The organism is Moraxella lacunata (assembly GCF_900453205.1).
GTDB classification, from domain to species: Bacteria; Pseudomonadota; Gammaproteobacteria; order Pseudomonadales; family Moraxellaceae; genus Moraxella; species Moraxella lacunata_B.
In genome coordinates this window covers 113,716-165,003 of the sequence record NZ_UGQU01000001.1, presented here as the reverse complement: position 1 = coordinate 165,003, position 51,288 = coordinate 113,716, and the positions used below count along the sequence as shown (strand labels likewise).

Sequence of the window (51,288 nt, the reverse complement as noted above, 5' to 3'; positions counted from 1 at the left end):
CAGATTATTTAGATAATCTTAGATAAAATATTCGCCGGGGGCATTGGCACGGCTATTGGCAAGGCACAGGGCAAGCAAAAGAGTTTAAAATCCGTTGGCAACCTGCTATTTTCGTGAGAGGTGCATGACATACCCCCTTCTACCCAATTCTAAACACCTGCTCACGCTGTACGCCATCTGAGCGTTTATAGCCCAAATGCACCCAACTATTTGGGCTTTGGGGGTACTCTAATTTATACCACGCTTTTTAAATTCATCCGCCAAATGTTTTACCACCGCCCTTGTATTGCCAAAAGCAGGACAGCTAAAATCAATTGCATAGCCGTGCAGGTGTGCCGAGTTTTTCGCCCCACCAATCCTGCGATTGAGCGTAAGACAGCGATAACCACTGGTGATAAATATGGGGTGCCCTAAGATGTCTCTTGCAGGTTGCCATAGATTAACCGCACTTTCAATCAAATTTGCCAGAACCTGTGCGTTTGGCATATTGTCAATGTTATACCGTGTGGCAGTTTGACTTGCCAATAGCTCATTTAGTGTGATATTGGCGGTGATGGGGATTTTCACTCCTTCTTTTAAGGCTTGTCTTAGGGCGGATTTGGATTTTTCGCCCCAGATGCCGTCTGGCGTTGTGCCGATGGCGGTTTGTATTTCTTTGATTGTCATAATTCACTCCAATAAAAAAGCCCCTAGGGGCGTTTGATTAAGTTATCATAAAGTTTGGACATCTGACTGATAGCATTTCCGCCCAAATGCCCTGCCATGGCAACCATCACAGCAGTATAATTAAGCGACAGCCCCCATTCACGACACAGCAGAAACGTTGTCAGCCCTGCAAAACCACTTAAAAACATTTCACCCAAAAATCTTAAAAATAAAGACTTTATGGGTTGCGGTTCGGTGGCTTGATTTAATTTCATGATAAAATTGGCAAGCCCACCGCCCAATGCTAAAAACAGCACGTAGGGTAAGGTTACTAAAAATTGTAACCATTGATTTTCGTTCATAGTCTCTCCAATAAAAAAGGGGCTGATAGCCCCGAAATGTCTGTCATGTTTTTACTCCAATAAAAAAACCGCCGCAAGGACGGCTGGCAAACTAAGCTACAAATAGCCGACGATTGATTGTAGTGCTGCATTTTTTTCTAGCGTGTTAAAATACCAGTCATACCGCCCAAGATGATACTCGTGGTCTAGCTCGTCTTGTAGTCCTGCCATTAGCATCACATCTTTAAAATCATAGATTTTCCCAGCCCAAAAAGCTTCAAGAAATGGCTGACATTGCATCACATCAAGCAAATCAACTCGTGAACCGCTGGTAAAACCCGATTCATAATGAAACGCAAAAAAGCGATTGATAAATATGATATGCTTGCCGTCATTGATGTTTGACTTTTTGCCGACTTTCATCGGAGTGTATTCACTATCAAAGACAAGCTCGCCGCGCTCGTTGTATACTTCAAGCCCCCAATTAACCTTTGATGGCAAAGGATTGCTGTCATAGATATAGGCGGTGATGTTTAAGCGTTGGCAAATAATATCAATAAAATCATTGCTATACTTTGGCTCTTTGATGTTGAGAGCCTTGCTAAGCAGACTTGGATTGATGGTAATCCAGACTCTAGCTCGCTTTTGCCCATCAGATGACAGATAGCTTAGCTGGGCATATCCTATCCCTTCGTACAATGTCAGCCCAATAATGGGCGTCTGCACCGATGGCAGGGCGAAGTCAAACACCGTCATCAAGGCATTGGCAGAATAGGCACTTTTATGCTGGGGCTGCGGGGCGGTCAAATGCTTTTCGCTTAGCTTGATTTTGTGCGTGCAAACGATATTAAGCAAATCTGGGCTAATCGTAACGCCGTGCTTGCCAAAAAACTCAAACACCGTACACCCCCAGCACAACCACATCTCTATCAACAAGCTCTTGTTTATCATTCCAGCCTGTCTTAAAAAGCTGATGAATGTCGTGTACAGAGCCTTTGGATAAGTCATACAGCGTATTAGACACGATGAATGGGCGATGATTCATTGCTTTTAGCTCATCATCGCTTAAAAGTGGGGTCGGCATTGACCCCTTGTGAATTTTTCTTCTATACACTGCGATGATTTTGGTCGTGTTATCATCAACAGATAGAGTCAATTCTCCATTTTCATCAAAAATTTCTAGCATATTACGGTAATTTACTCCTATTTCCAGACACCCAAACGAACTCTTAGCCGATTATTGTCATCATAGACAAGCAAAACACCGTCTTTAATTTCAAGCCTTGCCCCCGTTTGAGCAGATTTAAAATGACCGATATTGGCAGTCAGTGCCGACAAACTGCCAATGCTTGCCTTGTCTATATGAGCCAGTTTAATACTGGCGTTAGCAATACTCGCACTGTTAAGCCACGCCCCAGCAGGATAACTCACGCCATCCACAACCGCAGGACGAGTGTTAAAAATAAACGGCTTTTTGGCACTAGTAGTCCCCCCAAAATAGATTTGGTCGGCGTTGATACCGAAACGGGAAGTAACACGACCGTCTTGTAGCTCACTCATCAGACCATAGCCGCTGATAAAGCCGTTGTTATCCACCGTTACCGCCTTAATCGCACGCACGCCATTGACCGACTGCTCCACGTTGCGGATGCTTGTGGTTTGACCGTTTACGGTGGTTTGTAGCGTGGACAGTTTTTGGGCGGTGGCAGTGTCTTTTTGTGCTTGTGTCTGCTTAAACTCGTTCAAGCTCGCATTGGTGGCATAAGGCGACAAATCAACATTAGAGTCTTCGGGGGCAGGTGTCCAGTCGGTTGCAATCGTACCACGCTCTAATTTGATTTTATCAATGCGACTTGTCCCCGTCTGATTGCGGTTAAACGGATAGATATTTAGGATAGTATTACCTGCGGTATTGGTGCCTGACGTGATTTTCCATGTTGTTTTAAGTTGATACACGCCATCGGCGATTTTGTCTAGCTTGCCAATTTGCACAGCCCCACCCGAATTGTACGCATAAAAGGCGGTTTTTGTGTCTGCAAGCTGACCCCAAATTGTGATAACCACCTCATCACCATGTGCCAAGCCGTGATTTTGGGCAAGTGTGTATGATTTAGCTGGGTAATTACCATTCTGTACGACCACGCCACTATCTAGGACAAGGTTCCGACCGCCCACGCTTAGATTATCAAACCGTGCATTCAACTGGTTTTGAGCGGTGGCAATCGCCCCATTTAAATCACTTGTGGTACGTTCAAGCGTTGCGATTTTGCCCTCGCTTGTGCCAACTCGCCCCCCAATGCCGTTTACCGTACTTTCAAGCGTGCGGATTGCTTGACTGTTGGCATTGTCGCCAGTCGCTCGTGCGGTTTCTTCTCGGGCAAGGCGTGCGGTTAAGTCCGCATCAGTCTTTTTGTATTGGGCATCAAGCGTGCTAATACGCTGAGATAAGGCATTATCAGCATTTACCGATGCCTGCTTAAACTCATCAAGGCTTGCCGAGCTTGCCTTGCTGTCAATATCAGCTTGCAAATCTTCGGGGGCAGGTGTCCAGTCGGTTGCCACTTGCCCTGTTTCTATCTTGATATTTTTAACATCAAGGTAACTGCTTTCTGTGGTCTTAAAACCACCAATTAACAACCGCACATTGTTCAAATCACGGCTAGGCGTATATTTTAAAATAACTCGCCCTTGTTTAATGTCGCTGCTTAGCAAGCGGATATTGCCGTCATTTGTTAAGAGATAATTATAATCAAGTCTTGACAAATCTGTATCAACATCAAAACTAATCACATAATCTTGCCCTTGTTTTAAATTAAGATTTTGATGAGCTGTAAAAATTCCAACGCTTGTATCATCCACAGCACCAAAATCAAGACGAGTATTTGACAATGCACCACGATTAGCCCAACGATAATAAGTGGGATTTTGGGTATTGCGTAGCAGGTTACGCCCACCCACCGCTAAATTATCAAACTTCACTCCCAATCGTTCAATACTACTCGCTTGCCCGCTTTGGGTCTGCTTAATCGCACTAATCTCAGATGTAGCTTTATCCGCCTGTGTTTTGATTTGAGCGTATTTTTGCGACAAATCGCCTGTGGTTATCCCCAATTCACGGATTGATGACGTTTGAGACCCCACGGTTTGTGTGAGATTAACGATTTCGGCAGTTTTTGCGTTATTGGCATTTTGCAAAGCAGTAATATCACGAATGGCGGAAGTGATACGGTTACGCTCGGTGGTGATGTTGCTAATGGCGGTTTGCAATTCACGGTTTGCCGTGGCAAGCTGACTATTTAGCGTGGGCAATTGTGCATTAACCCCGTCCACCGCAGTTTGCAAATCACCGATTTTTGCAATGGGCGTTCGCAAAGTTTGGTCAAGATGACTGGCACTAATCTGACCTGACAAGATATCCAATACCTTGCTTGCGTCCGCCGATGTTGTCCCGCTTACCCACGCCGTCCAGTCTGATGTATTGCCAAGTTTATCCACAATCCGCCCACGATAAAACTGTGTTAGGTTACCTTGTAGCCCTGTGATTTCGTGCTTGTTCGTTGGATAGGCAAATGTGCCAAGCGTGGCAATATTTGAGCGACCGTCTGGGCTAACCTCTATTTCGGTAAAATTGGTGTCTTCGGACTTCGCCCCAAACAGCCATGACAGCTCCATGCCGAACAGCACGCCTTTTGCGTTTAGTTTGGCAAGTTTGGTGGGCTTGCCCTGCTTGCCTGTGATGTGAGTGAGCGTGCTTGATGTCGCCAGACTCTCGCCATCAAAGCTGTCCACGGCACGCACACGAGCCATATAAGCCCCACTGTACACGCCGTCAATGTCCACGCTTTGCCCTGCCACTTTTGGCAGGGTTTGCCAGTTGCCGTCATCTTTTCGCCACTCCACGATATACGCCACCGCCCCTTGCACCTGCTCCCATGCGATATTAAGCGTGGTAACTGCTTGCCCTTGGTGCGTGCGAGTGTTTGCCGTGAGTGTGACGGATTTTGGGGCATGGATTGGCGTGGCTTTTAGTACGGTATAGGGTTGGGGCTGTACCACCGCTCCTTTATCCACCACGTCATATTTTTGACGCTCATACTGCAAGGCGGTAATGTCAAAGGTCGCATCATCATTTTGGGCGATAGAGAGCACCCGAAACTGCATGAGTGCCAAGTCATCAGAGATAATCGCCCACACGTCATCAGCTTGCCCCACGGCTGTATCTAATGTTAGTGTATCGCCATGCACGGACACGATTTTGGCGGTTTTGACCGTGCCGTCTGTGTTTATTGTTAGCGTATCGCCCACTTTGCCTGCCGTGCGGTCAAGCGTGATTTGTTTGTCATTGGCAGACAATATCCGCCCAGAGACGGCACGCCCTGCAAATAGGTTGTCAGCGATGTTGATAATTTGTCCGACCTGCGGGATAAAGCCCATTAGCCCCGTTTTAAAATTAACGGTGCGAGTCTCTAACTGCTCAGCCTTTAGTGCCCACAGCCCTGCACGCTGAGCTTGTCCACGAGAAGTACAGCCAAAGGCGTTGATGTCAAGCGTGCGTATGCCGTATTTGGCAATCGCCGACTCTTCGCGCACCATCTCATATTCGGTGGCGTAGTCATGCTCGGGGTTATCCCAAGCGACTTTGGCAACCGTATGGCGGTCACGGGAGCGTGTGCCTTGATAGACAAACTCGCCCACGATGTTGGCAGGGCTAAAGGTATAGACAGGGTCTTTGGGCGTATCACTATCTAGCACGATTTGTGAGCCGTCCCAAAACGATAAGCCTCGAAACACGCTGGCGATATTTTGTAACACACGATAGGCGTCATCGGCTTTTTGGATATAGACATTGACGGCAAAACGTGGCTCTTTACCGCCCATGCCATCGTCCACCATCTCATCGCAGTATTGCCCGATTTGATACAGTCGCCATTTGTCCACCATGCCGTTTAGTCGTTCGCCCAAACCGTAGCGTTTGTGCGTGCATAGGTCATAAAACACCCATGCAGGGTTATTACTGTAAGCAAGCTTAAATCTGCCATCCCACAGCCCAAAATAGGTGCGAGCGGTGGGGTCATAGTTACTAGGCACTTGGATAAGCTTGCCCTTTAAACGCACGGCGATTTTGGCGATGTTGCTAAACGTTTTGGCGTTATAAGTTAGGGCAAGCAAGGCAGTATTGGGATAACGCAGTTTGGCATCGATAATCTCGGTCAATGCATCAATGTACATGGTGTCAGCGATAAGGTCGCTATCACGATTTGGCGTGATACGGCGGACACGAATAGTCCATGTTTTGCCCTTTGGCAGGTCAATGCGGTGCGAGCGTTTAAAGCCAGAGCTTGCTTTGCCACGGGCGGACGTATTTAGCACTTGCACAAATGCCCCGCCATCGGTCTGCACATCAATAGCGTACTCAATGCCATAACCTGTAATATCACCATTGTCATGTTGCTGACGCAAGGCGTTAAAATTTAGGCGTACTCGTACAGCGGACAAATCTTTGTTGTTAATCGCACGCACAAAGGGGCGGTCATGACGCAGCTCCACACCCACCGCTGTCTCATTTTCGACAGACGCAAAGCCCTTGATGTAGCTTTGGTCGTTCGTACCCGTGCGAAACTCCCATGACACGTCCGTAAAGTTGGGCTGTCCGTTGTCATTGATGAGTGGCGTGCCATCTAAGCGGATTGACCTGCCACCGTCTGCAAGCCCAAAAATCTCCCCTTCGCAGAGTCCATACAGCCCTTGATAACGCTCCACCGACACTAGGTCGTCTTTGGCGATGTGGGGGCGGTGGGGCTGTGGTTGTTTCTTTTTTGCACCGTGTATCATTGTTCTACCCTTACTTATTCGTCATTATTCGGCATAAATACCCGCACTGGCGATAAATCCGCCCACGTCTCTCTCGCCATACAGTATCGGCACGGGATTACCTTGTGCCACGGTCGTTACCGCACCGCCAAAGCCGTTATTGGGGCGGTTGCCGTCTTCGTTCATCTCGCCTAATTTGGGGGTCGGCATGAGTAGGCTTGTTACACCACCAAGCAATAACCCTGCCCCTGCCCCAATCAAACCAAAATTACCCGTCATCACGCCCACACCGACCATGACCGCCCCTGCGATGACTTGTAGCCAGCCCATTACCTTACCGCCTGCTCCGATAACACGGGGGACGATGTGGATATGACTTGCTGTTGTGATGTCGTCAAGCTCACGCTCGCTAATGTTGGTTTTTTGACTTCGTTTTTTACCCAAAAAGACGGCAAATCTAAGCCCAAGTTGTTCACTCTCCATCATAAATTTTTTAAAGGCAGGGATTTGGCACGCTAAGGCATGGGTTGCTTCTTTGGCACTTTGCACGTCAAGCGTAAAGTATCTGCCAAATTTTTTGGCTAAAATGCCGTGTAGCTCAATGGTTTTCATATTTTTACCCTTTTTAAATAATACTTGTCTTATATCGAATACCGATATATAATATAATCATTGCAACAATCGGACAACCAACCATGATTCAAAGTTTTAAGTGCAAAGATACCCAAAGCCTGTTTGAAACAGGGTCAAGCCGTGTATTTGCCAACTTTTTATCCGTTGCCACTCGCAAACTTACCATGCTTGATAATGCCGTGGCACTTGCCGACCTACGCATTCCACCTGCCAACCGCCTTGAAAAGCTGACAGGCGATAGAGAAGGTCAGTATAGTATTCGCATTAACGACCAATTTCGCATTTGCTTTGTGTGGGGCGATGATGGCGTGTATGATGTTGAGATTGTTGATTATCACTAAATAGGAGCTTAATAATGTTCAAAAATGGCATGAGACCTGTTCACGCAGGTGAGGTATTGCGTGAAGAATATCTAATCCCACTGGGTATGTCCGCCACCGCCTTAGCAAATGCATTGGGTGTAACCCCTGCACGCATTAACGACATCGTGCGGCAGCGACGTGGCGTTACGGCTGATACCGCCTTGCGTTTGGCTCGCTATTTTGGTGGTACGGCACAATTTTGGCTTAACCTACAAACCACCTATGAGCTTCGCCTTGCCGAAACCACGCTTGGCGACAGTTTGGATTTTATCAGCCCCCATGAAGTTGCCCATGCCTAACCACCATCGCTGTGCGTTTACCCCAACTCTCACCGTATATTTCACGCACGGATAACCTGCCGTGTGGGTGATGTAACACTAGGCTATCGCCCACACATGGCGGTGTGGTCTCGCTGTTTAGCGTGCCATCGCCCAAAAAGATTAGGGCGTGGTTAATATGATGAGTTCGCCCCACACGGCATAGGATAATGTCATGCTTTTGTAGGTCATGCACCACGTCAAAGCCTGCTTTTTTAAAATTATTTTGATAAAGTGGTTCATGGCTTTCATCTTCCCACCACTCGTCCGTGCGTGGGAAATCGGGCAATTCAATGCCAAGCTCACGATGATAATAATCACGCACGAGACTATAACAATCCTGCACCCCGTGATGATATTCACGCCCGAGCAGTGGGGCGGTGTAGGCGGTGGGCTTATGCGTTTTGATGTCGCAGTACTGTCCCCCATCTGCATGATAACCAAATCCACAAATGACCCAATCCACGCCATGTAGCCCCATTTGCACACGGTCAATCTCGGACGGTTCACTATTGCCGTCGGGGTGGCTATGCACGATTGCTTGTATCTCGCCTTTGTACGATAGTGCCACATACTGCATGGGGTCTATCTCAAAGGTTTGGGTAGGGTCGTGGGCGATGTTATCGCAGGGGTAGTACTCGCCCCCGATGATAAGCCCACAGCACTCGGCGGGATAGGCGGATTTGGCGTGGGCATGTATGGCGGTGTGTAAGTCTGTCATAGCTCGTCCATGTCCGTGCCAAAGATAATGCTAAGTGCTGATATGATGTACAGCCCTAGCCCCAATCCCAATAGTATTAACATATATCCCCCTAGGTTAGGTTAGACGCAGGATAGCCTGCAAAAGGCAGTTCGGCATTTTTGCCGAATCTAAGCATACAGTCGGACAGCCGTCCACCGCACCTGTCCTGCTCGGGGTCATCGGTAGGCTTACCGTCTATGGTAAACCGTGCCGTGCCTGTATATCCGCACGCCTCGCCCCGATAGCGACCGCACACCGCCTCATGGCAGTAGCTCGTGATTTGCCTTACGGGAATTTTTTGCCCTTCAAAGTCTACGGGGTTGGACAGCTCAAAGGTGGTGGTGGCGTTGGTCTCGGACGTTTTTTGCTCGATGTACCAATGCTGTACTTTGTAATGCTCATCATCGCTACTGTCCAAAAACTCAGCAAGGGTGTGGATAACTTTTAGCTTTGCCCCTGCAAAATCGCCATATCGCAGGCACAGATAACGCAGGGCTTGGGCAACACCGCCGATGTCGTTATGCACGGTCAGCGTGGGCGTGCTTGCCTTGCCGTCTGAGCGGACTTCTAACCCGTCAGCGGTTATGGCGATGGGTGTGTATTCGTTGCCCTGCCATCTGATAACGTCATTGTGTCCGTGGAAACGGTAAATCTCGCCCCCAAATTTACGAGCGTCAAGCTCATACAGGGTAATAAAACCCTGTACGACTGACTGCTCTACACGACTGTTAAAGCTCATAGCGTCTCGCCTGCTTCGACTGCTTCGACCGTTTCGGCAGTTTTTTCCGCCACATCCACCGCCACGCCAAATTTACCGTCTTTGTAGGACACGGCAAAGGCATTGACGGTTTTTGAGTTGTCCCAGCCTTGTAGCTGTTTTAATTGACCCGCTCCCCATGCCAAAATCTCGGTGCGAAACAGACTGGCACGATTGCGTTTTAAGAGTCCGTGGTTCGGCTCGGCGTTAAACACATCAAAGCCCTCATCTTCGGGGTAGTAGATAATCTCTACCGTGTCTGCTTTTTCGCCGTGGGTGTATTGCCATGCGTCCACTTGTGCGATAAAAGATTGTAGGGTTTGAGCCTCCAAGCGTGATAGCATGGTTAGTTGTGTGTCGCTCATGATTTTCTCCATTAAAAAAACCCCTTAGGGGCGGTTAAAAAACTTGTCGTAAGCCAAAGCTGATTTGCCAAACATCGCCACCTTGCTTTTGGCGGGATATTTCCCCGTCTAAGCGGACTTTGATACTTGGTTCATCGGCTACTGGCGTAAAATTAAAAGGTTTAACGCCTTTTGTGTCAATCAAAAAGCGGTAAATCTCATCAATCACCGCTTTTTTGTCTGTTTTGCTACATTGCCATGATTTACGGCTATTGTTTATGCCAAAACTTACCGCCTGCTCATAGCCATCATTAAAAGCGGTTATGGTGGTGTTTAGGGTGGTAGTTTCGCTACTGTCTGTGGATATGTCCCATGTAAAGGTTTTCATTTTTTACTATCTCTAAATTTTAGAAAATTGACCACAGCATTTAAGATGTTGCTAAATTGCCAAATCAACACCAATACAATAGCAAAAATTCCTATTACAACGATATTTTGCATAGATATTTCTCCAATTTTTGCCAATTCTATGTTAAAATTTACCATAAATTATCCTTTTAAGTATGGGTTAAAGGGGTAATAAAAAATCCCAATGCCTGCCAGCGTTGGGATTTTGCTTATCTGCGGTATAGCCTGTCAAGATGTCCGTTTTGTTTGGTCTCTTGTATCATGACTTGCCGAGCGATTTTTGCCATGGCTTCGCCCATGTTTTTGCCCATTTGGGTATCGGCTTGGACGTTGCTACCGTCAGAGTTCACGGTTACATGGACGTTGATGACCTGACCACCGCCCATGTTATCTAGCCTATCATCTAAGGCTTTGGCGGTATGCTTGGGTAGCACTCGCTCGCCTTTTTCCAGATTCCAAGTACCCGACTTTGGCACGCTCATGATGCCGTCATGGGCTTGACCGATGACAGGGTTTCGGATTTGTTGGATTGCCGATACAATCTTCATGCCCTGTGTTGTGGCGGTTGCCACACCTGCAAACTTTTGGGCTAAGGTCGTGCCTTCGGCAAAAGCGTCCGATATGGCTTTATGGATATTTACAATCGCTGTACCAATGGCAAAAGACTGTTGCAGGGCAAACATGGCACGGTATGCCGATGACTGCTCGCCTAACATGGCTTTTGTGGCATTCGCCATTGACCCTAGGATATTATCCGCCCCTGCCATCACTAGGTTTTGCCGTGCTTCGTGAAACGCCCTTTCTTGTTCAAGTCGGGCAAGTTGGCTCTCCTGCTCGGTAATGAGTTTGGCGTTTTCGGCTTCTTTGATGATTGCTAAGTTATCATCAAGCTATTTTTTTAGGTCAAAATATCCCGTTACCGCACTACTGACCGCTGACCCTACATTATTATTTTGCAGGGTTGGCATGGTAAGCGTTTTTGGCATGTTTGCCATGGCGGACATGACATCAGATTGGCGTAACGTCTCAATCATCTGCTCGATGTACTCACCATCAAAACCCTGCTGTGATAAATCCCACCGCTCTCCTGCGTACTTATCGCCTTTGGTGCGATACAGATAAGTATTTTTGGCAAGGCTGTCTTGATAGCCCTTTAACTTTTCACGGGTTCTAAATAGTTGGTTAAGCTCGCTTTCCACTTGGATTTGGTTTTTTAGTGTTGCCAGTAGCTCTTTATTTGCCCCCTGATATTTTTCGGTATTGGCGATTTGCCACTGCAAGATTTCTAGGCGGTTCATGCCGTGCGTTTGCAATTTTTCATCAATGCTTGCAATCTCATCACTGATACTTTTATTGATGTCGTTAGACTTGGCAAGGTCAAGATTGGCACGGGCAAGTTCTAGCACCCTTGCTTTTTGCTTGTCGGTCAGCTCGGCAAGCTCGCCAAACTGGACTTTGTATTCCCACTCCGCCAATGGATTGGCATGGTTTTTAAGCATAAACTCTTGGCGATGTAGTTCAGTAATGGTATTTGTCAAAGCATTAGCCAGCTCTTGTGCTACTTGCTTAGCGTCCTTGACCTTTATCGCCCACACCCAGCACAAAGCCTTCACCTGCCCATGCACCAAGCTCACGCATGACACGAGACGGGGAGTGGATATCCAGTATTTTTCGCATACCGCTAGGGATATAATTGGCAATTTCGCCTACTTTTCGCTTAACAGCGTCAAACTTACTAGCAATACCTTCAATTAACCCTTGTATGGCTTCCATGCCCACTTGTTTGAGCTTTGCTCCAAGCCCCTTAAATTCACCGACAATGTCGGCAACACCACTTTTAACAATATTCCAAGCGTTTTTTATGCCATTGCTGATGGCTTGTTTGACACCGTCCATGTCCCCACGCACCAAGGCTTTGATGACATTAAAGGCGGTGGTAAAGGCATTTTTGATGAGAGCAAATCCTGCGTTAAACACGCTAGTAAATACCGCCAACCCTGCCGATAAAATGGCTTTTGTGCTTGCCACCCACGCTCCAATGTAGCCTTTGATAAAGTCAAACGCACCCGTTGCCACCGTCTTGGCAAGGTTAAATTGAGCCGTCCAAACAGGCACTAAAAAAATCAAACGCCTTTTTTAAAAACGCCACCAAGCCGTCATAAATGGCTTTGATGTTTCTTGCCATTTCTTGTACAGGGGTAGGTAGGCTATTGAATACTTCTATCGCTTTTGTTTTAACTTCATCCCAATTGCGATAAAGATACACGCCTGCCGCCACCAAAGCACCAATGGCAACCACGGCAAGCGTTATGGGGCTTGTGATAACCGCCATAACCGCCCCAAAAGCCGTTGTTACACCTGTCAGAACGCCGATAGCCGTACTAAGCATGGTTACTGTTGCCGTACCGCTAGCAAACAAAGCAAATATTGCCATACCTGCTTTGATAGCCAAAAATGCCGTAGCGGACGCACCTATGCCACTTGCTAAGGCGGTAAATGCTTCGGCATTATCAAGAACAAATTGCGTGCCGTTTTGGATGGTTTCAAAGACAAAAACCATGCTTTCTTTAATGCCGTCAATGATAATTTTGACGTTTTCAGACTGCATAAAGGCTTCCCCAAACTCTAAGACTTTGGGTATCACACCTGCAAATCCGCTAATCATGCTTGCAAGGCTTTGGCTTATACCACCTTCGCCATTCATGATTTTATTTACCGCAAGCTCCCATTGGTTTGACACCTGCTGCATGGCTTGCGAGACGGTCGTGGCGGTTGCTCCTGACATGGATTGTAGCTTGGTGGTCGCTTTGGCATTGGTTAATGCTTCATAGACCACATTGGCGGTAAGTTTGCCCTCCGATGCCATTTTTCTAAGCTCGCCTGTGGTAACTTTTAAGCTATCAGACATTAAGGTCATAATCATGGGTGCTTGTTCGGCGATTGAATTAAACTCGTCGCCACGCAATACACCCGATACCATGGCTTGCCCTAATTGGGTAAGTGCCGCCGCCTGTGCCTGTGCCGAACCACCACCTACCGCCATTGCTTTTGTAACGTTTTCGGTAAATCTTAGGACTTCCTGCTGACCCTTACCAAGCTGTTTTAAGGCTCGCTCATTTGAGACGTACATTTCCCCAACAGATTGCAAGGACACTTTATTTTCCATGGCAATGCGTTCAATGTTTTCCATGGCAATACCAAACTTTTCAGCAGAGTCTGCGGCTAATCTTAGTTGGTTATTTAGGGTTTGCATGCTGTCAGCGGTGCTAATGATAGACCCTACCGTCATGCCCAAACCCAACGCACCTATCACCCCTTTTAATACGCCAAAGCCACGGCTAACACTTTGTAGAGAGCCGTCTAGCCTTTGTACGCCACCTACCGCCCGACCACTTGACCCCTCCAAATCCGCCAAAGCACGACGCAGGTTTTGCAAATCTCTTTCGGCATTACCTGTATCAATAACAATACTTAACCGTGATGTCTGTTCCATATTACCCCCAATAAAAAACCACCCCAATTGGAGCGGTTACAAAATAAAATAAACAGGCAATAAAAAAGCAAATATTTTAAAAATACTTGCTTTTTTGATAGGTTTAACCTATAATATACACCATCAAGCAAGGGTTGCTTGACTGGTAAGATGATAGCCATCGTTACCATCAAAAACAAGGAGTAAAGCAATGAAAACAGTGTTTAAGCTAGTTGTAATCATTGCCCTGTTGTTGGTAAGCTATCCAGCCTACTAAGCAACACACCTAAGGCGAGTAGCAGTCGCTAAGGTGCGGTTAGGTGGAAACGCCTAGCCACTCCTTACCTATTATCATAAGCCATTTTAAGAAAAAGGTCAAGACTTATGCCAAAACTCACCGACACTCCCAAATCACGCACCCAAATCCAAGCTGACAGCGACGCCAAACGGGGCATTAAGCTCAAAGCCTTTAAACTACACGAATCAGACATTGAGTTTATTGTTGCCACCGCCAAAAGACTAGGCATGAACCAAAACGAGCTACTCATGACCGCCATTCGTGAGTATGCCGAAAACCGCCTTTAGGGCGGTTTATCCCAATCTATTTTAATGCCAAAATCAAAGCACTTACCGCCAGTATGATGCTAGCTAACGCAAATCCGCATAACGCCACCGCTTGTATCAAGCCTACTTTGTCTACACCTTTTGAAGTCATTTTGCCACCTATCTGTAATTGTGAATTTGACTTATGGTTATTAAACATATATAATAAATCCTGTTCAATGTCGAAAATTGAAAATAAAAAACCCAGTAATTTGCCGTTACTGGGTTTTTGCTTACTAAAAACCGCCCTTTCGGACGGTCATAAAAAAACACCCCACAATTTTCTTGCAGGGTGTTTTTATAGATAGTCTTATTGATTATTAGCCGGTGAATTTTTTGGTTGCTGTCTTAATACATACACTATCAATATGCCAACAATGGCACTAATAGCAATGCCAGCAACGACTGCATGACCATAATGGAGTGCCACACCTGCAATGACAAGCAATCCCACGCCCAACGCCAAGCCAAACCATTGACCACGCCCTGTCAAAGACAGATTTTGCTTATCCATCTCAATCAAAGCCCCATTGACACGCTGTATCTCTGCGATTTGACTGTCTTGGAGTCTGTGGCGTTGCTCTTGCTCGGCTTTTGCCATGCTCATGACCTGCTCAACGTACTTTGGGTCAATTTTGTTAAGTTCGTGCAAAAATTCGGCAGGTGGATAAGGAGAGTACTCTTCAATATGCTCAAACTGTGTTTGCAAACCACGCTCATCTTGGGTAGAGCTTACCCTTGTGCCTTTACGTTGTTTTTGGCTCATAGCGTACCATGTTGTTTGCCACTTTTTTACTGGCGTTAGAGATGTCTACACCCACCATTTGCCAGTCTTGGGCGGTATCATTGGTTTTTGAAATGCCTGTCTTGGCATCATGGGTGTGATATGACGGTTGCGTGTCGGTTGTGATGACAAATGCTCTAATCACACCGTCCAAAAATGCGGACAGCTTATTCATCTAATAGCTCCCTAAGTTAATCCTAGCCATACTATAAGGTATTTTTTAGGCAAAATCAAGACAAAAACACCCCACAATTTTCTTGCAGGGTGGTTTGTTTAATATTAATTACTTGATTTTACCAATCCATGTACTCATGGCATTGGACGCAAAGACAGCCAAGACGATGTTTTTAAGGTTATCCAACTGCCTGTCATCTAGCCATGTGTATCTATCAGGCAAAATCCAATGTAACACCAAAACAAAGACGATTATCATGAAGATAATACACATGACAGAAAAAACTATTTTAAACCACACATGAACATGGTCCTTTAAGTCTTCATCACGCACACTTGATTTTTCTTTCAGCTCATCTTTTTCTGTCAGCTCGTTTTCAGTTTTAGCACTCTTGCGTACTCGTGGTGCATCTACGGTTTCTATGTCGTTGAATACACTATCAAGAAAATCGTTATTCCCAGCCATGCTTTTTCTTTAACTCTTCCAATTTTTCTTTATAGTGCTTGGCAATGATTGCATCGGGAATTTTGCGACCCCATGTGATTTTATTAAAAAACTCATACCACGGCGTGTTGGGTTCGTGCGTTAGAGCAGACAAAGAAATACCATCAAGATGACCGTACCGTCTATACACGAACTCAATCAGCTTATTTTGTTCTTCTGTTATGCCATCAATCTCGCCATTTAACAACATAATAGGCGTGGTTACAGGATTGCCACGATAATGACGAATGGCTTTGTATAGATTGGGAATAACAGGTCCATACTTCCACGCTTCAATGTCATCATCCATCAATGGTTTGTCAAAAAAAGCCAATGACCACCCATGAGTGATATAGGTTAATTTAAGTAGCTGCATGGGGGTAAATTGCTTTCCATCTCTTGCCCCACGAGCAATAAAGGCATTAGCGACAGCTGTCGCACTAACCACAGGATTACTCATAATGACACCTTTTAGAGATACAAAAAGAGCTAAGCCAATAGACCCAACCCTTTAAAAAATAGTAAAATGATGACTATATAATATCTACTTAGGGTAGAAATATCAAGACTTTTTTTACAAAACAGCACAAACACCCCACACATGGCAGGGTGCTTTTTTCAATAAATATCAAGCAACCAACTGTCTCTTTGCACCATCTATCAGCGCTTCTTGGCGTTTTAGACGGTTTTGGAGTTCGGCGATATGGTCTAAGGCTTTGCCAAAGTGTGCCATCATCTGTCCCAGTTCATCTTGTGCCATGCGGTTTTGGTGAGCGGTGTCGGCGATGATGTTTTGGACAAAGGGGGCGTTCACCTTGCTTCCTGCCTGCAACATGAGTTTATGCACATATTCCACCGCTTGATAGACCTGCTCACCTGTCAGCTCATCGACACAGCCCACATCAAAGCGTTGGTGTATCATTTTCCACACATTGCTATAAATCGCCCCTGTCTCGGTAACGAGCATATTTACCGCTCGCACCAGGGGCTTTCTTTCGTCTTTGGTGGCAAAGGCGGTAATGTTCGCCCCACCTGTCATCATGTCAAAGGCACGGATGACCATCAGGCTAAATTTGGCACTTATCCACATGGCATAGCGATAGACCAGTTCACGGCAGACAAATGTACCCTGCTTTGTGGTTTTGGTGTTACCGCCTTGCACGGTCATATAAGCGATTTGGTTTTCGCTTTCAATCTCGGTAATTAGGGCTTGGGTTTCTTTATTCGCCATAAAGTTTGACGGCTGATGTTTCTTTTCATTACCGCTTACTTTGTGCAAATCATTTAGGGAAAATAAGCCGTTGTGTTGGCTAATGGCTTGGTTTGAGATGATTAAGTTCATAAGAACTCCTTTGTTAGTTTCTGACATTTACCCGTATAGGGTGCTAGGGGGTTCAGAAGCCGAACAAAGACGGCTGGGATTATTCGTGCATTTCTGCCTTATTTCTCCGCCCCCCTAACATAAAGCATCGCTTATTTTTCGAGCGTTCCTAGAATTCTAGGAACGGTATGAAAGGGTTTTTATGCAAAGTTTCGGACTAACTTTTAGACAATCTACATATAGTAGAAATTGGGCATAAAAAGACCGCCAAATCACGGTTGCGGTTATCCGCTTTGTTTTAGGTTCTGACACCTTAGGGCATATATTACCCCAACCCACGCCCCATGTCAATAAAAAATCCACCGTTAGGGTGGATTTTGAGTAGATAACAAACTTCGCTCCATCACTTCGGCTTGAAAATTGGTAATATCAAGACCATTTAAGGCACAGTTCTGGATTTGTCGTGTCAGCACATCATCTAGCGTGCAGATAGGGTTGATAATGCCAGCAAAATGTTTTTGTAAGACTTCACTGGCTTTCAACTCATAAAGCTCATCAAGACATACCCAAGTACAGACCTTAAAATAACATGAATTTTGAGGCAGATAAAAATTATAAAAACGGTCATCTTGACAACCAAATACCGTACCACGTCCGTGCTGTTTTGAAGTGGTTTTTGCAACCACATACACCCCATCGCCAAAACCCAATGCCAAAAACAACTTTTCGCCCGTCTGCCCATCGTGAAAAGCAAATTGCTTATCAAAAAATACCGAGCCAATTTTCACGATAATGCCCCAATCAAGGCTTTACGTTCGGCGATATGCGATAACATTGTATCAAGCTCGCCTTGTCTTAGGGCAAGTTCATAAGGGATTCTGCCTTGCTTATCACCATCAATTTCATACACCTTATACCAAGGGGAGTTTTCTAAATGCGTAGCTTCTATCATCTCCTCTGCCAAACTGTCTTTGTATTGTTCGGCAAGCTGTTTCATTAAAGCAAGTTCACGGCGTGAAAAATGCTTATCATCAAACCCTTGTTTGGTGTGTATGGTCATCATCGTACTACGACCGCCATACACCGCCATCTCCCCAAAACGCAAGGCAGTTGCCATATCGGGTTCGGGACTTTGTATCTCATCATATAGCTTGGTAGGCACAGGACCCATTTTCCATGCATAATAATCAAGCCCCGTAACCGAACGCCCAGTATGCTTACAATGCTCAAAGTCCAAAAAGTACAAAAGTTTGAACAACTTAATTTTACCGCACTTTTCTACATTGGTTGCAAAGTAGATAATAGTATTGATGAGCTTTTCTCTGTTGTGAATAATTAACATTCTTCTATCTGCTACAAGCAAAATGGCACTTTATTATAACCCCACTAATAACAAATGACAACCTTTGGTATCATCCAAGCGATAAAAAGTGTAACCCACGCCCCATGTCAAGCCCTACCACCATTTGATTGCATTGATATAATCAGGCAGTTTAAAAAACACAATAATGATACAAATCATTGCCGTGATTTTCCAAAGCAATCTTCCAACCTTCTCGGGCGTTACATTGGTAAATTCAATCATAAAAACCCCTAGCAATTTTATCAAAAATCGTTTATCATTACTCACATGTTGTCCTATTAAGTTATGGTTAATTGGATAATAAAAACCCCAAACTCTGCAAAGTTTGGGGTTTTTGCTTTTTAGGGTTAGCCCCTGCTCACCCATCTTTAAACTTTCGCCATTCGCTTAAAATGTTTGGCAATCGCCACACAAATACAATCAGCAAGGCAAACACACCCAAAATTAACAAATTTGACATCGGTAATTCTCCCAATTTACTCAAATCTATGGTAAAATTCACTTATTATTTACTCCTACCTCAACTAGGGGTTAAATTAAAAAAACCCCAAACTCTGCAAAGTTTGGGGTTTTGTTTATGAAAAAACCCACTCAATGAGTGGGTATTCGCTCTTAGTACATTTGCTTCACTTCGTCAGTTGTGCCATCATCAAACAATATGGTAACGTCTTTAAAAAACATTTTCGCAATCGCATTACCCTGCTCTATTTTAATAGTGGCTAATGAATTAGCTTCCGTCCAACGGGTAATCTCTGCACTTTCACCTTTTGCCAATGGCTTGTCAAATTTGTGCGTGCCCAAGTGTAAACTGTCAGACTTCTCAATACCTTCCACTTCCAGCTCCACCCAGCCATCAATCGCAGATACCACTTTATCGGACAAGTTGGTAAATTTTATCTTTAAATCCATGCCGTCATTATATTTGGTGCTTTTGTCAAAACTGACCAGCTCCGCCTTGTATATTTCATTAAAAGCGATGATTTTGTCATCCATAGCAGATTTCTTTTCAAAGTGATTTTTGGTTTTTTCAATCGCTTCTCCCAAAGACACACCAAACATTGATTTATCGCCACTTACCAATCTTAGCGTTTCTGCCCTAGAAAAGTACTCTTCAATCAATGCCCTATCTTCTGCACTAATCTCAGCTTTTATTTGCTCGGCATTGGCGTTAATTTCGCTAATGTCATTGATAATAAGCGTGCGAATGCCTGTTTCTTTGACAGCTGTTTTTTTGACTTCATTAGTTGCAACTTCTGCTTTTTGCTCTTGCACCGCCTTTGTCTCATCTTGCCCACAACCAACCAAAGCCAATACAAGACCAAATAATAAAAACTTTTTCATCTTAATACTCCAAGTTAAACCGAGTCTATATCTTACACCAAACAGCAACAAAATAGCAACAGTTACAGCTTACGACCGTCAAAAATAAATACCACATCATCAAGCAAGGGGCGTGGCAGTAGCGACCCACGCACCGCTACCACTTTACTAATATCACTTGTAGAGATTGGCATGGGCGTGCCGTCTATATATCGTCTTTCACGGCACGCTAGGCGGTATATCATCACGGCATTGTCAAGTAGCACACACGGCTTAGGCACATCAAGACCGAGCCGTTTGTATATTTCAATGCGTTTTGGCGTGATGTCTAAGTCGTAGCTTTCGGCTTTTTTTTAATCTTTTCCGCCTTTTCGCCAAACTCGTTAATCATCGCCCCAAATTCATGTAGTAGATTTGCGATAAAATCTTGTAAATTTGGCACAGCATTTAAGACAAGCAGAAAATTATCGCCATTGATAGGCACGTCTTTGTCGTTTTCATCTGTGATATTCCAAGACTTAATGCAGTATTCGCCAATGACGAACAACAGCATTTCATAATTAGTAATATCCGATTGGCTTTCACGCTTTAAGTCATTTTTGCCAACCTTTTTAACATCAAGCAAAGGGGCAACCTTGCCAAAAGCACTATTAAAGGCTTCATCATGCTTAACTTCAAGTGTTAGCTGTAAACCGCCATGGCTAATACCACGGCTAACCACCGTTTCAATCTTTGGCTTTTTTAAGTCGGTTAGATTTAATTTCATGTTTTTTATCCCATTAAAAAAAGCCCCAGTATTAGGGGCTTATGCTGTATGTTTTTCCAAAATTGGGCTTTCGTCCACCACGGTGTAATTGACATCAACCGTTACCAAATCCGTACCGCTAGGGCTTGGAATTTCGCCTGATACTTGGAATTTGGGGATTTTGATCACGTATTGGCTATCCCCAAACTTGATAGGAACTTCAAGGCTTAGCGTTTGCCCTGTGAGCTGATTTGTGATGATTTCATGGGCTTTTTGGCTATATGCAATCGTCATACTACCGCTAATGTTGGCAATCATGGCAAGCACATTACCGCCGTAGATGTTATCGCCCAAGCATTTTTGTACTTCGGTTTGGTTGTCAATATCAAGACTAAACGATTCGACGCATACATCAAGCTTAGTGCCATCCACTTTAATCTCGCCAATAGACAAGCCACTTGCCTTGACCGTATCGGGTGTTGGCGTGGGGGTTTTGGCGAACGACTCGGTTTTGCTTTCTTGATAGCCGATACCCGTCATGCCAAATTTCATCTTGATAAGGCTTGATGTATCAACCGTTAGCCCAAAACTTGACACCACACACCCCAAAAAGGCGTGGTTGACGTTAATGTCGGTAAAGTCCTTGCTAATGGCAAACTGGTGTTTGGTTGTGCCAATGCTTAGCGTATCAGGCGTTTCCCCCGACCAATCATTCCAAAAAGCACCTGCCAATAAGTCATCATAAGCCCCAAACATCATCTCAGTTTCAATATCGCCTTGCACGGTTGCAGATGTTACCATGCCTGCCTTGCCGATACGTCCGCCTGATAGCATTTCACTATTTGTCAGCTCGGTAGATACGGTTAAGCCGTTTGTGATGTTGGGTAAGATTTTCCACCCTGTAAGGGGTAATGTTTTATCGCTTTGTTTTGCGTATGCTGATACGACACGAGCACCACTTGACATAATTTCTACTCCTAAGCCCTATGGGCTGTTAAAAGGTAATTGGGGTTGCATTTGTTCTTGGACGGACAAAATGGCGGTGTTTAGGTCGTCTCGTCTCTTTTTCCAGTCCGATAGACCTTTACCGCACAAACTGGCAAATGCCTGTTCACGCTCTTTTAAGTCGCTAAGCAAGGTGTATTGTTGCATTAGCTCCATCGTCTCACTTTGTAGCAATGAGCGAGCATAAAAGAACGCCTGCACCAATGCCTTTTTAAAGGCAATCACTTTTGGGCTGTTTCGCATAAGGGTCATTAAAAACGTGGCTTGCTGTTCGTTAAGTTCAGCATACCTTGTCCAGCGACCCTGTGTGGAATTTCGCATTTCAAATGCCGAATTCGTCTTTTTAAATACAACATCACCCAATTCCATAAAATCAGGCAAATAGCTATTTACCAATTGGAAAACGGTTTTGTGCTTTAACTCCAAACCCTGTGCAATTTGTAGGGTTGTTGTTTTTGGCTGACCATCATCAACCATTACAAGCTTGTCACTCATATTCACTCCGAATAACTTTTCCTTGCCACATAAAAAATCCCCACAGATTGGCAAGATGATCTGTAGGGAATGCCTTTAAGAAAATTTAGTAGTACCGATACGGCACAACTACATTGATTTGATAAATACCGTCATTAGACGGCACGCTGATGATGCTAGGGGCTAATAATTCAAGCCGTCCTAGCTGTTTAGCTTTTAGATGCTTAGCAAGGCTATCCGCCCACGTCTTAATCTTAACCGTGCCTTGATTTTCCGCACAAAATAGCTGTACAACAAGTGTACCTACCTGCAAGACACACGGCTCATCAGATAGGCTTGCAATGGCATTAATACCGCCCAAAATTGACACACGCCCCCATACACCGTCTTTGGGTGGTGCTATGTTACGGTTATCCCGTGCTAGGCGTTTTGAGTCAAAATGTTGCCATGTTGCGATATGGGTTAAGATGATTTGTTCAATTTCTAAGCTATTCATAGGCTTGCCACCGCACTATTGAAGGCGTTCAAGTACACCCCTGTGGGGGCTTGCTGTGAATGCCCATGTTCAAGCCGTAAGCCATACGGCAGGTTGTTCTGGAAATACACAAGGGGGTAAGTATGCCTTGGCAATCCAAGCACCAAGCCAATGCCACCACCTGTCTCGGCATAGCTAGGACTGCCAATGCTGATATGATGAGACCGTTTATAACGCCCTGTATCGACAGGGCTTAGGGCTTGCAAATTGTTATATACATTGATGGCAAATTTGCGATACGTCCTATCTAACTCATCGCCCACTTCATCGGCAAATAGACTAGGCGGTGTTGTCCACATTTAGCCCCCTTAATTGGATTGTGTAGCTGACATCGGCAGGGTCTTTGGCGATACTAAGCACACGCATATCATTGATGACATCATCAATCATGGGCGTGCCTGTAACTTCGGATTGTAAGCAAATCAACTTAACATCATGAATACCAATGACTTGCCCGTCCGTCTCATACGCACTGTATGAGCCAAACACCCCACGCCCTGTGTAGGCTTCGGTTGGTGTGCCGTTGTCATTGATGACCCAGTCATCATCGCTTTGGCGTGTGGCGGTAAAGTCAGTAACAGCGTCCGCCAAATCGGTGTTAAAAGCCTGTTTTAGGTCGCTGTCAATTTCCAATCGCAAGCCCATTTTTAGCCCCTATTTACCCATATTTGAGTCATGCCCCCAAACTTTGCCACATAAGGCTCAATGAGTGCCAACGCTATCATCTCATGTTGTCCCATTGCACGGTCTTTGTCGGCGGTGCTAAAGGTTTTTGAGCTTGACACATCACCTGCCTTGACCGATTTACTAGCCACTACACTCTCGGTACGACCCTGCAATAATTCGCCACCAATAAACCCCTGTGCCAACTCCACGCCTGCCTGTTTAATGGCTTGTGGCATTTCGCCCTGCCATCTTAGATTTTTGGCGGATAGATAGGCGTTTACAATCAATAAAATGCGTTGTTTCTCGCTGTCGTTCTCATTGGTAAAAACGCTGTCAATGTCGGATAATTCAAGCATAATTCCCCCATATAAAAAGCACCCAAAAATTGAGTGCTTTTTTAAGTGCTACTAAGCGTTACGCACCATTACCAGTTTCAGATTTTTTGCCTGTCAGCTCTTCGGTAACTTCAGGGTCTTTAATGCCATAATCGCCCCCACTTTTGGCAGGGTCGGTCATCTGCATATTGCCCAATGCCGATTTTGACTCGTCGGCATAATCACGCTCGGACGGATAGGTGTAATTGAAAGCAGGTTTTACTTTGTCTTTTGGCAATCCCATGGGTTACTCCTTATAGGTTGGTAATTAAAAAGCGGATTGGGGTAGCATCGGCGTTGGCATCTAATCGCCAGTTTTCCGCCTTTTGTAAATCCGTCCAACTGGCGGATAAAGCCTCATTCTTTGTGCCGCCAGTTAGGGTGTTGGATTCAGCGACAAAGCTAAAGCCCTGTGGGTGGATAAGTATATTACGGCGTGTCCAAAGGGTAGTATGACCTGCACCATTGCCTGTATTTGCCGTGCGTTCTAATTCTAAATCATCATAGCCTACCGCCACATCAGCAGCAAACGCCCCACGCCCCAGTAGGTAGCTGACAAACTTGGCATTTTTGCCTGTACCAATCATCGTGCCGACCTTAGATTGAACAATGGTGCGTCCATTGTAGGTTTCTACAGGGGTTAAGTTATCGCTGGTCGTAACCTTTTCTACTAATTTTTGCTTACGCATTTTGGTTGCGATAAGTGGGTGTACAATCATCAACCCCTTGCCCTGGTATGCCTCATCAAGCGAACCTTCGGCATCAATAAAGGCATTCACATCAAAGCCTGATGTGTCATCAGCGGTTGCCTTTGAAATGTCGTGGCTTAGCTTTTTGCCATTGGCTTGATCGTAGTTAAGCAAGCCAAACACGGTCGCAATGGCACGGTTTTCCGCTTGTTGTAGCCAATAGTTATCAATCATCTGGGCAATAAGCTGTAACGGTGATTTACCTGACAAATAGCTTTCTAATCGGCTTTCAACAAAGCCCTCATTTAAAAATGCCACACGCCCCTTTGATTTACTGGCTTCAATGCTTCTAGGCATGGCAATATCGGTCAAAATGGTATTGCCGTAGTTCGCTTCTAGGTTGCCATCAATGGGGTGGATAAATGGCACTTCAAAGGTAGCCGAACCGCTGGTTAATAACGGACGCAATCGGCTATCCGACACAAACGCCCCAGAAGTGTAAAACTTGGATTTTTGTAGGTTGTCTTTGATTTGATAAGATAACACCACATTTTTATTAAAGACTTCGCTAAGTCTAGGCATAACGCCTCCTTATGAATTAAATAATTGATTAAATAAAGTTGGGTTGGAAGTTGCCAAAGCGACTCGCTCGGCTTCGCTGTAATCTTGGGCTTGTTTTTGACTTTGACCTGTTGCCCCTGTGCCACTAGCCTTTGTGCCGTCAATCAAACTGTCAAACTTGCCACCGTTTTTGAACTCACTTACTAGCTCGTCCACGCTTGAGATGGTTAAATTACCGTTACTGTCGGTTACTTTGACTTGCCCATTATCGGCGGTCAATCGCTTTTCAATCAACATCTGTAAAATCTCTTGATTGTGCGGATTACTGGAAATTGGCTTGCCATTTTTGCCGATTGTGATTTGATTAAGTCGCTATTACGCTGGGCTTGAATGTCGTTGATTTGCTTTTCAAGATTGGCAATTTTTTCTTGATAGCTTTTTTCTAGTGTTTCAAAGTCGCCCTTTTTGCGTGCCAATTCTTCTGCCTGTTTGTCTTTTTCGGCTTGCTCGGCTTTGCGTTTTTCAGTCTCAGCTTTCTTTTCCGCCAAAAGCGTTTCGTTATGCTTACGCAAGCGTTCAATTTCGGCTTTTAGGGCATCTAGCTCTGCGTTTTCGGTGTTGGTTTCTTGGTTTTCGGTGGTCATTACTATGCTCCGTTAGCCGTTACAAACGGCGGATAATAAAAAACCCCCCTTTGCAAATGCAAGGGGGGGGGTTGGTTAAAAAAATTTTAGATTTATGCCCAAGTCGCATTTTTACCAATAAAATGATTGGGCTTATCATCATCAATCATTATCGCAAAATTTACTCTACCAATAATAGAAGTCATATAATCCATTTTAATGATGGCATATACTTGGCTATCCACAATAATTTGAGTGATATTTTCTGGCAAATCATCTATGCCATCCAAATTAAACCAAATTACGGTTTTATTGCCAATCAATTCAGCGTGAGTAATTTTCATTTTTCAGTCTTAAATGGTTCAAGCCATAAAGTATCTTTAACATCGTCTAATTTTACCCCATTTTTAGCCAATCTATCAAGAGCATCTTGGTATAACATTTGTCGTTCATTATCAGTCAAGTCAATGCCAAACATAGAAGCTCTTATACTTGCTTGCACCTCTTCAAGTAAGTAATCACTATGCGTTTTATTTGCCAATTCTGCTTGTCTATGCCCTGCTAATTCGTGAGCGAGCGTTGCATTCATTGATAATCTACTATTAGCATTAGTGAATCTACCATTAGTTGTTGGGTAAACATCAGTGCCTATCTGCAAGTAATCAATTTCACCAAACAACAATTTAAAGGCAGTATTGCCGTCATCAACAAAATGGATGTTTTCAGTTAAAATATCATATTTCGTAGCAACTGCCAAAACATCTGCTTTTTGACTGCTTGTTAATGGCGTTTCATTTCTCAATCCGCCAGAATATACCGCCCTTGTAGGAAACGCTTTTTCAAACACAAAAGGCTCAAGCCTTGCCATCTCATCAAGCGTTAAAGGCGTAAAGTTTTTATCCAGTTGCAAGGATTTAAACTTTTCCACACTCATACCACCATCACGAAACAGCTTACCTCGTGTCTTGCCAAGCACTTCATCTTGATAATGGGCAGGTTGGTTTTTTAGCCATTCATAATAGGTCTGATTTTCTACCACACCATGCTCGCTTGCACGCTGTTTTGGGGCAGTGTAGCCATCATAGATGATTTCAAAGCTACTTCTACAATTAAAGTGATAAGGCGGATAAGTGGCTTTATCTAGGGTCATTACCACACCGTCCAAATGGCGACAAATGGGGCTGGTGCGTCTGTCTAAGGTTGCGATAACCTTAATGCCTTTGATAATGTCTTTGTTATCGTTGATAAAGGCTTGCTTTGCCTCACTTGCCATTATCGCTGTGCCTGTATGGGCAAGGGTTTTGGCGTGTCTTGTGCTGATATTCAAAATACCATCTTGATAGCGATTGGTACGACTGCCCCTTATCATCTGGATTAATTTGGCATTATCTAGGCTTTCGCTATGGGCTAGGCGTATGGCACGGATAATCCGCTCGCTTTCATTTTTGCCAAATGCTTTAGTTAATTCATCTAGGCTGATGCCCACATTGGTAGTTAGATGTAGCGGCTTATCAAAAACTTTATCGGCGTACGCCATTAGGCTTTTTGGGCTGTTTAGCCGTTGTCTGATTGCCTTGTAAGCCTCATCACTATGTACCTTGTAGCGATGGGAAAAAAGCGTACGCCAATTTGCTTTTAAGCCGTCCACATACGCCCCAAACAAGCCTTGTAGCTCACGGTCGGCATTTGTGGTTAATTGCTTGATTTCACGCCCATTTAGGCTTTTGACTTCACGGTTGAATATCGCCTTTTGCAAGTAGGCATCTACCGCTTTTAGGGTTATGCCAAACTCATCGGTTAGCTTGGTTTTTAGCCTTTCAAGGTTGATCAGAGATTTCATCTAAGTTGTAGCCCTGCATTTCGCTGTCAATCAATGCTTTTGCCTCATCAGCATCTTCGATGGTAGCGATTTCATCCTCTACCAGTTTTGCACGCATTTCAGACCAACTAATCGCACCCCCTTGCCATTCTGCGATAAGCTGTTGGCGTTCTTGGGCGGTCATCTTATTGGTGGCAAAGTTGGTATTAAAACTGACAGTTGGCACCCCATCAGCCCCCACAAAACGCCCCAGATAGCCAAAACAACGGCTATAAGCATCCGATAAGTTGTTGCAAATGGTTGCCAGTAATGATGTTTGTTCGGCAATCTCCGCCCCTGCTTCTGTTGCGGTTTTATTGCTTGTGTTGCCAACCAATCTTGCACCGATTGCGACCATTTGACTTTCTTTATGTTTCATCGCCTCAAAATTGGCATTATTGGCATCAGCTTGTAGCAATTGAGCGGTTGCCCCTACGCCTAGAATCTGCCCCACCCTTGACCCCAAATGCACACCGCCATTGGGGGCTAACACATCCCGATACCATTCATTCGTAACCCCTGTAATAAACAAGGTAGGCTGACCTGCAATAAAGTTACTTTCTTGATAGTCGGCACTATCACGGTAATGAGCAAGGTTTAGCATTGCCAAATCATACAAAGGGGTATCGTCAATCGTTTCATCATTGTCATCTGCCCCAATAAAACTAAACGGAATGACATCAAAAGGCTTTTGAGTAAAATCATAAATCAACGCTTGATCGGTAAAAGGCTGATAGCCAACACCGTCTTTGCGTAAAATTTGACTGGTAGCCACACCATCAACCAACCGCAGAACCAGTAATTGCTCGCCATATTCCGCACGAAAGCCATCATCAGACTTGATATAGCTTTCTTTAATGACCACAAGCGTGAGTTTCTTTTGTCCATCAATGGTTGCTGTACGCCAATTAATAATCTGTTCTGGCTCATACAGTTTAACCACGGGGCGTAAATGTTTGGTTTTGTCTTTTGTGCCACCGTGTGAAATGGGAAAATCCGCCAAAAGCCCACCACGCCCTTTGATTAAAAGCATGGTTAAGGCTCGTCTGGCGTGCTGGGTTAGATCCGTACCTGCCCCATCTACATCCGTTTTTAAAATCTCTAAATTTTTGGGCAAATCAAGCAAAGGATATTTTGCAAAGGCAAGTCCGCTCAAGGCTTTGGCGGTCTTTCGTGTGGCATTATAAAATACCGCCCGTGTTTGGTAGTCTTTGTAGCGTTTAGCTTTGACATCAGGTGGTTCGCTTGCGGGGCTAGGATTGGGCAAGTACAGCTCGCCTTTTGCTTTTACTGCCGTCTCGCCTGCATAACAGTCCGCCACCAATTGCCATTTGGCAAAGTACGGTAGAAGTTCAGGTAAAATATGGTCAGGGTTCATTAATACAAACTCACTTTAAAATCCGTCGCCAGTACAGGCTTGCTTTGATATACCGCAAAATAGCGGAATGCATCCGCCCCGTGGCTTGACCAATCGTGTAGCGGTCTATCACGCCATACGCCCAATTTATCGTTCCATTCTTTGCGGTAGCTTTCTAACGCCTTAATGCCCTGCTCGCACTTAATCGCATCAAAGGCACATTTGGGCAGGATTTGGCGTACTTTTTCGATGTCTTCATTAACATTACTCGTGCGTGGTACCACATCGAACGATATGCGGTAAATCCGCCCATCAATCTCATAACCATCACTGGCTAACTCTCGTAATGATTTGGCACGGTTTGCCCCCAGTTGCCGATTGTCAATGTCGTGTGGGGCAATGTGCCTATCATAGTTATAGCCTTTATCTTTTAGCACCTTGAGGTAGTGATTTAAGCCCTCACCGCTATTTTCGTAATAATCCACCACATGAAATTCATCGCCCACTTGACGGATAAACCAAATGGTCGTACTGTCCGACACCCCCAAATCCCAAAAGGTAGATACTGGCAAATGGCTATTATCAGGCAACCCATCCACAATACGCTCATCGGCGTACAAAAAGCTAAATTGCTTGGCGTAATATGCCCCTTCAATGGATTGGGCGAACGCCTCGGCAGGGATTGACGGGTATTCTCGTTTCATATCGTCGCCAAGCGTTTTCTCCTTTGCGTAATACCACGCCTGCTGTTCGGCTGTGGTGCTAATACCATGCTTAGCTTTAAGCTCATTAAAATAGCTGACAAGGCGTTCTGGTAGCTCCACCGATGGCATCTGATATTCAGGATTTTGCCACCACGAGAAAAAGAAAAACCGCCAATCTTGGGCGGTTAAATCTTTCTTTGCTAAATGGTCATTTTCAGCTTGTTGGCAATAGTCAAAAAAGTAACCTTGTCTGCCTTCTGCGGTGCTTTCTAATGTGATTTTGCCATTTAGTGGCACGGCTTCAAATGCACCTGTGACAATTTCCCTTGCTTTATCAGGGTATTTAGCACAAATTTTACCAAATTCAGAAATGTGCAAGCGTTGCAATGTACCGCCACGAAATGATGTTGAGACTGTGATACTACCGCCACGCTCAAAAACAAGCTCTTCTTTGGTTTCGTTCTTAAGTGGGTTTGCCATTTTGACAAGGTCGGGCAAATGGCTGTAGGCAAATTGCACCTTTTCACGAAACAATCGCTTAGCATCGTGTAGCGTATGGGCAATTAAGGCACATCTTTTCGCTTCAAAAATGGCACTATCAAGCTGAATAATGCACATCTCGGTGGTAAAACCAAGCTGACGAGCCTTTAGAATAATATTGCGATTATGCTCATCATTCCAATATGCATACTGCTCGGCGGTCATCTTGAATTTGACTTTTTTGCCGTGCTTATCGGTAATATAGTACAAATGATTCAGTCGGTATAAAGGGTCTTTTAGTTTATCAAACATTATTCCCCCTTATCTGATAACTCCTTCATTAGTTGTGCCACAAGGTCAATCGCTTGGCTGTTCATATCTTCGTCTTTTTGCTTGTCGCCATATTTTTTAGGGTTCATTCTTGACAACACCCATTTTCGGGTATCAATCTGCAATTTGGCTTTTTGCACCTCTTCGGGCAATGCCTTGTCTGCAATGTCTAGCATTTCATCAAAATAATGGTCGGCTCTTTGTTCGCTCGCGCGCGCGTACCTGTCGGAAAAGTCGCCATTTTGAGCAAGCCATTCATAAATCGTGGCACGGTGTGGCATGTCATCATCTTGGCACACGCTCGCCACCGACCGACCTTTTGCAATCCGATACAAAAACTCTGCAACCAGCTCTTCATTGTAAATTGTCGGTCTGCCCATTTTGGGCTTTTTAGCTGTCATAAGCCCTCCTTTTGGGCAAAAAGCGTTGGGCGTAACGGCTCGCTAAATAATAGCAGTCATTGGGACTTTCCGTCTTACCCAACATAAAAGCCCCCTGTCGGCAATGGGGGAAACCGCTACTTACCAACCCTTTACCCACTTAATGCACAAAGACGGCTTAGGTTTGGTGTTCGGCTCATTCTAAAATTAGGACTGGATTCTACTCAAAATGCACACAAAAGCGTGTACAAGGTGCATTCTGCCGTTGGTTAGGTGGCAGGACTAAGGGAAACTGCATAAAAAACCGCCCAACAAGGACGGTTTGGCAGTCAATCAGAAGTGGGGCATTGCCCTTACATTATTACATTTTAATTTTCCCACAAAAAACCCAATTAAGGAAGGTTTAAGCAGTTTATTTGCGGTTATCAGCATCTTTTAGCCACAGTAAAGCTGTTTCAAACTGTGTATTGGCAACCGCTATTTTGCGTTGGTCATAAAAACCGTCATTTTTACAATATGCGATAATCTCGCTGATTTTTTGTTCAAGTTCTTGGATTTGTTCTTTCATTTTTTTCACTCACAAAAAAAGCCCCACCAATCGGCAGGGCAAAGGACAACAAAAAAGCCATAACCATTTGGCTATAGCTTTTTTCAATTATGCCATAATCATACTACCTGTTGGGGTGCAAATCAAGCATTTTTTGATATATTTTTGTAACTAGATAATAAAACGAGTTTGCAACGCCCTAATATTTCTCTCGCCAACATCAAGGCGGTGTTGTAGCTCGCCAATATGGTCAAGCAGATGTCTGACCACACCGATAATCTCGCTTAATTCGCCTTTTGCCTTTTTGTTTTGATGAGCTTGGTCAGCTAGGATATTATGAACAAGGGCAAGATTGGGGGTAAAAACAAAACTCTCAATAAACGCCAATGCTTTGTCAAACTCAACCGCCAAAATATCCTTATAGCTTTTGACACCAAATTCATCATATAAGGCGTGGTAAATGGTCTGATAATGCACTTTGTTATTTAGGCATTTTTGTTTAATGGCTTTTTGGATTTGGTAGGCTTGACTGTCGGTGATTTTGGCAACTTGTACAGGCTCGCCCACTTCTTTATCCAAAATATCCAATACCCATTGACGAAACTCTTTGGCAACTTTGGTGCGGGCAAACATGGCGATAAGATGACAACCACGCAGGGAGAAAATGCGGATTTTAATTTTGCGTTGGCTGTTGTTAATGCCATTGGTCATTGATTCAATGACCGTTGTCATACCGCTTGTAAATTCATCAGCATTTGAATTATACAAATTGGTTACAGACTTATCGCTTGAATAACCTAATGCTTTTGCAAGGTCAGCAGAAGTTAGCCAAATTTGGTTATCCACTTTGGCAGGAGTTAGAGCGATGTTTTGAAAAGTAAGTGCTTTCATCTTGATATACCTTTTTGATAGGTTGGAATTTACCCTTTTTCCATTGATACCCAAATTGGGTAAGAATGTAAATTAGGGCGGTAAACGGCTCAAAACCTGTATCAAGTCAGGCGGACTTATTCGTGTATTGCTACCTTATTTCGTCGCACCGTTTACCATAATCAAAAAGGATTAGGCATTTTATGCCAAAAAGCTGTTCGGATTAACTTTTTTGGAGCATAAAAATATCACGCTAACGGGGTGAATTACCGCTTGATATATAGGCTTTTGAGACCGTAGGCATATATTACCCTAAGCCCTGCCCCTTGTCAATACTCATCTTCTTATAAACCTGCCTTTCGGCTTCGTCAATCAGTCTTTTGACCGTTTTATGACACACAAACCGCTTCCGACTATCACTGTTTTTCATGCCAACTTGGTGTGGATATTCAAGCGGTGTCAGATACCGCCTTGATATCTGCCGATACGACCAACCATAGACATGGTGTAGAAATAGCACGTTATACAGCACCAAAAACTCTCGTTTTAGCTCACACACCGCCTTATCCACCGCCAAGGCTTCGTCATCCGTGATATTTGGCTCATTATAGCTGCCATAGCTTACCGCACCGTTGGCACGCATGAAAGCAAGTAAGGGTGTATCGTGCCTATCATATCCATTATGTCTTGACCACAAGCCCCATTCTTTAATCAGATTTCGCATTTCCCACCCCATCAAACCACATCAAAAACATCAAACAACACACTGCATGGGCAAGGTGCGGTAATCCACTCTCGCCATCTACCATCTCGCCACCCCACCACGCATTAAGATGACGATGGCAAGCATTAAAATACCGCTCACGGGCGTTTGGCACGGCTTGCCAATTATCCGCCCCATATTTGCTCGCCCCAAATTCCAAAACTTCCACCACCTGCCACAAGGGGGCGGACGGCAGTAGGCTAAATCTTGGCTTGGCTTGGTCGTGTTTTTTGCCCATATTTTCATCGTGTTCTTGTTTTAATTTCTGGCATTGTTAAACTAAAATACATAATTCAAAGTTCCATTCCACTTAGCAAACAGTAAGTTCAAAGTGTTTTCTATCATTTTCTCGGATTTAGAATAACATTTTGATTTTCTTCTAAATCTTGCTGTGAAATGCCTAATGAGACTATTATAGCCCTCTATGGTAAAAGTTTGAGCTTTGCTTGTCATATGTTTTGATTTTGGAATGACTTCAAGGTAAGATTTCCAGTAGTCACTACAAAACAGTTGAATGTTATGGATATTCAATTGATTGTAAAGCTGTTTAAAGGTGTTGGTGTCTCGTCTGCCACAAACAAAACCTAAGATTTGTTTTGTTGTTCTGTCAATGGCAACCCAAGTCCAGCAAGCGTTTTTTTATGCTTGGTGTAGCTATGAATCTCATCAAGCTCAACGATATCTATCGCTTGATTGCTATCTTGTTTAATTTGATGTTGTTCACCAAGTTTTTTAACCCATTGATAGACTGTGCCATAACTAATACCTAATATGCGACCAATTGAGCGAAAGCCCAAACCTTCTAGATACATATTGATTGCCATTTGCTTGGTTTCTTCGCTTTTATGATGCGTTGGTTTATGTACCGAAAAGTAATGATTGCAACCTTTGCACTTATAGCGTTGTCTGCCATTGTTAAAACCTGCTTTGACAAAGTGTTTGTGCTTACATTTAGGACAACTATCAAATGTTTCGTTCATTGGTTTTTACTCTATATGGTAAAGTATTGAGCTATTTTAACTTATGTATTTGTTTTTAACAATACCTAATTTCTTAAAAGCGTCAGCCATATTAGCCATTTTTCACTCCCATTCCCCTAAACTCTTTAACAAAATCATCATATTTTCGCCATTCGTCAATAAACACACCATTGACCGAAATCTTTACCAAGTCTTTGGCGTAGTTTTCTTGCTCAACTTTGGCAATATCGCCTTTGTCGTTTGTGTAGTAAGTCATAATAATTGTCGCTCCAAAATCTCAAAGTTTTTGGTACAATCGCCATCATAATGATTTTCGAAAAAATCATCTTCATCAAACCAATCATTTTGACACAATAATAGCGGAAAGTCTGACGGTAGTCCCCATTCAATATCATAGTCATCTAGCGTTTCAAACTTTTGTAATTCTGCTTGACTGTGTTTATCAAATTCCTTTGCCTTATCAATTAAGGCTTGCAATTTGGTTTTATCAAGTGATGCAGCAACATGATAATACCCACAATCATTGCCGTACTCGTTATAGACCAATTCATAAACTTTTGTCATCTCACCCACTCCAATTCCTGCGGTGTTGTAACCTTAAAGCCATTCGCCACCGCCCATAATTCAATCTTGGTTAAATATTCGGCAAATTGTTTGGTATTTGCCTTTGTTGTGCTGATATTTTTAATCACACTCATTGCGATATTTTCATAAAGCGTGTCATTGATTACGCCCTTGCACCGCTTAATGCTTTGTGCCATCTCGGCAAATTCGCCATCATCACGGGCATAAATACGAGCCAAAAACAAGCGTTTAAAATAACAATGCCACCATTCATCATCTTGCCCTGTTTGGCTTTCTAGTTCGTGAAGCCAGCTCCAATAAAGTCGGTTCTGGGCGTTGCTTCTTGCCTTATCGTCATCAATGCCAATTGTTACCACGACATTGTGCAGTGTGTTTAGTGTGTCCGCTACGGCTTCTTGAATCGCCTTAAAGCAGTTTTGGGCAATGTCGGCATTGATAAGCCTAAAAGATTGGTTCTGTCGGTCTATCCGTCTCATCTAGCACCCCATTAACAAACTCAAGTTTTCTCAAAAACCACGCCTTAGCCTGTTCTCGTGTCTGCCAAACATAAGCATCAAGGTTTTTATGGCAAGCCCTGCATAACGGTATCGTGTACTCATCATCTGTCTTTTTGCCCATTCCCTTGCCAAACTCTGCCCAATTAGCGTGGCAGGGGTCGGACGGCGGTGGGGCATGGCATTGGACACAGGGCAGGGATTTTATGCGGTCAAGTCGGTTCATACTTCGTTAATCTCCAGATAACTCTTAATCTCATCAATCGCATTGTTTGCCCCATACGCCACCACCGCTTTATAGCCCTGTGCATTTAGGCGGTCAATCATCGCCTTTTGCAAATCAGACACCTTGCCTGCTTGCCGTGTTTTCCCGTCTTTGGTTTTGCCTTTGGGGGTTTTAAGCTCAATAAATAAACCATGATAACCCCCGTGCGGGATAAATAAAAACAAATCGGGAAACCCTGCCTTTGTTCCCATCGCCTTAAAGCGTGTGGCGGTGGTAATGTGGCGTTTGCCACCGTTGGGGCTGTGGTGCAGGTAGTCAGCAAGTTTGCCATTTGCCCATTTTTGCCATCTTGCCCAACTGATGACGGCGATTTGTTCGTTGTCTTCGCTCATGCCAACACATCCATTTTGTTTAATCCAAACAGGCTGTGCACAAACTCATCACTGGCTAATTGCTTGGACGGCTCGCCTGGGGCGTGGGTGATGGCAATGGGGGCGATGTACCGCTCGCATTTGACCTTGTTTGCCACCAGTTCATGCACAATCATCTCGTAATGGTCCTTGAAGGCACTATGGGCGGTGATGGTCATGTTGCCGTTGTAGTCCGCCTGTGAAAACAGGTGCATGGTCTTGTCATAAGCTTGTTTTTCTGCCGTACTAATCGGCTGTGTGCTATCGCCACGCCATGCTAGGATGTTTGATAACGCCCCGTTTTTGCTGATGTAGCTTTCGGCGATGACATCGGTGTTATCAAAGCCATCAATGCCCTTGCACCATTTGGCGAACAAGGCAGGGTCAGGGCAATAGCCCATTTGGTTAATTTTGGCAAGCCCTGTGTTAAGCTCAGTTTGACTAAATCCTGCCACACAAAACGCAAATCCTGCAACCACTTCGTTTGTGCTAAGACCGCCAAAGGTTTTTTCAAATGAACGTGGCACAATCGCTTTAATCATGGCGGTTAAATGCTCCACGTTGTTGATTTTGACAAGATTACTCATAATTTACTCCCAGTGCGTCAAAGTTTGGTGGCAGGTCATCGACAAAAACATTGGTCGGATTGGTATTTGCCATGTGTCGTAATTCGTCCATTCGGCTTGTTGGCTGTGGATTGCCAAACTTGGTTTGTGCGTTCTGATACCAATCCGCCTTGAATGACTGCCAACCCATTTCACAAGCGAACTCAATCGCTTTGGCTAGTGATACCCCTGCAAGGGTTGCTTGCTTGGCGATGCCGCTAAGGGCTGTTTGGGTGAGCTTGGTTTTTCTGGTGGCCAGGTAATCGTTTGCCACTTGGTCATCAACCCCTAGGCTGACTAGCTCATCTGCCGTGATGAATTTTTTGGCTGATGGAGATTTACCAGTCGATTTGTTCGGTTTTGCTGTTTGCGAATTTTCAAAATTTTGGTGCGTGTGCGTGTCATACTCATTGTATTTCTCTTTAGTGTTTTTAATATAATGTATTTCTGTATGTTCATTTTTTGAACCAGCTTCTTGTTCATTTTTTGAACCAGTTGGTTCATTTTTTGAACTAGTGCATTTTTTGACTGGTTCATTTTTTGAACCACAAAAATCATCATTTAAGCGGTATTCGCTCATTGATTTTTCATTGCCTTTTTGAACAGAAATTAACCCAACTTCTAGTAATTCATCGATTGCTTTGCTGACTGTTGCACGATGATTTATTCCAGTATATTTTTGAATTTGCGAATAACTGATGCGGTCGGCTTCTTTGTGCCAGCCACGGGTTTTTCGGACGATGAGCAAGTAAATTTTGCAAGCATTACCGCTAAGCTTGCAAAGCATCTCATCAACGAATGCGTTTGGCAGCTGAAAACTGTTTGCGATGAATTTGCTCATTTTGCACCACCTAGCAGAGTTTCAAAATAAAAAGGTTTTTCTGTAATTGGTAATTCAACACCAATATCGATGAGTTTCTTAGCGACATTTGGCAGGATTACACCGCAAAGCACAGAATTGGACACAGCCAGCGAAAACCTGAAATACTCTATATCGTTTTTGCCCTTAATAGAATTGCACCGCTTACAAGACGAGATTAGGTTTTCAACATCATGATTTAAAATCTTGGATTGTGGAATAAAATGGTCTATACACATAATTGCCGAACTTTCCAAACTAATACCACAATAAGCACATTTTTCATGATGAGCTTTCCATAGTTCATATCTAAACTCTTTTGTAAATACAACCGAACCTTTTTCCCATTTTTTAATAATGTCTTTAGGTTTCATTTGTGATATAACGGTGTTATCCCTTGCTTGATTTGGATGCGTCATCTCTTGTTCGGTTGCCCATGCCATTGCTTTGAAGCTCATTTTTTCTCTCCCATGATTTTAAAACCTGCTTGTAAGGTCTTGCCAAAAGTCCAATTTGTATTTTGGCGTAAGATATTAATCACTTCACGCAAACTCATATTTGCAGGATTTAGGGCGATATAATCATCAATGCTAATCACGCCTTGTTTTTTTAACAGCTTTTTGACCGCTCGGACGGTCTGCTCTTTGGTCTTTTTTCTTTTGGGCTTTTTGATTTTTGTGATTGGGGATATGCCATGCTCGGCTATCCATTCATCGATGACTGGTTGGGGTGTGCCTTTGGGGCGGTAGTAGTCAGAGTATTGCTTAATCATGCCACACCCCCTAAGATAGCCTTTTTGCAAATCTCAACTTGTAGGGCTTTATACAGCCCCACACGGTGTACGGCTTGGATAAAATCACGGGGCAAAAAATACTCGGCAACGTGCGTGCCGTCATCGAGTTTTATCATGTGTTTCATGATGGGATAGCCGTCATGTTTTAAGTCCAGAATGCGTGGGGCAAGACGGCTTGACTTGCTGACCATGTCGCAAAACTTAGCTTGTGTGATGCTCTCGCCTGCCAGTAGTCGATATGCCACTAGCTCTTTATGAATGGGCTTGACATTGTGGGGGTTTTTGGGTAATATTGTCTGCATACCGAATGCTCCTATTTGGTTAATCCGCCCCTAGTTGTCGCTAGGGGTTTTTGTTTTGGGAGGCTTTTAGCTTGTCTTTTTCAAAAGCGTTGATTAATGCAAAAGCATTGTCATAAGTAATTTGGCGTTTGCCTTTTCCATTTTTTAAACAGCTAATGGTGCTTTGTGGCACGCCTGTCATCTTATGCAATTCTTTTTGAGTGCGATTTTCCAACAGCTTATTCACAATCTCTTGTAAATTTGGTTTTTCTAGCATAAAAAAATCGTCCTAAGGATAAAAACGATTTATTATATCCTTATTACGATAATAAAGCAAGCATTTACGATAGTTTATTTTTCTTGAATTTTGGTGTAAAATATCATTTAAGCGATATTTTTTAAAACCCAAAGGGGCAAGCCATGCAAGAGTTCAAAGACCGCCTAAAACTCGCTCGTAAAAATGCAAAAATGACACAAGTGGAGCTAGCCAAAGCTGTTAAAACATCACAGGGCAGCATTTCAGACCTTGAAAGCGGACGAAACAAAACCAGCACCAACACCCTGCAACTCGCCCAAGTTTTAAACGTCGATCCCAACTGGCTCGCCACAGGGCAAGGCGAGATGACCGCCAAGCCCACCATCGATGAACTTCGCCAAAGAATCAAAGCCATAGAAAACCGTAAAAGTGAAGTAGAGCCAAGTGATTTTTTGTCTGCCAACGACCCAACACCCATTATCAGCTGGGTGGCGGCGGGGTCGTGGAGTTCATCTGATGTGGTAGAATGGCTAGATGAGAATACTGAATATTTGCCACGCCCTGCCAACCTATCTAAAAGAGGATTTTGTTTAGAAGTACGCGGGGTATCAATGATGCCTGAATTTAAACCAAAAGAGATTATTTTTGTTGAACCAGAAATCGGTGTGTGGGATTTACAAAATGGCGATTTGGTCGTGGTGCGTGAAAATGGCAACCATGAAGCCACCTTTAAACAGCTTATCATGGGCGAGACATCGGCAGATATGTATCTAAAACCCCTAAACCCTGACTGGCACGAGCAACGCATGACCCCAAAAAGTGAATGGGAGCTTGTGGGTAAAGTGGTGGGGAAATGGGTGAAGTATTAACCCTAAATTTTGATGGAGACAAAAGATGATATTAGACATTCCCCCACACATTGAACAGATGATTATTGCCACCGCCCAAGCACAGGGCATAACAGCTGAAGAGCTTGCCTTAGCCACCCTACAAAGTCGTTTTGACCCTAATGAGCAAGCCTATTATGACTGGTTTTATGAACATCATTTTGATGTTGAAAAATTGGACAAATCAATCAAAAGTGGTTCTACTCCTATACCCGATTGGGCATTGAAAGATTTGGCAAGTTTTGATAAATGGTTGGCGAGCGTATGATTGTAGAATTTTCTGACAATTTCAAGGCTTGTATGCCGACATTTGACGATGAGACAAGGCAAATCATTTTAGCCTTTGCGTCTTATGTTCGTCAGTATGGCTTGCGTGGGCTAATAGGGCGTAACAAGCCGTCCATCCCCAAAAGTCTACGCACCAAACAGCAAAGAGCGGATTTTGCTTATGCCCAAAAACATTGCCTTTGGCATTATCATATTGGCATACCCGAGTATGTGGGCGATGATGGCGATATGACGAGCGAATATGTCCTGCACTACCAAAGATTTGATGACAGGATTGTTTTGGTTGGACTATCCGCCCACCCGCCTTTTGTGTTGCCTAGTGTATAAATTCAAGAGAATTTCAAGTCAGTAATTTTGATGAATAGGACAACAATACAGCAAATAGGTTAAATATCAATAAAGAAGGTGTAATTATGGCAATAAATATTAGATTTGATTATTTGGTATTGTTAAATAAAGATAGATTTTAAGGTTTTCCGTTCGGACTGAGCTTGTCGAAGTCTAGGAAAACCGTTATGGTTCGACAAGCTCACCACGAACGGCTTTCTAGAAAAGTATACTCAATTAACAATACCGATTATTTTAATCTTAAAATATCAAGAGAGCGTAAACGCAAGTCGGAACAAGGTCAGCAATTTTTTGGGGATATTAATTTGACCGATTTTTGCACGTGGTTGTATGACTACCATACAAAAAATACATTTGGTGAACACGGCATTGAAGTTATCAGTTACAACCATCGAAAAAAATGGATAAAGTGGGTAAATGCTGATTTTGATAAGAACAAAGATAAGCTCAAACTCTTATTCAGCTTTAACGATAAAGAAGTAGATCCGAGATTACTTACAGACAATCAAGATAATGTGTTGGCTCAACCAATCCCCAATGAAAACTACGGGCAACGCACATTACTACACATTGTGATTAGTCCAAAACACGGCAAGATATGTGTTCAAAATATTTCAGGTTTTGGTAAAGAAAGATTGCAAAAACTCATCATTAAATTATTGGAACTGGTTGCCAATGACAACATTTGGACAGCTACTGATGCTGTTACCGAAAAAGATGTATTGTGCAAGCCTTGCGTTGAGATAAATTTTGCCACCAACGACACTGTCTTATCTATTGTGAATAATGGCGGGTTGCGTGGGCTAGTCATTACGGAACGAACAATCGCCAACAGCAAATTTGATAAAGACAACCATCTCACCCAACAAAATACAGAGATTACCATTAGAGCCAACCCCGAAAGCTTTATAAAAAAACACCAAAAAGACACTTATCGGTTGGGCAAATAAGGTTGCTAAGCAAAAGAGCAATGCGAGCAACCCAAGCATATCATTACTTATCAAGGACCCACAGACACAGTCGGAGGTGAAGCACGAAATTCTAAACGGTGTCATAGACGGATTTTCTCACAAATGTTTTTTAAATTGGAAGGACAGAAATGAAGCCACCCATAGCGGTATCGGCAACAAAATTCCTACCCCAATTGCTCAATTTTATGATAAAATGATAGAAAATTTTTAACCAAAAAGGAGGTCAGATGCTAAGTCAAGCCCTGTCAGTATTTGACTTCTTAAAAATCAAATACCCAAACAATAGTCAAAGAATTGTACTTTATACCATGCCAATTTTGGTCGGACTAGCATCTATTGTGTTGTCTATTTACCTACATAACAAGGACATTAATTTATTTATACACGACAGATTTGGTGATATTTTTGCTTTTTTGGCGGTTTTGCCAGGATTTTATATTGCTTCTTTGGCGGCAGTAAGTGCCATCAACAAGATAGCCATTGATGAGATAATTAACAAGGACAGCAATCCGCCCTACCTTATCAAGCGTGAACCAAACCGACCAGAAACTTACCAACAACCCTTGACAAGGCGACTATTTTTAAGTATGCTGTTTGCATATCTTGCTACTGTTAGCTTATTCTTAACGCTTACACTCATTGGCATTCGTTTTTATTTTGCTGTTTTTTTAAATGCAATGCCAACGATAATAGTATTGGCAATCTGTTACTTTTTGGTTTTCTTTTTGCTTACCCAAATCCTGTTGCTTACCTTGGTTGGCATTAGTTATTTGGGCTACAAATCGTTGGCGAATAATTAAATTACCCCACAATATCTCATCATACCCAAGCCCCCTAAGACTTAGGGGGCTTTTTTATTGCCCAAAAAAATCCCCTTGCCATGACAAGGGGGCGGATAAATGGCGGACAGCAATCGACTTGCACCATACTCGCTATTAACGAGCCAAACACTTAGCAGGTGTCGCCAATCCTTGATTGGTTTACTATCCTAAATTGGCGGAAGTTAAAGGAATCGAACCCTCATCGTTGCCAATGGCTCGGTGTTCAAGACCGATTTGTACCCAGTACGCTAACTTCCGAAAATGGTGGGTAAGGTAGGATTCGAACCTACAAGCTATGGCGGGCGGCGGAGTTACAGTCCGCTGGATTAACCAATTCTCCCACTTACCCAAATTTTTAATATTGACTAAATCTGATAAGAACCGAAGTTTTTATTGTTAATCAATACCGTTATAACGGCACCTTAACTAACTTATCCTACCTAATGCATTATTACCTTTCGGAGGTAGTGATTTAGCCAATATTAAAAATCTGGGTATTGTTAATTGAGTATACTTTTCTAGAAAGCCGTTCGTGGTGAGCTTGTCGAACCATAACGGTTTTCCTAGACTTCGACAAGCTCAGTCCGAACGGAAAACCTTAAAATCTATCTTTATTTAACAATACCAAAATCTGGTAGTTCCACGAGGACTCGAACCGCCGACCTCTTGGTTATGAGCCAAGCGAGCTACCACTGCTCTACCCTGCTATGTGCATATTATAGCAGTTTTTATTTTTTCTTTTTTACCGCCTATCTTTAAAATAATACCTTTTATCATAAATATCGTTTTTAAGATGAAAAATATCGTTTTAACGCTTGCTTAAATATCGTTATAAGGATATAATACACCCATCAAGACGGAACGACCGCTTGAATACTATTTAAATTACCAGAAGCCCTACCGTGCAGGGAAAATCACGGAGTTTAGACGAACTTAGACGAACTTAGACGAACTTAGACAAACCAAATCTAAAATCGGACAAACAAAGCCCACACCACCGTGGCAGATAACGGAGTGACAAGCTAATCAGCTATTGGCAACTTGTAAGCATTACTTAACAGTTGCCAATCACGGATTAACTTTTAGGAGCATATATGCTAAACATTGACGAAATCAACCCAAGCCATGCAGTTGTCGTGCTAGATATATTAGATGAGTGCATTTGGGCGGAGCTTGCCCTAGAGCATGAATGCGAGCGGATGTGTGATGATGATTACACCCGTGAGTTTTTTTGGGACCAGTACCACCCCATCATTACCGACATACAGGGCATAGACGATGACGGGGAGTACTACGCCATGCCAGTTGAGATGGCGGAGATTATCAGAGGGTGCCTTGATTGTGATGAGTTTTACGATGGTTATCAAGGTTGTTTTGATAATAACTTTGCATGGGGCAAGAACACGTCCCGATACTACTACACCGCATAAGGAGTAAGCCATGAAATTGAAAGACCTTAAAAACCGCCGATTGGTGCGCTTTATCGGTGGTAGTGAAGTGTTTAAGGTGACACGCAGAGACACCGTAGCGTATGGCAAGATTGTTTACCTGCTAGACATGGCAGGTAAACCACGTCATGACTTCCGCACAAAAGACCAAAACCGTGAAGTGGATTTGGAGTATGTATGAAACTATCAGACATCATTGGCGGGGCGATAGCATATATCGCCCTTGTGGTTATTACTTATCAGTGTATCTTTGGATGGGCAGAGCATACGACAGATGATAACAGCCGTGTGGCACAAGCCCAAGCCGAAACAAGAACTTATATCAGCCATGCCGATAAGGTCATGATTGAGATGATGGAGAAAGACCATGAACGATAGAGACTATCAAGACTTCTTGGACAGCTTGCCCGATGACATCCAAGCACAAATGGAGAGCGACTACTACGAGTATGAACGCTATCTGCATGAGACAGGGCAAGTGTTTGATGAGTTGCCGTTTTAGCCAATGATTGCCAATTGTGTGAGTTGGCAATCGTGGGTTAAACCCAAATCTGATTAACTTTTAGGAGTATTTATGAATCTTTACCAAATCCAAGAAAACATCAGCGAGCGTTTAGAACGCTTGCAGGAACGCCTGGATAATGGCGAGCTACCACCGCCCGATGACAGCGAAGTGCAGGAGCTTTTGGGATTGATTGAGGGCGATTTGGCGGACAAATTAGAAGCCTACCGCTATGTGGCACTCAACAAAAAAGCCCAAGAAAAATCCTACAAGGAGGAAATCGCCAAGCTCCAACAGGGCAGAAAGTCAGTATCAAACAGCCTTGACCGCCTAGAAAATGCCATTCTTGTGGCGATGAAAGCAAGCGGACAAAAGAAATTTGAATTTGCCACAGGTTCGGTGGCGATACACAAATCTCCCGAAAGCGTTCGCCTTGACATTGACCCCAAACACTTACCGCCCGAATTTCAAAAGGTAACGGTAGAAGCAGATACCGTCGCCATTAAGAAGTTTTTAAAAGACGGTGGCGAGATTAAGGGTGTAACACTGGTGCAAGGCGAGCATTTGAGAATTAAATAACATTTTTTGCAGGGCTAGGAGTAATTAACCGAACGGCGGTTATTTTTCATACCTTAGACCGCCACGCCTTGCACCCTTTTTTGTTTAAGGTATGGAATTGATAAGGAAAATAGGTATGAACCAAGTTGCCACTCAAAACGACATACACGCCTTTTTTAATAGCCCAATGGCACAACAGCCATTACAGCAATTATTGGGCGAGCAGACCGCCAATTTTACCGCAAGTCTTGTGCAGATTGTCAATAACAGCAACATGCTTAAAAATGTCAATCCGCACACCATTTTGGGTTGTGCCTTGACATCAGCAAGCTTAGATTTGCCAATCAGCGACAAACTAGGATATGCCTACATCGTGCCGTACAAAGGGCAAGCACAATTTCAAATCGGCTATAAGGGCTTTATTCAATTAGCCCAACGCACAGGACAATTTAAACGCATTGAAGCCTGTGCCATCTATCAAGGCGACAGCGAGCAAGATGTCTATCAAAGACTGACAAGCCTACTCCCTGTGCCGCCAAAAGATAATATGCCGATTATTGGTTATATCGCCTATTTCCAGCTCCATAACGGCTATGAAGCAAGGTTGGTTAAGACGGTGCAGGAACTACAAGCCCACGCCCAAAAATACAGCCAAAGCTATCAAAAAGGCGGTGGTGTATGGAAAACCAATTTCCAAGAGATGGCGTTAAAAACGGTCATCAAATTGCTACTATCCAAGCAAGCACCGCTATCTATCGCCAATCAAATGAGCCAAGCCATAGAAGCAGACCAAGCGGTCATCGTGAATGGTCAGTATCGCTATATTGATAACGAGCAAGATAGCCAAACCAACCACCCATCATTGCCAAAAATGCTTGATGACACAGCATTTGGGCGAATGATAACGGCAATCCACACAGGGTTTGATAATCGTGGACAGCCTTTTGATAAAGCAAGGGCAAGAATGTTTTTGCAAGAAAAAGGGTTTGTGCTAAATCAAGCACAAGAACAACAATTTCTATCAGCATAGGAGTTAAGTGATGGAATATCTACTTGATAACGAGAAACCAACCCCCCCCTACCAAAAGGCGGACTGTCCACCGCCAAAGACATCTTACCCTTGCTACCCTTTGGACGGACAACCCTATGGCGTAAGTGCAAAAATGGCAAATTCCCACAGCCCATACGACTAAATCAAACTCTTACTGTATGGCGAAACGATGAGGTTAATGAGTGGCTAGCCAATCCAACTATATACGAGCCAGACAAAATAAACACCCAAAATCAATATGAATCGGAGTAAATCATGTCAAGTGTGAATAAAGTCATCCTAGTCGGTCGTTTAGGTCAAGACCCCGAAGTCCGCCAATTCCAAAATGGCGGTCAAGTCGCTAACCTATCCATCGCCACATCTGAGCGTTGGACGGACAAGCAGACAGGCGAGCAAAAAGAACAGACCGAATGGCACCGTATCAGCCTATTTAACCGCCTAGGCGAGATTGCCGCCCAATACCTACGCAAAGGGTCGCTCGTGTATATCGAAGGCAGTTTGCACACTAGAAAATACACCGACCAACAAGGCATTGAACGCTACACCACCGAAATCAAAGCCCAATCCATGCAAATGTTGCCTAGCGGTCAAGGTCAGCCACAACAGCAGTCGCAACAACACGCCCCACAAGCCCCACAGGGCTATCCGCAAGGGCAAGGCGGACAATACCCACCACACTATCAAACAGGTCAAGCCCCATCATTCCCGCCAACCCAAAACGGCTTTACAGGTGGTATTCCCAATGAGTTCCAACCGCCCCACTATCAAACAGGACAACCCCCTGCTTTTCCACCCCAAAATGGTGGGCAAAATATGGGGAAGTGGTAACGCCCCCAAGTGGGGCAGATGATATGCCGTTTTAATTTTTTTTAACTGCCCACAAAGGCAACAACAAAAGGTAAACACTATGAGCATTGAAACCGCACAAAAACTAATTGAAAAACTTGGCGGAACTGAAAAATCCAAAGAGATTATCAAGAATTGCCCAAAAGATTGTACTGTATATCGTGAAGCGATTGGCAATATTGTCATTAAAGAAATTCCCATCGGGGTAATTGCAACAGCTTTGGCGGTCTTGGGGGTAAGAAATGAACAAGCCTAAATATTTCTCAATCACTTATGACATGTCCAAACTATCCGATGATGAACAAAAAGCCGTGATTGCCGAAGCAAGCTCGCTTTTTCGCAGTCAAAAGGCGGTGTGTGCAGGGTGGGAAAACGATGGTGTTACTAATAACGGGTGGAAAAGTGTACGAAAACATGGCTTACCCGAAGAAAATGGCAAATATTTGGTTTATAGTTGCGTGAAAGAAAATGTTTGGTTATCTAATTTTGATGGTTATTGTGGTTTTAATTTTCATCATGAGAAAGTTACACATTATATAAAAATTCGATTTCCGAATTTTGGAGAATGAAAATGCTGAATAAAGAAACAATCAAAGACTTTGCATTAGCAAACGGCTTTAAATTAAAAGAGCAAGCCAACGGCGAAATGGATTTAAATCCGTATGTTTATGAATTTGCTAATGCGATTGCCGAGCATTGCTTTTGTGCCTTTAAAAGTGGGGTTATACCCCACAAAATCCACCCAACAAAAGCAAGTCTGAATAACGGTTGGATTAGTGTTGATGATGAGTTGCCAATTCCCGAACAGGAAATCAATTATCTTGACGATAATTTTGAGCCAAGTAAATTTTACTTGGTGCACTTAAAAAGTGGGCTTATTGATACTGTATATTATGCAACTATTTGTGATGATTGCGAGTATAGCGACATTTTTATTAATTGCACAGTCAATGTTAAAGAAAATCGCTATTGCGTTCAAGAGCGTGGTTTTGATGCTTACGATATTAACGAAGTTAAATATTGGCAACCCATGCCACCACCGCCAAAGGAGTAAGAAAATGAGTGATTTACAAAAAAGACCTTATCTACTTATAGCGGATAGAAACAGCCAAGAACATCAAGATATTTTAAAAATTCTTAATGAAAATCAATTCTTAATTAGCAGTCCGCCAAATAGTTACAGTATTTCATTTGATATGGCTGTTTTTATGATACACGGACATAATAAAAGGGTATTTGTTCGATTTGTAGATTTTGAAAACTTTGGTTTGTGGCGTGGTTGTATTTACAACATTATCACATTTAAAGTTTTTAAGGGTATTTTTGAAAAACCAACAACCCGAATGGCAACCTTAACCATTCCGCATGATAATTCGTAAATTGGAGTTTGGAAAATGACAGAAAGATTAATCACACTCAAAGAAGTACAAGAAATGATAGGATTTAAAAAAGACTACATTTATCGCAACATCAAAAAAGGCACATTCCCCAAACAAATTAGCTTTGGGGGCAGGGCGGTGCGATGGCGGTTGTCAGATGTACAAAAATGGGTTGAGAGACAAACTCAAATTTGATATATTTGTCAAATCACGCCTGCCCATCAAAACCAGTCCTTTTTTTATCTTTGTAGTATGTATTGTAGTATGTGGGCAATGTAATAGATAGAAATATATTATAAATCAATTACTTATATTTCAAACAGTCATTTGACTGGAAGATGGTGGTTTAGCGTTTAATCCATTGATTTTATTTAAAAAAATTGATAATTTATTCACATCAAGCAACACATAAAAAAATCCGTCATAACACCAAATGACGGATTTTGTGGTTTTTACAAATGATTTAATCATTTGTCTTGTTCAAATGCCAGATTTAGCGTGCCATCTTGATTATTTTCATTCACCTTTTGCTCATCTTGTGCCAATTTTTCTTTGGCAAGACTGTCTTTGGCGATGACGGTATCATCTGCCTTAGTTGCTTTTTCATCTTTACCCACTGGGGTAACGGTCACTTTTACCAAACCTGCTGACAATGGAGCAAGCTGTTTAAAGGCATTTTTAGTCAGGTCAATACGCCCTGCCTTACCAATACGGTCATTGACTTTACAAGTAATGGATTTGCCTGTTTTGGCATTGGTCACTTTGACATGAGTGCCTAACTTATATTGGTTGGACGCACAAGTCATGCCGTTATTGCTAAATACTTCGCCATTGGCAGTTTTGCGACCATTAAATTTATCAGCATAATAAGACGCCGTGGTCGAATGGGCAGAAGCCTGCACGCCAATCAAAGCAGTTAGAACTAGGGCGGTGATGTTAAGTAAACGCATAATGTCTCTTTATAAAATAATACAAAAGATGTTTTAACCATCTTTGATGTTAGTTCTCTAATGTTAATTCTCTATGGTTGAGAAATGAAATCAATGTTGGCAAGTTATAATAAATCCATTGGAACTAAACCTATTGGAACTTACCAAACAAAAAGAATGACTATTATAACAAATCATTATCCGCCACTTGTTAAGCGATTGCTATTTTTTTGTAAACGTGTATTAATACCACTCCATCATGTCGCTTTTATTTTTGGCAAATTTTAATTTGAGAAAATGTTTAGATAATTTAAAAAAAGCAAAATGCGTGTATGTTTTGTAATGAATGTGGCTAAAAATAAGCCAAAACCAACGCTTTATTACTTTTTATTACAGTCCACAAAGAATATGGCAATAAAAAAAGACTACAATAAATTTGCAGGCAATCACTGCCCTGCTGTAAATTTAGCATCAACACCAAATTAAATTAAGGATACCCCCATGAAAAAAATCATCGCCCTATCATCAATCATTGCCTTGACCTTAACAGGCTGTGCCAGCACTCAATTAGATGACACCCGTGTCAAGACTGTAGAAGGCGAAGTGAAAGCTGTTAAAGTAGTTAACATCCCAAGCTTTGACATCGAAATCGCCCCACGCAAAGCCACTTGCCAGCTTACCGACACCGCAGGTAACGCCGTTGCTAGCGAATGCCTACAATACCGCCGTACCCACGAGCGTAACTATAACGTCCTAAGTGGTAACATTGAAGGTTTTAGCTTTGAAGAAGGTAACCGCTATGTGCTAAACATCAGCCAAACGGCAGTTGATGATGAAGCCTCAGGCAAAGTCGTTCCTGTATGGAAACTAAACAAAGTCATCTCAGTAAATCCTGAAATCATCAATCCTGTACAGTAATTATTTCTGACTGCAAAGACTTAAAGACTCTTTGTTCTTGTAAAGCCTTTCAAGTTAGTATAATCTACCCATTGGGCGAGCTTACCATCATGAAAATGACTGGTCAGTTCGTCCAATTTTTATTTTTTGGCAAAGAGTGTTATAATTGGCTAAATTTTAAGACAAACACACCATGACCATTCGCACGCCAAAAGAATTTAATCACGCCCCCAGAAAACGCTTTGGGCAGAACTTTTTACACGATACAGGCATTATCCGCCAAATCGTTGATAGTGTTCGCTTATCTCGCACCGATAACCTACTAGAAATCGGACCGGGGCTTGGGGCATTGACCGAGCCACTACTGGCAGAGGTGGACGGCATGACAGTCATCGAGCTTGACCGTGATTTGGCAAATGGTCTAAAAATCAATATTGGGGCGAACAGCCACCCTGATTTTACCATCATTAATGACAACGCCATGCATATTGACTATCATGAGCTTGCCAAGCAGGTGGGGCGTGGGGCGTTTCGTGTGGTGGGAAATTTGCCTTATAACATCTCCACGCCCATTTTATTTCGCTTGTTAGAATTTAGCAATGTCATCACCGACATGCACTTTATGCTTCAAAAAGAAGTCGTTGACCGTATCACTGCCGAGCCAAACACCAAGGCGTATGGGCGACTGTCGGTCATCATGCAGTATCATTGCACCGCTGATTATCTTTTGACCGTGCCAAATGGGGCGTTTAACCCACCACCAAAGGTAACATCTGCCGTGTTTCGCCTAACGCCTTTTAAGGTCAAACCCTTGCAAGCCCAAGATGAAAAACTCTTTGCCGATGTCGTGCGTGAAACTTTTAATCATAGACGCAAAACCTTGCGAGCGATTTTTAAAAGTGTGAGTATGCTACCAACTTTGGATGATGATGATTTTGCCAAAGCAGGCATCAATCCTCAAGCCCGTCCCGAGACGCTGAGTGTGGCGGATTTTGTACGACTGTCCGATGTCGCCTTTGAAAAATTGCAGAAAAATTGATATAATAAAATCATATGACAAACAATTTACAAAAAACTTATCGTCATGAATACGTCATTGGGGATTTACAAGGTTGTTTTGACGCCTTTAATCGACTGCTTGTTGCCCTAGATTTTGATGAAACCCAAGACAAACTCTGGCTGTGTGGCGACATCGTGGCTCGTGGGGAAAATTCCCTAGACACCCTAAGACAAGTCAAGCGTTTGTCCGATATTGGGGCATTGACCACCGTGCTTGGCAACCATGACATTACGCTGATTGCCACATGGCGGGGTGTTTTACCCATCAAGCCCAAAGACAACACCGCACCGATTTTTACCGCTCCTGACTGTGATGAGCTGTTAAACTGGCTACGTCATCAGCCATTTTTGGTATATCCCAACGACAAAACGGTATTGACCCATGCTGGCATACCACCCCATTGGAAGGTCAAAAATGCCAAAGGTTATGCCAACGAACTGGCACAAGCCTTTGGCGGTGATTTAGATGAGCTTGATAAGCTGTTGCCCAATTTATACAGCAAAGCCATCGAACCTTGGTCGGATAAGCTAACAGGTCATGCTCGCCTGCGACTAATTGCCAACTATCTGACACGCATGCGACTGTGTGACAAACATGGCACGCTTGAATTTTCATTCAAAGAAAGCCTTGGCAATACCATGCCTTTGGGTTATCGTCCTTGGTTTGATTGGAAAGTGGTACGCAAACGCAAGATTTTGTTCGGGCATTGGGCAGCTCTAGAAGCAAAAATTGCCACCGACCACGTTCGTGCGTTAGATGGGGGCTGTGTGTGGGGTGGCAAACTGGTGGCGTATCGCCTTATTGATGAACGCCTTATTACCGTAAATGGCATAGACGATAGGAGTAACAACCATGGCTAATCTGTCTTTTTTCACTACAAAAGGGGTGACACTGTCACATACTCGAATGGGTGTAGCCATTTTAACAGCGTTAATCCTGTCAGCGTGTGCCAACAAACCCACCTATCAGCCA

General features: G+C 43.5%; 86 protein-coding genes and 3 tRNA genes (2 of these 89 cut by a window edge). 28 read left to right on the top strand and 61 right to left on the bottom strand.

Annotation, left to right across the window (positions count from 1 at the left end):
- On the top strand, positions 1-26 hold the final stretch of the coding sequence (locus tag DX073_RS14625) for a tyrosine-type recombinase/integrase (RefSeq protein ID WP_258556842.1). The gene continues 1,165 nt to the left of window position 1, outside the view; 26 of the gene's 1,191 nt are visible here — the last part of the coding sequence; its start codon lies off the left edge, out of view; its stop codon occupies positions 24-26.
- Between the two features lie 3 nt (positions 27-29).
- A complete protein-coding gene (locus DX073_RS15130; RefSeq protein WP_472973935.1) occupies positions 30-128 on the top strand; it encodes an AcrVA2 family anti-CRISPR protein in 99 nt (32 codons plus the stop codon).
- Positions 129-228: 100 nt separating this feature from the next.
- Here DX073_RS15130 and DX073_RS01005 read toward each other — a convergent pair whose 3' ends face one another.
- From DX073_RS01005 to DX073_RS00980, 6 genes are all read right to left on the bottom strand, one after another.
- Positions 229-666, bottom strand: coding sequence for a D-Ala-D-Ala carboxypeptidase family metallohydrolase (locus DX073_RS01005; RefSeq protein WP_258556841.1), 438 nt, complete (start codon positions 664-666; stop codon positions 229-231).
- 23 nt (positions 667-689) lie between these two features.
- A complete protein-coding gene (locus DX073_RS01000) occupies positions 690-1,007 on the bottom strand; it encodes a phage holin family protein (RefSeq protein ID WP_115004748.1) in 318 nt (105 codons plus the stop codon).
- Positions 1,008-1,103: 96 nt separating this feature from the next.
- On the bottom strand, positions 1,104-1,937 hold the full coding sequence (locus DX073_RS00995; RefSeq protein WP_147279661.1) for a hypothetical protein: 834 nt from the start codon (positions 1,935-1,937) through the stop codon (positions 1,104-1,106).
- Positions 1,879-2,172 carry a hypothetical protein gene (locus DX073_RS00990; protein ID WP_115004744.1) on the bottom strand — a complete coding sequence of 98 codons (294 nt, stop codon included), beginning with the start codon at positions 2,170-2,172 and terminating at the stop codon, positions 1,879-1,881. Before DX073_RS00990 ends, DX073_RS00995 begins: the two co-directional genes overlap by 59 nt.
- A 17-nt stretch (positions 2,173-2,189) precedes the next feature.
- Positions 2,190-6,818 carry a TipJ family phage tail tip protein gene (locus DX073_RS00985; RefSeq protein ID WP_115004742.1) on the bottom strand — a complete coding sequence of 1,543 codons (4,629 nt, stop codon included), beginning with the start codon at positions 6,816-6,818 and terminating at the stop codon, positions 2,190-2,192.
- Between the two features lie 24 nt (positions 6,819-6,842).
- The gene (locus DX073_RS00980; RefSeq protein WP_115004740.1) at positions 6,843-7,409 is read right to left on the bottom strand and encodes a tail assembly protein; all 567 of its coding nucleotides are present in this window, start codon (positions 7,407-7,409) and stop codon (positions 6,843-6,845) included.
- 83 nt (positions 7,410-7,492) lie between these two features.
- Here DX073_RS00980 and DX073_RS00975 point away from each other — a divergent pair, with 83 nt between their 5' ends.
- Both DX073_RS00975 and DX073_RS00970 read left to right on the top strand, forming a co-directional pair.
- Positions 7,493-7,771, top strand: a complete 279-nt coding sequence (locus DX073_RS00975) for a type II toxin-antitoxin system RelE/ParE family toxin (protein ID WP_115004738.1) — start codon at positions 7,493-7,495, stop codon at positions 7,769-7,771.
- A gap of 14 nt (positions 7,772-7,785) precedes the next feature.
- Positions 7,786-8,091 (top strand): HigA family addiction module antitoxin, encoded by a 306-nt coding sequence (locus DX073_RS00970; RefSeq protein ID WP_115004736.1) that lies wholly within the window; start codon positions 7,786-7,788, stop codon positions 8,089-8,091.
- Here the strand turns inward: DX073_RS00970 and DX073_RS00965 are convergent.
- The 9 genes from DX073_RS00965 to DX073_RS00930 form a co-directional block, all read right to left on the bottom strand.
- A complete protein-coding gene (locus DX073_RS00965) occupies positions 8,063-8,830 on the bottom strand; it encodes a C40 family peptidase (protein ID WP_115004734.1) in 768 nt (255 codons plus the stop codon). The genes DX073_RS00970 and DX073_RS00965 overlap by 29 nt on opposite strands.
- 91 nt (positions 8,831-8,921) lie before the next feature.
- Entirely contained in the window at positions 8,922-9,590 is a 669-nt protein-coding gene (locus tag DX073_RS00960; protein ID WP_115004732.1) for a phage minor tail protein L, read from the bottom strand.
- A complete protein-coding gene (locus DX073_RS00955) occupies positions 9,587-9,973 on the bottom strand; it encodes a hypothetical protein (RefSeq protein WP_115004730.1) in 387 nt (128 codons plus the stop codon). The genes DX073_RS00960 and DX073_RS00955 overlap by 4 nt, the downstream gene beginning before the upstream one ends.
- A 34-nt stretch (positions 9,974-10,007) precedes the next feature.
- On the bottom strand, positions 10,008-10,340 hold the full coding sequence (locus DX073_RS00950) for a phage tail protein (protein WP_115004728.1): 333 nt from the start codon (positions 10,338-10,340) through the stop codon (positions 10,008-10,010).
- Complete coding sequence (locus tag DX073_RS14190; RefSeq protein ID WP_181814342.1) at positions 10,337-10,498, bottom strand: hypothetical protein; 162 nt, start codon at positions 10,496-10,498, stop codon at positions 10,337-10,339. The genes DX073_RS00950 and DX073_RS14190 overlap by 4 nt, the downstream gene beginning before the upstream one ends.
- A gap of 71 nt (positions 10,499-10,569) precedes the next feature.
- On the bottom strand, positions 10,570-11,127 hold the full coding sequence (locus DX073_RS00945; protein ID WP_115004726.1) for a hypothetical protein: 558 nt from the start codon (positions 11,125-11,127) through the stop codon (positions 10,570-10,572).
- 123 nt (positions 11,128-11,250) lie between these two features.
- Positions 11,251-11,973 carry a hypothetical protein gene (locus DX073_RS00940; RefSeq protein ID WP_220186697.1) on the bottom strand — a complete coding sequence of 241 codons (723 nt, stop codon included), beginning with the start codon at positions 11,971-11,973 and terminating at the stop codon, positions 11,251-11,253.
- Complete coding sequence (locus DX073_RS00935) at positions 11,927-12,487, bottom strand: phage tail protein (RefSeq protein ID WP_181814341.1); 561 nt, start codon at positions 12,485-12,487, stop codon at positions 11,927-11,929. Before DX073_RS00935 ends, DX073_RS00940 begins: the two co-directional genes overlap by 47 nt.
- The gene (locus DX073_RS00930) at positions 12,450-13,853 is read right to left on the bottom strand and encodes a tape measure protein (protein ID WP_115004720.1); all 1,404 of its coding nucleotides are present in this window, start codon (positions 13,851-13,853) and stop codon (positions 12,450-12,452) included. The genes DX073_RS00935 and DX073_RS00930 overlap by 38 nt, the downstream gene beginning before the upstream one ends.
- A 363-nt stretch (positions 13,854-14,216) precedes the next feature.
- Between DX073_RS00930 and DX073_RS00925 the strand changes: the two genes are divergently transcribed.
- A complete protein-coding gene (locus DX073_RS00925; RefSeq protein ID WP_115004718.1) occupies positions 14,217-14,417 on the top strand; it encodes a hypothetical protein in 201 nt (66 codons plus the stop codon).
- Positions 14,418-14,745: 328 nt separating this feature from the next.
- Here DX073_RS00925 and DX073_RS00920 read toward each other — a convergent pair whose 3' ends face one another.
- The 42 genes from DX073_RS00920 to DX073_RS00730 all read right to left on the bottom strand — a co-directional run bounded on the left by DX073_RS00920 (position 14,746) and on the right by DX073_RS00730 (position 38,352).
- Complete coding sequence (locus tag DX073_RS00920) at positions 14,746-15,201, bottom strand: DUF2335 domain-containing protein (protein WP_115004716.1); 456 nt, start codon at positions 15,199-15,201, stop codon at positions 14,746-14,748.
- Positions 15,182-15,394 carry a hypothetical protein gene (locus DX073_RS00915; protein WP_115004714.1) on the bottom strand — a complete coding sequence of 71 codons (213 nt, stop codon included), beginning with the start codon at positions 15,392-15,394 and terminating at the stop codon, positions 15,182-15,184. The genes DX073_RS00920 and DX073_RS00915 overlap by 20 nt, the downstream gene beginning before the upstream one ends.
- 108 nt (positions 15,395-15,502) lie before the next feature.
- Positions 15,503-15,859, bottom strand: coding sequence for a hypothetical protein (locus DX073_RS00910; protein WP_115004712.1), 357 nt, complete (start codon positions 15,857-15,859; stop codon positions 15,503-15,505).
- The gene (locus tag DX073_RS00905; RefSeq protein WP_115004710.1) at positions 15,846-16,337 is read right to left on the bottom strand and encodes a Panacea domain-containing protein; all 492 of its coding nucleotides are present in this window, start codon (positions 16,335-16,337) and stop codon (positions 15,846-15,848) included. Before DX073_RS00905 ends, DX073_RS00910 begins: the two co-directional genes overlap by 14 nt.
- 168 nt (positions 16,338-16,505) lie before the next feature.
- Positions 16,506-17,219, bottom strand: coding sequence for a KilA-N domain-containing protein (locus DX073_RS00900; protein WP_115004708.1), 714 nt, complete (start codon positions 17,217-17,219; stop codon positions 16,506-16,508).
- Positions 17,220-17,563: 344 nt separating this feature from the next.
- Positions 17,564-17,986 carry a hypothetical protein gene (locus tag DX073_RS00895; RefSeq protein ID WP_115004706.1) on the bottom strand — a complete coding sequence of 141 codons (423 nt, stop codon included), beginning with the start codon at positions 17,984-17,986 and terminating at the stop codon, positions 17,564-17,566.
- Positions 17,983-18,540, bottom strand: a complete 558-nt coding sequence (locus DX073_RS00890) for a Panacea domain-containing protein (RefSeq protein WP_115004704.1) — start codon at positions 18,538-18,540, stop codon at positions 17,983-17,985. The genes DX073_RS00895 and DX073_RS00890 overlap by 4 nt, the downstream gene beginning before the upstream one ends.
- Positions 18,541-18,654: 114 nt before the next feature.
- On the bottom strand, positions 18,655-18,783 hold the full coding sequence (locus tag DX073_RS14620) for a hypothetical protein (protein WP_258556840.1): 129 nt from the start codon (positions 18,781-18,783) through the stop codon (positions 18,655-18,657).
- Between the two features lie 390 nt (positions 18,784-19,173).
- Complete coding sequence (locus DX073_RS00880) at positions 19,174-19,902, bottom strand: hypothetical protein (RefSeq protein ID WP_115004700.1); 729 nt, start codon at positions 19,900-19,902, stop codon at positions 19,174-19,176.
- Positions 19,903-19,964: 62 nt separating this feature from the next.
- Positions 19,965-20,162 (bottom strand): hypothetical protein, encoded by a 198-nt coding sequence (locus DX073_RS14025; RefSeq protein ID WP_147279659.1) that lies wholly within the window; start codon positions 20,160-20,162, stop codon positions 19,965-19,967.
- A 47-nt stretch (positions 20,163-20,209) separates the two neighbouring features.
- Positions 20,210-20,647, bottom strand: a complete 438-nt coding sequence (locus tag DX073_RS00875) for a hypothetical protein (protein ID WP_115004693.1) — start codon at positions 20,645-20,647, stop codon at positions 20,210-20,212.
- A 39-nt stretch (positions 20,648-20,686) separates the two neighbouring features.
- A complete protein-coding gene (locus DX073_RS00870; RefSeq protein WP_115004691.1) occupies positions 20,687-21,592 on the bottom strand; it encodes a phage tail tube protein in 906 nt (301 codons plus the stop codon).
- Between the two features lie 18 nt (positions 21,593-21,610).
- Entirely contained in the window at positions 21,611-22,126 is a 516-nt protein-coding gene (locus tag DX073_RS00865; protein WP_115004689.1) for a Rha family transcriptional regulator, read from the bottom strand.
- Positions 22,127-22,211: 85 nt separating this feature from the next.
- Entirely contained in the window at positions 22,212-22,601 is a 390-nt protein-coding gene (locus tag DX073_RS00860) for a phage tail terminator-like protein (RefSeq protein ID WP_115004687.1), read from the bottom strand.
- Positions 22,598-22,939, bottom strand: a complete 342-nt coding sequence (locus DX073_RS00855; protein ID WP_115004685.1) for an HK97 gp10 family phage protein — start codon at positions 22,937-22,939, stop codon at positions 22,598-22,600. The genes DX073_RS00860 and DX073_RS00855 overlap by 4 nt, the downstream gene beginning before the upstream one ends.
- Positions 22,920-23,285, bottom strand: coding sequence for a glutamate 5-kinase (locus DX073_RS00850; protein ID WP_115004683.1), 366 nt, complete (start codon positions 23,283-23,285; stop codon positions 22,920-22,922). Before DX073_RS00850 ends, DX073_RS00855 begins: the two co-directional genes overlap by 20 nt.
- 2 nt (positions 23,286-23,287) lie before the next feature.
- Positions 23,288-23,662 carry a hypothetical protein gene (locus DX073_RS00845; RefSeq protein ID WP_115004681.1) on the bottom strand — a complete coding sequence of 125 codons (375 nt, stop codon included), beginning with the start codon at positions 23,660-23,662 and terminating at the stop codon, positions 23,288-23,290.
- Positions 23,663-23,720: 58 nt separating this feature from the next.
- Complete coding sequence (locus DX073_RS00840) at positions 23,721-23,924, bottom strand: hypothetical protein (RefSeq protein ID WP_115004679.1); 204 nt, start codon at positions 23,922-23,924, stop codon at positions 23,721-23,723.
- Between the two features lie 10 nt (positions 23,925-23,934).
- Positions 23,935-24,951, bottom strand: a complete 1,017-nt coding sequence (locus tag DX073_RS00835; RefSeq protein WP_115004677.1) for a hypothetical protein — start codon at positions 24,949-24,951, stop codon at positions 23,935-23,937.
- A gap of 9 nt (positions 24,952-24,960) precedes the next feature.
- On the bottom strand, positions 24,961-25,227 hold the full coding sequence (locus DX073_RS00830) for a hypothetical protein (RefSeq protein ID WP_115004675.1): 267 nt from the start codon (positions 25,225-25,227) through the stop codon (positions 24,961-24,963).
- The gene (locus tag DX073_RS00825) at positions 25,221-25,574 is read right to left on the bottom strand and encodes a hypothetical protein (RefSeq protein ID WP_115004673.1); all 354 of its coding nucleotides are present in this window, start codon (positions 25,572-25,574) and stop codon (positions 25,221-25,223) included. The genes DX073_RS00830 and DX073_RS00825 overlap by 7 nt, the downstream gene beginning before the upstream one ends.
- Before the next feature lie 92 nt (positions 25,575-25,666).
- The gene (locus DX073_RS00820; protein WP_115004671.1) at positions 25,667-25,897 is read right to left on the bottom strand and encodes a hypothetical protein; all 231 of its coding nucleotides are present in this window, start codon (positions 25,895-25,897) and stop codon (positions 25,667-25,669) included.
- On the bottom strand, positions 25,894-27,393 hold the full coding sequence (locus DX073_RS00815; protein WP_115004669.1) for a minor capsid protein: 1,500 nt from the start codon (positions 27,391-27,393) through the stop codon (positions 25,894-25,896). Before DX073_RS00815 ends, DX073_RS00820 begins: the two co-directional genes overlap by 4 nt.
- Entirely contained in the window at positions 27,371-28,789 is a 1,419-nt protein-coding gene (locus DX073_RS00810) for a DUF4055 domain-containing protein (protein ID WP_115004667.1), read from the bottom strand. The genes DX073_RS00815 and DX073_RS00810 overlap by 23 nt, the downstream gene beginning before the upstream one ends.
- On the bottom strand, positions 28,789-30,264 hold the full coding sequence (locus DX073_RS00805) for a terminase (protein WP_115004665.1): 1,476 nt from the start codon (positions 30,262-30,264) through the stop codon (positions 28,789-28,791). The genes DX073_RS00810 and DX073_RS00805 overlap by 1 nt, the downstream gene beginning before the upstream one ends.
- Positions 30,264-30,683: a terminase small subunit-like protein gene (locus DX073_RS00800; protein ID WP_115004663.1), complete on the bottom strand. Its 420-nt coding sequence runs from the start codon at positions 30,681-30,683 to the stop codon at positions 30,264-30,266. The genes DX073_RS00805 and DX073_RS00800 overlap by 1 nt, the downstream gene beginning before the upstream one ends.
- 391 nt (positions 30,684-31,074) lie before the next feature.
- Positions 31,075-31,230 carry a hypothetical protein gene (locus DX073_RS14185; RefSeq protein WP_181814340.1) on the bottom strand — a complete coding sequence of 52 codons (156 nt, stop codon included), beginning with the start codon at positions 31,228-31,230 and terminating at the stop codon, positions 31,075-31,077.
- Positions 31,231-31,380: 150 nt separating this feature from the next.
- Positions 31,381-32,100, bottom strand: coding sequence for a BRO family protein (locus tag DX073_RS14180; RefSeq protein ID WP_181814339.1), 720 nt, complete (start codon positions 32,098-32,100; stop codon positions 31,381-31,383).
- A 286-nt stretch (positions 32,101-32,386) separates the two neighbouring features.
- On the bottom strand, positions 32,387-32,803 hold the full coding sequence (locus DX073_RS00790; protein ID WP_147279658.1) for an antiterminator Q family protein: 417 nt from the start codon (positions 32,801-32,803) through the stop codon (positions 32,387-32,389).
- Entirely contained in the window at positions 32,787-33,080 is a 294-nt protein-coding gene (locus tag DX073_RS00785; RefSeq protein WP_115004659.1) for a dATP/dGTP diphosphohydrolase domain-containing protein, read from the bottom strand. Before DX073_RS00785 ends, DX073_RS00790 begins: the two co-directional genes overlap by 17 nt.
- 41 nt (positions 33,081-33,121) lie before the next feature.
- A protein-coding gene (locus tag DX073_RS00780; RefSeq protein ID WP_228707437.1) for an IS1 family transposase occupies positions 33,122-33,822 on the bottom strand; the annotation gives its coding sequence in 2 pieces (ribosomal slippage) (positions 33,122-33,474 and positions 33,474-33,822; 702 coding nt in all).
- A gap of 91 nt (positions 33,823-33,913) precedes the next feature.
- On the bottom strand, positions 33,914-34,078 hold the full coding sequence (locus DX073_RS14175; protein WP_181814338.1) for a hypothetical protein: 165 nt from the start codon (positions 34,076-34,078) through the stop codon (positions 33,914-33,916).
- Entirely contained in the window at positions 34,075-34,386 is a 312-nt protein-coding gene (locus DX073_RS00775) for a hypothetical protein (RefSeq protein ID WP_115004657.1), read from the bottom strand. The genes DX073_RS14175 and DX073_RS00775 overlap by 4 nt, the downstream gene beginning before the upstream one ends.
- Positions 34,383-34,883, bottom strand: a complete 501-nt coding sequence (locus DX073_RS00770) for a recombination protein NinB (protein ID WP_115004655.1) — start codon at positions 34,881-34,883, stop codon at positions 34,383-34,385. The genes DX073_RS00775 and DX073_RS00770 overlap by 4 nt, the downstream gene beginning before the upstream one ends.
- The gene (locus tag DX073_RS00765) at positions 34,849-35,127 is read right to left on the bottom strand and encodes a DUF968 domain-containing protein (protein ID WP_115004654.1); all 279 of its coding nucleotides are present in this window, start codon (positions 35,125-35,127) and stop codon (positions 34,849-34,851) included. The genes DX073_RS00770 and DX073_RS00765 overlap by 35 nt, the downstream gene beginning before the upstream one ends.
- Positions 35,124-35,519, bottom strand: a complete 396-nt coding sequence (locus DX073_RS00760; protein ID WP_115004652.1) for a VRR-NUC domain-containing protein — start codon at positions 35,517-35,519, stop codon at positions 35,124-35,126. The genes DX073_RS00765 and DX073_RS00760 overlap by 4 nt, the downstream gene beginning before the upstream one ends.
- Complete coding sequence (locus DX073_RS00755) at positions 35,516-36,124, bottom strand: hypothetical protein (RefSeq protein WP_115004649.1); 609 nt, start codon at positions 36,122-36,124, stop codon at positions 35,516-35,518. Before DX073_RS00755 ends, DX073_RS00760 begins: the two co-directional genes overlap by 4 nt.
- Complete coding sequence (locus DX073_RS00750) at positions 36,117-36,983, bottom strand: replication protein (protein WP_115004647.1); 867 nt, start codon at positions 36,981-36,983, stop codon at positions 36,117-36,119. The genes DX073_RS00755 and DX073_RS00750 overlap by 8 nt, the downstream gene beginning before the upstream one ends.
- Positions 36,980-37,459, bottom strand: coding sequence for an HNH endonuclease (locus DX073_RS00745; RefSeq protein ID WP_115004645.1), 480 nt, complete (start codon positions 37,457-37,459; stop codon positions 36,980-36,982). The genes DX073_RS00750 and DX073_RS00745 overlap by 4 nt, the downstream gene beginning before the upstream one ends.
- Positions 37,456-37,773 (bottom strand): hypothetical protein, encoded by a 318-nt coding sequence (locus DX073_RS00740; protein WP_115004643.1) that lies wholly within the window; start codon positions 37,771-37,773, stop codon positions 37,456-37,458. Before DX073_RS00740 ends, DX073_RS00745 begins: the two co-directional genes overlap by 4 nt.
- Positions 37,770-38,096, bottom strand: a complete 327-nt coding sequence (locus tag DX073_RS00735; RefSeq protein WP_115004641.1) for a hypothetical protein — start codon at positions 38,094-38,096, stop codon at positions 37,770-37,772. The genes DX073_RS00740 and DX073_RS00735 overlap by 4 nt, the downstream gene beginning before the upstream one ends.
- 40 nt (positions 38,097-38,136) lie before the next feature.
- A complete protein-coding gene (locus tag DX073_RS00730) occupies positions 38,137-38,352 on the bottom strand; it encodes a helix-turn-helix domain-containing protein (RefSeq protein ID WP_115004639.1) in 216 nt (71 codons plus the stop codon).
- Positions 38,353-38,495: 143 nt separating this feature from the next.
- Here DX073_RS00730 and DX073_RS00725 point away from each other — a divergent pair, with 143 nt between their 5' ends.
- From DX073_RS00725 to DX073_RS00705, 5 genes are all read left to right on the top strand, one after another.
- Entirely contained in the window at positions 38,496-39,200 is a 705-nt protein-coding gene (locus DX073_RS00725) for a LexA family protein (RefSeq protein ID WP_115004637.1), read from the top strand.
- Between the two features lie 25 nt (positions 39,201-39,225).
- Positions 39,226-39,486, top strand: coding sequence for a hypothetical protein (locus DX073_RS00720; RefSeq protein WP_115004635.1), 261 nt, complete (start codon positions 39,226-39,228; stop codon positions 39,484-39,486).
- Positions 39,483-39,833, top strand: a complete 351-nt coding sequence (locus DX073_RS00715) for a hypothetical protein (RefSeq protein WP_115004632.1) — start codon at positions 39,483-39,485, stop codon at positions 39,831-39,833. Before DX073_RS00720 ends, DX073_RS00715 begins: the two co-directional genes overlap by 4 nt.
- 188 nt (positions 39,834-40,021) lie before the next feature.
- Positions 40,022-40,804 (top strand): hypothetical protein, encoded by a 783-nt coding sequence (locus DX073_RS00710; RefSeq protein WP_115004630.1) that lies wholly within the window; start codon positions 40,022-40,024, stop codon positions 40,802-40,804.
- Between the two features lie 248 nt (positions 40,805-41,052).
- A complete protein-coding gene (locus DX073_RS00705) occupies positions 41,053-41,625 on the top strand; it encodes a hypothetical protein (protein WP_115004628.1) in 573 nt (190 codons plus the stop codon).
- Between the two features lie 194 nt (positions 41,626-41,819).
- Here the strand turns inward: DX073_RS00705 and DX073_RS14170 are convergent.
- The 3 genes from DX073_RS14170 to DX073_RS14165 all read right to left on the bottom strand — a co-directional run bounded on the left by DX073_RS14170 (position 41,820) and on the right by DX073_RS14165 (position 42,348).
- A tRNA-OTHER gene (locus DX073_RS14170) sits at positions 41,820-41,903 on the bottom strand.
- Positions 41,904-41,908: 5 nt separating this feature from the next.
- A tRNA-Tyr gene (locus tag DX073_RS00700) sits at positions 41,909-41,995 on the bottom strand.
- 283 nt (positions 41,996-42,278) lie between these two features.
- Positions 42,279-42,348, bottom strand: a tRNA-Met gene (locus DX073_RS14165).
- 392 nt (positions 42,349-42,740) lie between these two features.
- On the opposite strand from DX073_RS14165, the gene DX073_RS00695 reads away from it, so the two are divergent.
- From DX073_RS00695 to DX073_RS00640, 14 genes are all read left to right on the top strand, one after another.
- The gene (locus DX073_RS00695; protein WP_115004626.1) at positions 42,741-43,076 is read left to right on the top strand and encodes a hypothetical protein; all 336 of its coding nucleotides are present in this window, start codon (positions 42,741-42,743) and stop codon (positions 43,074-43,076) included.
- 10 nt (positions 43,077-43,086) lie between these two features.
- A complete protein-coding gene (locus DX073_RS00690) occupies positions 43,087-43,275 on the top strand; it encodes a hypothetical protein (RefSeq protein WP_115004624.1) in 189 nt (62 codons plus the stop codon).
- Positions 43,272-43,472 (top strand): hypothetical protein, encoded by a 201-nt coding sequence (locus DX073_RS00685; RefSeq protein WP_115004622.1) that lies wholly within the window; start codon positions 43,272-43,274, stop codon positions 43,470-43,472. Before DX073_RS00690 ends, DX073_RS00685 begins: the two co-directional genes overlap by 4 nt.
- Positions 43,462-43,596 (top strand): hypothetical protein, encoded by a 135-nt coding sequence (locus tag DX073_RS14615; RefSeq protein ID WP_258556839.1) that lies wholly within the window; start codon positions 43,462-43,464, stop codon positions 43,594-43,596. Before DX073_RS00685 ends, DX073_RS14615 begins: the two co-directional genes overlap by 11 nt.
- A 72-nt stretch (positions 43,597-43,668) precedes the next feature.
- A complete protein-coding gene (locus tag DX073_RS00680; RefSeq protein WP_115004620.1) occupies positions 43,669-44,175 on the top strand; it encodes a siphovirus Gp157 family protein in 507 nt (168 codons plus the stop codon).
- A 115-nt stretch (positions 44,176-44,290) separates the two neighbouring features.
- On the top strand, positions 44,291-45,184 hold the full coding sequence (locus tag DX073_RS00675; RefSeq protein WP_181814337.1) for a recombinase RecT: 894 nt from the start codon (positions 44,291-44,293) through the stop codon (positions 45,182-45,184).
- Between the two features lie 10 nt (positions 45,185-45,194).
- Complete coding sequence (locus DX073_RS14610; RefSeq protein WP_258556887.1) at positions 45,195-45,347, top strand: hypothetical protein; 153 nt, start codon at positions 45,195-45,197, stop codon at positions 45,345-45,347.
- On the top strand, positions 45,275-45,457 hold the full coding sequence (locus DX073_RS00670; RefSeq protein ID WP_258556838.1) for a helix-turn-helix transcriptional regulator: 183 nt from the start codon (positions 45,275-45,277) through the stop codon (positions 45,455-45,457). The genes DX073_RS14610 and DX073_RS00670 overlap by 73 nt, the downstream gene beginning before the upstream one ends.
- Positions 45,458-45,460: 3 nt before the next feature.
- Entirely contained in the window at positions 45,461-46,033 is a 573-nt protein-coding gene (locus DX073_RS00665; RefSeq protein ID WP_115004613.1) for a single-stranded DNA-binding protein, read from the top strand.
- 79 nt (positions 46,034-46,112) lie between these two features.
- On the top strand, positions 46,113-46,307 hold the full coding sequence (locus DX073_RS00660) for a hypothetical protein (protein WP_115004611.1): 195 nt from the start codon (positions 46,113-46,115) through the stop codon (positions 46,305-46,307).
- Positions 46,294-46,620 (top strand): hypothetical protein, encoded by a 327-nt coding sequence (locus DX073_RS00655; RefSeq protein ID WP_115004609.1) that lies wholly within the window; start codon positions 46,294-46,296, stop codon positions 46,618-46,620. Before DX073_RS00660 ends, DX073_RS00655 begins: the two co-directional genes overlap by 14 nt.
- A gap of 2 nt (positions 46,621-46,622) precedes the next feature.
- Positions 46,623-47,105, top strand: a complete 483-nt coding sequence (locus DX073_RS00650) for a DUF551 domain-containing protein (protein WP_115004608.1) — start codon at positions 46,623-46,625, stop codon at positions 47,103-47,105.
- A 4-nt stretch (positions 47,106-47,109) separates the two neighbouring features.
- Entirely contained in the window at positions 47,110-47,430 is a 321-nt protein-coding gene (locus DX073_RS00645; RefSeq protein ID WP_115004606.1) for a hypothetical protein, read from the top strand.
- Positions 47,431-47,445: 15 nt separating this feature from the next.
- Positions 47,446-47,625, top strand: coding sequence for a helix-turn-helix transcriptional regulator (locus tag DX073_RS00640; protein ID WP_115004604.1), 180 nt, complete (start codon positions 47,446-47,448; stop codon positions 47,623-47,625).
- Positions 47,626-47,897: 272 nt separating this feature from the next.
- Here DX073_RS00640 and DX073_RS00635 read toward each other — a convergent pair whose 3' ends face one another.
- Positions 47,898-48,380: a septal ring lytic transglycosylase RlpA family protein gene (locus tag DX073_RS00635; RefSeq protein ID WP_115004602.1), complete on the bottom strand. Its 483-nt coding sequence runs from the start codon at positions 48,378-48,380 to the stop codon at positions 47,898-47,900.
- A gap of 480 nt (positions 48,381-48,860) precedes the next feature.
- Between DX073_RS00635 and DX073_RS00630 the strand changes: the two genes are divergently transcribed.
- From DX073_RS00630 to DX073_RS00615, 4 genes are all read left to right on the top strand, one after another.
- Positions 48,861-49,277, top strand: coding sequence for a DUF4377 domain-containing protein (locus DX073_RS00630; protein WP_112742245.1), 417 nt, complete (start codon positions 48,861-48,863; stop codon positions 49,275-49,277).
- A 172-nt stretch (positions 49,278-49,449) separates the two neighbouring features.
- Positions 49,450-50,295, top strand: a complete 846-nt coding sequence (rsmA, locus tag DX073_RS00625; protein WP_115004600.1) for a 16S rRNA (adenine(1518)-N(6)/adenine(1519)-N(6))-dimethyltransferase RsmA — start codon at positions 49,450-49,452, stop codon at positions 50,293-50,295.
- A gap of 14 nt (positions 50,296-50,309) precedes the next feature.
- The gene (locus DX073_RS00620; protein WP_115004598.1) at positions 50,310-51,176 is read left to right on the top strand and encodes a symmetrical bis(5'-nucleosyl)-tetraphosphatase; all 867 of its coding nucleotides are present in this window, start codon (positions 50,310-50,312) and stop codon (positions 51,174-51,176) included.
- A protein-coding gene (locus tag DX073_RS00615) for a LysM peptidoglycan-binding domain-containing protein (RefSeq protein WP_115004596.1) crosses the window boundary here: on the top strand, positions 51,169-51,288 show its 5' portion. Its footprint extends 156 nt past the window's final position; 120 of the gene's 276 nt are visible here — the first part of the coding sequence; the start codon lies at positions 51,169-51,171; its stop codon lies off the right edge, out of view. Before DX073_RS00620 ends, DX073_RS00615 begins: the two co-directional genes overlap by 8 nt.

Bases quoted from the DNA above. Each gene is read 5' to 3' on its own strand.
- DX073_RS00685 (WP_115004622.1), top strand. From the start codon at position 43,272: ATGAAACTATCAGACATCATTGGCGGGGCGATAGCATATATCGCCCTT.
- DX073_RS00785 (WP_115004659.1), bottom strand. From the start codon at position 33,080: ATGGGCAAAAAACACGACCAAGCCAAGCCAAGATTTAGCCTACTGCCG.
- DX073_RS00620 (WP_115004598.1), top strand. From the start codon at position 50,310: ATGACAAACAATTTACAAAAAACTTATCGTCATGAATACGTCATTGGG.
- DX073_RS00850 (WP_115004683.1), bottom strand. From the start codon at position 23,285: ATGGGCTTGCGATTGGAAATTGACAGCGACCTAAAACAGGCTTTTAAC.
- DX073_RS00740 (WP_115004643.1), bottom strand. From the start codon at position 37,773: ATGATTAAGCAATACTCTGACTACTACCGCCCCAAAGGCACACCCCAA.
- DX073_RS00915 (WP_115004714.1), bottom strand. From the start codon at position 15,394: ATGAATAAGCTGTCCGCATTTTTGGACGGTGTGATTAGAGCATTTGTC.
- DX073_RS00660 (WP_115004611.1), top strand. From the start codon at position 46,113: ATGAGCATTGAAACCGCACAAAAACTAATTGAAAAACTTGGCGGAACT.
- DX073_RS00860 (WP_115004687.1), bottom strand. From the start codon at position 22,601: ATGAATAGCTTAGAAATTGAACAAATCATCTTAACCCATATCGCAACA.
- DX073_RS01005 (WP_258556841.1), bottom strand. From the start codon at position 666: ATGACAATCAAAGAAATACAAACCGCCATCGGCACAACGCCAGACGGC.
- DX073_RS00730 (WP_115004639.1), bottom strand. From the start codon at position 38,352: ATGCTAGAAAAACCAAATTTACAAGAGATTGTGAATAAGCTGTTGGAA.
- DX073_RS00925 (WP_115004718.1), top strand. From the start codon at position 14,217: ATGCCAAAACTCACCGACACTCCCAAATCACGCACCCAAATCCAAGCT.
- DX073_RS00835 (WP_115004677.1), bottom strand. From the start codon at position 24,951: ATGCCTAGACTTAGCGAAGTCTTTAATAAAAATGTGGTGTTATCTTAT.
- DX073_RS00635 (WP_115004602.1), bottom strand. From the start codon at position 48,380: ATGCGTTTACTTAACATCACCGCCCTAGTTCTAACTGCTTTGATTGGC.
- DX073_RS00840 (WP_115004679.1), bottom strand. From the start codon at position 23,924: ATGGGATTGCCAAAAGACAAAGTAAAACCTGCTTTCAATTACACCTAT.
- rsmA (WP_115004600.1), top strand. From the start codon at position 49,450: ATGACCATTCGCACGCCAAAAGAATTTAATCACGCCCCCAGAAAACGC.
- DX073_RS00960 (WP_115004732.1), bottom strand. From the start codon at position 9,590: ATGAGCTTTAACAGTCGTGTAGAGCAGTCAGTCGTACAGGGTTTTATT.
- DX073_RS00770 (WP_115004655.1), bottom strand. From the start codon at position 34,883: ATGAGACGGATAGACCGACAGAACCAATCTTTTAGGCTTATCAATGCC.
- DX073_RS00870 (WP_115004691.1), bottom strand. From the start codon at position 21,592: ATGTCAAGTGGTGCTCGTGTCGTATCAGCATACGCAAAACAAAGCGAT.
- DX073_RS00630 (WP_112742245.1), top strand. From the start codon at position 48,861: ATGAAAAAAATCATCGCCCTATCATCAATCATTGCCTTGACCTTAACA.
- DX073_RS00750 (WP_115004647.1), bottom strand. From the start codon at position 36,983: ATGAGCAAATTCATCGCAAACAGTTTTCAGCTGCCAAACGCATTCGTT.
- DX073_RS00775 (WP_115004657.1), bottom strand. From the start codon at position 34,386: ATGACAAAAGTTTATGAATTGGTCTATAACGAGTACGGCAATGATTGT.
- DX073_RS14190 (WP_181814342.1), bottom strand. From the start codon at position 10,498: ATGGTAAATTTTAACATAGAATTGGCAAAAATTGGAGAAATATCTATG.
- DX073_RS14615 (WP_258556839.1), top strand. From the start codon at position 43,462: ATGAACGATAGAGACTATCAAGACTTCTTGGACAGCTTGCCCGATGAC.
- DX073_RS00805 (WP_115004665.1), bottom strand. From the start codon at position 30,264: ATGTTTGATAAACTAAAAGACCCTTTATACCGACTGAATCATTTGTAC.
- DX073_RS00820 (WP_115004671.1), bottom strand. From the start codon at position 25,897: ATGAAAATTACTCACGCTGAATTGATTGGCAATAAAACCGTAATTTGG.
- DX073_RS00930 (WP_115004720.1), bottom strand. From the start codon at position 13,853: ATGGAACAGACATCACGGTTAAGTATTGTTATTGATACAGGTAATGCC.
- DX073_RS00845 (WP_115004681.1), bottom strand. From the start codon at position 23,662: ATGCTTGAATTATCCGACATTGACAGCGTTTTTACCAATGAGAACGAC.
- DX073_RS14610 (WP_258556887.1), top strand. From the start codon at position 45,195: ATGGAATATCTACTTGATAACGAGAAACCAACCCCCCCCTACCAAAAG.
- DX073_RS00695 (WP_115004626.1), top strand. From the start codon at position 42,741: ATGCTAAACATTGACGAAATCAACCCAAGCCATGCAGTTGTCGTGCTA.
- DX073_RS00735 (WP_115004641.1), bottom strand. From the start codon at position 38,096: ATGCAGACAATATTACCCAAAAACCCCCACAATGTCAAGCCCATTCAT.
- DX073_RS00980 (WP_115004740.1), bottom strand. From the start codon at position 7,409: ATGAAAACCATTGAGCTACACGGCATTTTAGCCAAAAAATTTGGCAGA.
- DX073_RS00710 (WP_115004630.1), top strand. From the start codon at position 40,022: ATGGTTCGACAAGCTCACCACGAACGGCTTTCTAGAAAAGTATACTCA.
- DX073_RS00645 (WP_115004606.1), top strand. From the start codon at position 47,110: ATGAGTGATTTACAAAAAAGACCTTATCTACTTATAGCGGATAGAAAC.
- DX073_RS00760 (WP_115004652.1), bottom strand. From the start codon at position 35,519: ATGAGCGAAGACAACGAACAAATCGCCGTCATCAGTTGGGCAAGATGG.
- DX073_RS00875 (WP_115004693.1), bottom strand. From the start codon at position 20,647: ATGAAATTAAATCTAACCGACTTAAAAAAGCCAAAGATTGAAACGGTG.
- DX073_RS00705 (WP_115004628.1), top strand. From the start codon at position 41,053: ATGCTAAGTCAAGCCCTGTCAGTATTTGACTTCTTAAAAATCAAATAC.
- DX073_RS00910 (WP_115004712.1), bottom strand. From the start codon at position 15,859: ATGGCTGGGAATAACGATTTTCTTGATAGTGTATTCAACGACATAGAA.
- DX073_RS00965 (WP_115004734.1), bottom strand. From the start codon at position 8,830: ATGACAGACTTACACACCGCCATACATGCCCACGCCAAATCCGCCTAT.
- DX073_RS00790 (WP_147279658.1), bottom strand. From the start codon at position 32,803: ATGCGAAATCTGATTAAAGAATGGGGCTTGTGGTCAAGACATAATGGA.
- DX073_RS14620 (WP_258556840.1), bottom strand. From the start codon at position 18,783: ATGATTGAATTTACCAATGTAACGCCCGAGAAGGTTGGAAGATTGCTT.
- DX073_RS00715 (WP_115004632.1), top strand. From the start codon at position 39,483: ATGATTGTAGAATTTTCTGACAATTTCAAGGCTTGTATGCCGACATTT.
- DX073_RS00950 (WP_115004728.1), bottom strand. From the start codon at position 10,340: ATGAAAACCTTTACATGGGACATATCCACAGACAGTAGCGAAACTACC.
- DX073_RS00865 (WP_115004689.1), bottom strand. From the start codon at position 22,126: ATGAGTGACAAGCTTGTAATGGTTGATGATGGTCAGCCAAAAACAACA.
- DX073_RS00675 (WP_181814337.1), top strand. From the start codon at position 44,291: ATGAACCAAGTTGCCACTCAAAACGACATACACGCCTTTTTTAATAGC.
- DX073_RS00640 (WP_115004604.1), top strand. From the start codon at position 47,446: ATGACAGAAAGATTAATCACACTCAAAGAAGTACAAGAAATGATAGGA.
- DX073_RS00955 (WP_115004730.1), bottom strand. From the start codon at position 9,973: ATGAGCGACACACAACTAACCATGCTATCACGCTTGGAGGCTCAAACC.
- DX073_RS00830 (WP_115004675.1), bottom strand. From the start codon at position 25,227: ATGTTGATTGAAAAGCGATTGACCGCCGATAATGGGCAAGTCAAAGTA.
- DX073_RS00995 (WP_147279661.1), bottom strand. From the start codon at position 1,937: ATGATAAACAAGAGCTTGTTGATAGAGATGTGGTTGTGCTGGGGGTGT.
- DX073_RS00680 (WP_115004620.1), top strand. From the start codon at position 43,669: ATGAATCTTTACCAAATCCAAGAAAACATCAGCGAGCGTTTAGAACGC.
- DX073_RS00975 (WP_115004738.1), top strand. From the start codon at position 7,493: ATGATTCAAAGTTTTAAGTGCAAAGATACCCAAAGCCTGTTTGAAACA.
- DX073_RS00720 (WP_115004635.1), top strand. From the start codon at position 39,226: ATGATATTAGACATTCCCCCACACATTGAACAGATGATTATTGCCACC.
- DX073_RS00985 (WP_115004742.1), bottom strand. From the start codon at position 6,818: ATGATACACGGTGCAAAAAAGAAACAACCACAGCCCCACCGCCCCCAC.
- DX073_RS00800 (WP_115004663.1), bottom strand. From the start codon at position 30,683: ATGACAGCTAAAAAGCCCAAAATGGGCAGACCGACAATTTACAATGAA.
- DX073_RS00900 (WP_115004708.1), bottom strand. From the start codon at position 17,219: ATGAACTTAATCATCTCAAACCAAGCCATTAGCCAACACAACGGCTTA.
- DX073_RS00890 (WP_115004704.1), bottom strand. From the start codon at position 18,540: ATGTTAATTATTCACAACAGAGAAAAGCTCATCAATACTATTATCTAC.
- DX073_RS14175 (WP_181814338.1), bottom strand. From the start codon at position 34,078: ATGACTTACTACACAAACGACAAAGGCGATATTGCCAAAGTTGAGCAA.
- DX073_RS00880 (WP_115004700.1), bottom strand. From the start codon at position 19,902: ATGAAAAAGTTTTTATTATTTGGTCTTGTATTGGCTTTGGTTGGTTGT.
- DX073_RS00755 (WP_115004649.1), bottom strand. From the start codon at position 36,124: ATGAGTAATCTTGTCAAAATCAACAACGTGGAGCATTTAACCGCCATG.
- DX073_RS00725 (WP_115004637.1), top strand. From the start codon at position 38,496: ATGCAAGAGTTCAAAGACCGCCTAAAACTCGCTCGTAAAAATGCAAAA.
- DX073_RS00920 (WP_115004716.1), bottom strand. From the start codon at position 15,201: ATGAGCCAAAAACAACGTAAAGGCACAAGGGTAAGCTCTACCCAAGAT.
- DX073_RS00825 (WP_115004673.1), bottom strand. From the start codon at position 25,574: ATGACCACCGAAAACCAAGAAACCAACACCGAAAACGCAGAGCTAGAT.
- DX073_RS00765 (WP_115004654.1), bottom strand. From the start codon at position 35,127: ATGAACCGACTTGACCGCATAAAATCCCTGCCCTGTGTCCAATGCCAT.
- DX073_RS00745 (WP_115004645.1), bottom strand. From the start codon at position 37,459: ATGAGCTTCAAAGCAATGGCATGGGCAACCGAACAAGAGATGACGCAT.
- DX073_RS01000 (WP_115004748.1), bottom strand. From the start codon at position 1,007: ATGAACGAAAATCAATGGTTACAATTTTTAGTAACCTTACCCTACGTG.
- DX073_RS00990 (WP_115004744.1), bottom strand. From the start codon at position 2,172: ATGCTAGAAATTTTTGATGAAAATGGAGAATTGACTCTATCTGTTGAT.
- DX073_RS00655 (WP_115004609.1), top strand. From the start codon at position 46,294: ATGAACAAGCCTAAATATTTCTCAATCACTTATGACATGTCCAAACTA.
- DX073_RS14180 (WP_181814339.1), bottom strand. From the start codon at position 32,100: ATGAAAGCACTTACTTTTCAAAACATCGCTCTAACTCCTGCCAAAGTG.
- DX073_RS14185 (WP_181814340.1), bottom strand. From the start codon at position 31,230: ATGAAAGAACAAATCCAAGAACTTGAACAAAAAATCAGCGAGATTATC.
- DX073_RS00690 (WP_115004624.1), top strand. From the start codon at position 43,087: ATGAAATTGAAAGACCTTAAAAACCGCCGATTGGTGCGCTTTATCGGT.
- DX073_RS00650 (WP_115004608.1), top strand. From the start codon at position 46,623: ATGCTGAATAAAGAAACAATCAAAGACTTTGCATTAGCAAACGGCTTT.
- DX073_RS00855 (WP_115004685.1), bottom strand. From the start codon at position 22,939: ATGTGGACAACACCGCCTAGTCTATTTGCCGATGAAGTGGGCGATGAG.
- DX073_RS00810 (WP_115004667.1), bottom strand. From the start codon at position 28,789: ATGAACCCTGACCATATTTTACCTGAACTTCTACCGTACTTTGCCAAA.
- DX073_RS00665 (WP_115004613.1), top strand. From the start codon at position 45,461: ATGTCAAGTGTGAATAAAGTCATCCTAGTCGGTCGTTTAGGTCAAGAC.
- DX073_RS00905 (WP_115004710.1), bottom strand. From the start codon at position 16,337: ATGAGTAATCCTGTGGTTAGTGCGACAGCTGTCGCTAATGCCTTTATT.
- DX073_RS00945 (WP_115004726.1), bottom strand. From the start codon at position 11,127: ATGGCAGGGGCGGATAATATCCTAGGGTCAATGGCGAATGCCACAAAA.
- DX073_RS00815 (WP_115004669.1), bottom strand. From the start codon at position 27,393: ATGAAATCTCTGATCAACCTTGAAAGGCTAAAAACCAAGCTAACCGAT.
- DX073_RS00970 (WP_115004736.1), top strand. From the start codon at position 7,786: ATGTTCAAAAATGGCATGAGACCTGTTCACGCAGGTGAGGTATTGCGT.